Source organism: Thermosporothrix sp. COM3 (assembly GCF_059696735.1).
Genome location: NZ_AP019376.1, coordinates 5,305,414 through 5,363,084, shown reverse-complemented (window position 1 = coordinate 5,363,084; position 57,671 = coordinate 5,305,414). Strand labels below are relative to the sequence as shown.

The window sequence follows — 57,671 nt, the reverse complement described above, 5'->3', positions numbered from 1 at the left end:
TGATCCAACAGGCACGGGAGAAAGGTGTTGAATTCCTTCTGCCTGTCGATGTCGTGATCGCTGATCGCTTTGCCCCTGACGCGAATCATAAGGTGGTCTCCTTCGACGCGGTTCCTGCTGGTTGGCGCATTCTGGATATCGGACCTGAGACGGTGGATCGGTTCCGCAAGTCGCTGGCTGAGGCTCAAACGATTGTCTGGAATGGAACGCTCGGGGTGGCTGAAATGCCAGCGTTTGCCAAAGGCACAAACGCGATGTGCACTATTCTTGCTGAGCGAACTGCACAGGGCGCAACGACAATTATTGGCGGCGGAGACTCCGCGGCTGCTGTTGAGCAGGCCGGGGCGGCAGATAAGATGTCCCATGTCTCGACCGGTGGCGGCGCTTCTCTGGAATTTCTGGAAGGCCGTACCCTTCCCGGCGTGGCAGCCCTACAGGATAAATAAAAGCGAAGAGGAGAGTTCCGTATGCCTACATCTCGTACTGCCATTATTGCAGGAAACTGGAAAATGAATTATGGTCCGCAGAAGGCATCTGAATTTACGATGGAGATCATGCCTTCTCTGGGCCAGTTGATGCGCTCGTATCCGAGAATTCTGTGTCTTCTCTGTCCTCCAGCTATCTCGCTGAGCTCCGTGCGCGAGGTCGTAGATGCAATGCCTGCCCCGCGTATCGAACTGGGGGCACAGAATATGTACTACGAAGAGAAGGGCGCTTTTACCGGTGAGATCGCTCCTGCAATGGTAAAGGAACTCTGTACTAGCGTGATCCTGGGCCACTCTGAGCGCAGAACCTATTTCGGTGAAACAGATGAACTGGTAAATAAGAAAGCTCGTGCCGCTTTCGCCCACCGACTGCGACCGATTATCTGCATTGGGGAAAATCTGGAACAGTTCGAGTCGGGCTCAACACAGGAGGTAATCCGAACTCAGATACAGGGTAGCCTGGCCGGTTTTACCCCTGAGCAGGCTGCACGAGCTGTGATTGCCTATGAACCAATCTGGGCGATTGGGACCGGTAAAGCTGCAACGGCGGAGCAGGCGGGACTTGTTGTTCACTTTATTCGTGAACAATATTCCGAAATGTACGGCACAGAGGCCGGAGACGCGGTACGTATTCTCTACGGTGGCAGCGTCACTTCTGAGAATATTGCTGAGTTCATTGCCCATCCCGATATTGATGGAGCACTGGTCGGTGGCGCAAGTCTCAAACCCGACTTTGTCGAGATTGTGCGCAAGACGATAGATGTCATAAAGGGCTAGGCTCCCGGGAGGGCTGAGTTTCGCATGAGCAAGCTGCTTGTGCGAAACTTGCTTTTTTTTGGCCGGTCACAACACGAATATCCCACTGTCCGGTGAATGTGGTCGCGACCATTTCCTGTAGCGCCTGCTGATACAGGTTATCGAATCTCGTTTGACTGACTGTGCCGTTCTTCGTCAGAAATGGCTGGATAAGCTGTAAGAAGGCGGCTATGTTCTGTAACATCCCGTTATGTGCCGCTGTTCCTACCGAAAAGTTGAGGGGATAGACTGTCTGCGAAAGAATGGTGAAGCCGCTCTCCTGTAGGAGTGAGGCGATATCCAATGGCTTTCCTAGCTGGTGTGGCGTTCCGACCGGTGTACAGCGAAGCCCTTTTTTCTGCAATGTTTCGGCATAATAGGCGCTTAGCTGTTCCAGTGCAGGGCTGCTGGTGCGGCATGGGTCACATTCAATCATGCATATGAACGAGTCGTTTTGTAGTACACGATGACACTCGCTTAGCACAAATGGCCATTCTTCGTCCTGCACAAAAGATGCAAGGAAGCGCATATGAACCAGACAGAAATAGGCATCCGGAAAGTCGAGTCCCTCTCGAATATCCATCTGCACAAAGTCTATGTTATCCAGATCCTGGACCTGGGCATGTGCATAGTCTATCTGCCTTTTGTGGCTATCAATGCCAATCACATCAAAATCGGGATAGGCAAATGCCATATCCAGCGTGCAGGCTCCCCCTCCACAGGGGATATCGAGAATACGCCCGGTCGTTGGGAGCAGCATTGAGGTGTTTTCTGCCGCATGAAGTAGATAGGTGTTGATCAGCTTATTCTGGAGTGTCTGACGTGTCATTTCAACTGGATTATCTCTATCTATAATGGCTACTTTGCCATATTGTGTAATGTCGGAGGCTGTGAACATGGTCTCTCCCTCTGGATTTGCTCTTAAAAAGAGTTGTTGCTGTTCATATGACCTGTTATGTCTACATCTATTGCTATTTGTCCTTCGCTTTTCTGGTAAAATAAGCTATTCTTGTTTATATAATGTCTTATCAGAGAGAAATTGTCAAAAAATAAGAAAACAAAGTAGCAAAAATAGAAGCTTATAGAACATGTGTTAAGCTGGCAGGCAAGCATAGAAGGAGAACATGTTCATTGTTGAGTTAGCGGGCGATTCAGTTGGAGCGTCGGGTCTGTTGTCAGCTATCTGGAAATGTCGTATTATAGTCTGCAAAGGTTGTTTTTCTCATCTTTCACCAATAGATATTTCATCTACTTATTCTGTTCGTCTGAAAAGATGAAGGGATGGGCTACGCACAAGGAAGATCTGAGGAGGAGAAAGAAAGTAAGCAATGCAAACGAGTATGCCGCAGGAACTCCAACTATTGTTGCGCCATATCTATGAAGAGGGACAGCAACATGATGCTCGCACGCAGGAACGCCGTGAAAAAATGCTGTTGTTGGAACCTGAAACAGCGCAGGTACTCAGCCTGTTGATTCGGAGCAGCAAGCGTAAACGCATTCTAGAGGTCGGGACCTCGGCTGGCTATAGCACGATCTGGCTTGCCTGGGCTGCTGGAGAGCAGGGGCATATACTCAGCATTGATCGAGAGGCGCAAAAGCATATGCTGGCTGATGCCCATTTACGGCAGGCGGGGCTTCGTGAGCAGGTGACATTGCTTTGTGGCGATGCGACCGAGGTTATCAGGGATCTGGAAGGACCGTTTGATTTTGTCTTTTTTGACGCTGATCGTTTCAGCGCTCCTGCTCAACTCTCGCTACTCCTCCCACACCTTGAGCGGGATGTGATGCTCTGCGCTGATAATGTCCTTTCCCATCCCGAGGAAATCGCTGGCTATCTTCAGGCTATTGCGGCCCTGTCCGATTTTGAGCACCTTGTGCTTCCGGTTGGCAAGGGCTTGAGCATCGCCTATCGTACCTGAAATCTCTCTATTTTCATCTTTCTTATGGGCTTTGAACACTTTTTGATGGTGGAAGGGAATTCGGAATGATGAAGAGTCCTGGAACGCTTGCTCTACAGAGAGAACCGGCGTTCTTTCCTGAAATTCTGCTGGCTGATCTAGAGCGTTTACAGAATGACTTAATTGATTTTTTTGCAACAATTACCCCCAGATCCTGGGTACACCGGCCTTCAAAAGAGGGCTGGACGCTTTTTGATGCGCTGGTCCATGTCAGCACTGCTGCCGAACTCTATCTTGAAGCGCTTGAAAAGGCGTTAACCGGTGAGCCGTTGTCGGAGGGAAATGTTGAACTCCCGGTTCCTGTTCAATCTGATGTTGATGGCGCTCAGGTGACCATGCCTCAGTTATTACTCCATTCGTTTCTCAGCGCTTTGCAGCGTACGGCAGCAATTATACCGCACTTACGGGCCGAGGAATTTTTGCAGTCAGCTCCCCTGCATTTTGCTGGACGCTTTCCTGTTGTCGCTGAACTGTTGGCGTTACAGATTATTCATCCCGCGCTCCTTCATACGGCTTTATTGTCAAAGGCTATAGGGGCAAAACCGCTCTGGAACGAATATCCTTCGGACTACCTTCAACGGAATATCCTGCGCCTCTTCGCGATCATGCCGGTTGTCTATCGACGAGAACTCTTTCCCGATGTTCAAGGGGGCGTGAACTGGCATATTGGTGGCCCGGCTGGTGGGCACTGGTTCCTTCTATTTGATGAGCAGGCCCGTGTGGGGAAAGGAAGCCTTGCTCATCCGGCGCTCTCGCTCTGGTTTCCCGGTGCGCATGCATTCCTGTTGTATATCACTGCACAGATAAGCATGCGCCGCGCTCTGGCCACCGGGAAAATGATGGTCTGGGGCAATCTGCGTACGGCTGCCGGTATACGAGGGCTGCTACCGAAGCTCTGCCTGATTTGACTCTTGTCCCGGCTCAAGTTAGCAGATGAAAGGCGTACTTTGGGTAAATGCTTCCTTTCAGGCTCGGATCTTCTCGTTTGCGGTTTCTGTGGGCTCTGCTTTGATCGTTGTGATTCCCAGATAGCGAAAGGGCATTAAGACTTCTTCTGGCACGGAGGCTTCGGTTACAAGATGCGTCAACAATTTGAGCGGTCCGACAATGTAGGGCGTTGAGGAATTGAGCTTCTCTGCTGAAGCAAGTGCGACCACTTCGGCGGATCGTTCGATCATGACCTTTTTAATATAGAGCTCCTCACGCTCTGTCGTGGAGATACCTGCCTCTACGTGCAGCCCACAGATGCCAAGCAGGCAGATGTCGGCCTGATAGGAACGCAGCGCCTCTACTGTCTCTATGCCTGCTGTTGTCTGCGTTGATTTTAAGAGCGGCCCGCCCAGAAGAATCATGTCTACATTTGGATGCTCGGCAAGCTCCATCGCGATGGCCGGGCTGTTGGTAATCACTGTTGCGTGGAGCGTATAGGGGATGGAGCGAGCTACCTGTAAGGTTGTTGTTCCTCCATCCATAAGAATAACTTGTCCGTCTCGTAAAAGCTGTATGGCGGCTCGGGCTATGGCTGTTTTTCCCTGAATGGTTTGCTGTACACGCTCACTATAGCGTAAGCGGGGCGCACGCAACACGGCTCCGCCGTGAACACGTTGAATCAGCCCTGCTTCAAAAAGATCTCTTAAATCTCTTCGGATGGTATCTTCGGAAACGGAGAGAACGTCACTGAGCTCGCTGGCAAGCACGCTTCCGTCCTGATGCAGCATTTCCAGAATACGTTGCTGTCTCTCTTCTTTTAACACAGTGTTCTTACCCCGCACATACGTCTCTGATCTGCCCCTCTATGGACAGTGGTAGATCCTTTGATCCTTCCAAATGGCGCAGATGATTTCGTTGACAAATGTCGATATTTGCGTGTATTATCTTGGTTATGCATTATATTGCGTTTTAGTGCCGGGGTCAAGGAAACAGTGCTGTGCGTATGATATTGTCATCTCGTATTGCAGGCGTTCCTTGATAGGTTATTCCTGGTAGATTATGCTCAGGTATTATAGGCCGCTTTTGCTTTCTCATCCTGGAAAGAAGGTTCCATGCCCACTGGTGAAAAAACTGTCCGATCACAAGAAGTGCATACCCCGCATTTTTATCGCATTTTTGTCGCCGTCGCATTCTATACTATCTTTATGGTTGGGGTGAATGATGGTGCGCTGGGGGTGTTGCTTCCCAACATCAGCGCGCATTATCAGGCCAACAATGCAACTATCAGCCTGCTGTTTCTGTTCAGCACATTCGGGTATTTGCTTGCTTCTTTCAACAATGGATTACTGGTTGCTCGCTTTGGCAAAGAACGTGCGTTATTATTCGGTTGCCTCATTTTTTGTGCCAGCTTTCTGGCGCTCTGCCTGGCTCCACCCTGGTTTTATGTCCTGTTGCCGCTCTACCTGATGCTTGGATTTGGGATTGCGCTGCTGGACGCGGGGTTGAATACCCTTATGGCGATGCTCCCGCGAAGCACAGTCTTACTGAATTATTTTCACTTCTTTTACGGCGTTGGTGCCTGGCTCGGGCCAAACATCGCCACCGGCGTGCTTGCCCTTCGCTTTGGCTGGAACTCCGCGTACGCTCTCTGGCTGATTCTCGGGCTGATCGCTCTGTTCGGTATGGGCTGGACCTTCCGTAAACAGAGAATCGCGGGCGGGAATCAGGAACAGAGCGAGCGTGGGAGTGGACGCGGGCTGCTCAAGGCCACACTGAGTATGAAGAGTGTCTGGCTGGCGGCTGGTTTCCTGTTATTCTATGTCGGTACCGAGGTTACGCTTGGTTCCTGGGGGTATAGCTTTTTAACGAAAGAGCGACATGGGGATCCCGTTCTGATGGGTCCGGTTGTTAGTGGCTACTGGCTCGGTCTTGCGATTGGACGGCTGATACTGGGGAAGCTGACCGAATATACTGGACCAAAGAATATGGTGATATATTGCCTTGCTGGAACGATCCTCGGGTTGCTGATCCTCTGGCTGGTTCCGGTGCAGACGATCGCCATCTTTGGCTTCTTTCTGACTGGATTCAGTCTGGCTCCGATGTTCCCGATCGTGATTGCCATCATGCCGAAGTTTGCTCCACACCAGCTTTTACCGAGCGCAGTGGGCTTCTTGACCAGCCTGGGAAGTATGGGGGCGGCGCTCTTCCCCTGGTTGGTCGGTACGATTTCACAGTACTTTGGTCTCTGGATATTGATGCCCTTTACGGTCGTTACCTCTCTGCTGATGTTCCTGTTCTGGCTGTTGCTTCACGCGGCTCCTGTGGCTCAGGAAGAGCAGGCATAACCGCGTGAAACTCTCCGGTGTTTCACGTGAAACATACTTTTCGATCACGCATGCAATGGAGACGTCTGGCGCGTAATGGTGAAATGTTTCACGTGAAACACTCTTCCCTTCTGGCTCAATGCTGAAAAAGGTGGGCAAGCAGGCGAACCCGTGTTTCTTTTCCCCAGAGAGCAAGCATATGTTCGTAAAGCGTGTAGCATTCGCTGAAAGCAAGCTCGCTATTAATGTGTTGCGCTGCTCTGGCGGCCGCTTCCAGATAAATACAGCTTTGAATCATGTTGCCAAGCATGATAGAGGTATAGGCCCGGTGGCGTAGAAATTCCGCTCGCACTCGCGGTGCAGGCGCGGGCTGGATGCCGTCAATTTGTTCAAAGGCTTTCCAGGCAAGGCGGGGCTTGCCAAGACGCAACAGAACCAATCCCTGATAGAGAAACAGGATCGTGCGGTCACAGCGGGTAAAAGGGTAGCCGGGGTCCATCTCTGGGGTCTCTGGAAAGACGGTGACTGCCAGTTGCAGGAATTGCATAGCTTCCTTTTCACGGCCCATCGCTGCCTGAATTTCGGCCAGACCGGCAAAAATACGACTATGAAGCAGGGGTGAAATAGCGTCTCTGGTGATATTGATCAGCCGGAGCGCATCATTATAGGCGACAAGGGCAGAACCGATCCGTTTGCGCGTGGTAAAGATGGTGGCGAGATGTATTTGCGAGGCAATATAGAGATTCCAGTCTCTGGCAATCTGGCTGTACACCAGCGCCTGGGTGCCGTGAGCCTGAGCCGAAACAAAGTCGCCGTGTTGCAGTTGAAGCAAGGCAAGGAGTTGATAGAGCTGTGCTGTCAGTGTGGCTGCTCGCTGCTGTTCCGGTCCGGGGTACAGGGTGATTTCGCCCAGTTGCAGAAGATAGCCCGGAAGTACGCGCTCAAGATCCGCTTGCCCGCCTTCCTGATAGGTTTGCCAGCTTGTCGCGATCGTGGCGGAGCAGTGTTCCAGCTTTTGGCGAATCGCTTCCAGTTTGTAGCCCTGCTGTTTTTCGATTCGGGCCTGACTCTTTCGGGCCTGTAATGTGCCTGAAAACCCGAGCTCTTCAGGGGTCATCTCAAAGACGCTGCATAGTGCGCGTAAAGAAGCGTGACGCGGTACCTGACGGCCTGCTTCCCATCGTGTATAGGTATTGGGACTGACCCCTACTTTGTGACTGACAAATTCAACTGTCCAGCTCTTTTTGATTCGCGCCATTCGTAACAGGCGGTTTGGTTGTTCCATAGCATCTCAACCTCGCGTTTTATGCACTAACCACCATTTATAAAGCCTTTTCTTTCTCGCGTCAAGTAAAAAGATATTAAAATATCAGAAACAAAGAAAGTCTTCTGCTCTCTATTGACCATAGCAGGTCCTTGCCTGTTTTTCGCGTTGCTGACCGCTGCTGGCCTTTCTGAGCCCTTGCTGTTGCGAGGTGGGGGAGGAAATCCAGAGGAAAATTTTCTGTTTGCCAGAAAAAGGCCAAAAAAACTATTGACTAAACAATGCAATTAGTATATACTACCAACTGTCAACGAGAGGCGACATTCCTCGATAGCTCAACGGTAGAGCAACCGGCTGTTAACCGGTGGGTTGTAGGTTCGAATCCTACTCGGGGAGCCGAGGGTCACGAAAGTGACCCTCCTTTTTTTTGTCTTTCTCGTGCTCTGTCATTGGGGGGAAATGCGCTCCCGTTTGCGCTTCACGATTTGAATAGCTATACTGTAAAGGGCACAAGAAAAAGGTGACTGCATGTTTTAATAAGGATGGTGATTCGTTTGGTCAACAGCACTCGTATCAACTATCGTCAGATGTTTCTTCATCTTCTGGAATCGCTGCCGCTGGCAGCCTTTGTTGTTGATCGATCACTGTCGATTCGATATGCCAATCAACCTGCCCTACACTTTTGCTCGCTGACTCGCTTGCCCGAGCGAGCCTGCCTTTCCTCGCTTTTGAAAGAACCTGCCGTGCTTGATCTTGTGCAGGAAGGAATCGAAAAATCGGCTCCTGTACGTGAGCTGCTTGAACCTCAGGGAGAGAATATTTCCTGGAAAGTAGCTGTTACTCCAATGGTGCATGCGGCAGGCGTCCCTTCAGAGAAGACCCCCTATCAGTTTTTCCTGTTAACCATTGAAGATATCAGTGAAGTTCGGCGTCTCGAGCGAGCGCAGCGTGATTTCCTGACCAACATCTCTCATGAACTGCGCACGCCTCTAACCTCCGTTCGCCTGCTGACGGAGACGCTTGAAGATGTCATCGATACAGATCCGGAGCGGGCACAGGAGTTTGTTGAAAAAATCGAGACCGAGATCCATTACCTTTCCAGTCTGGTCGCTGAGATTTTAGAGCTTTCCCGGCTGGAATCGGGACAGGTTCCGATGATGATAGAACCGCTGGAGGCCGAACAGCTTGTTCGTGAAGTAATGGCCCGTATGCTCCCCCTGGCACAGCGCCATCGGGTACGCTTGCTGACTGAGATTACAGACGGCCACACGCTGGTTGCCGCTGATAGCAAGTTGATTACGCGCGTCCTGTTCAACCTTGTACACAATGCGATCAAGTTTACGCCCTCTGGCGGCAAGATTGTACTTGGCACGCACCCGCTTGCGGAGCAGCATATGCAGCGTTTCTTTGTGCGCGATACCGGTGTTGGTATCCGTGAAGAGGAGCTGCCACGCGTGTTTGAGCGCTTCTATAAAGCGGACCGTGCGCGTTCTAAAGCGAATTATATGGGGCCTGGCGGTGGCGGAACCGGGCTGGGTCTGGCGATTGCCCGCCAGGTTGTTGAGGCTCACGGCGGACGGATTTTTGCCGAAAGTAAGGTTGAGAAAGGAAGCACCTTTAGCTTCACCCTTCCTGTGGTGCATGATGCGGGAAGCAATGCCCTGAAATAATGTAGTGAATACGTGCTTGTCTCTCTCCTTTGTAAGGAAAATAAAGCGATCTCTGCCTTTTTCTCGTATATTTAATTATGAGTATTGTTCTTCCCGTGCAATGTACTTGAGGCGCAGGAGGTCGCGCTATGGAGCCCGAACCAGGGAGCCGCTTACATTACGCAAGCAAACAACAGCTTCTTCATGTACTGGAAGTACTGCTTGCACGTCATCCTGAATTGCAAGCTGAAGTGGCTGCAACTCTGCATTCCCTGGATGCTCAACCGCAGGAAGAGGATGCCTGGGAAGCGGAAAGAACGCTTGATGCCTGGGATGATGATGAGGTTATTATTATCCCTTCCCAGAAACACCCTTCATTGCCACCAATGGATTTAGGCGCTTATCGACAACGTATTGACAATTATCCCGTTCGCCTGGAACAGAAAGAATCGTTGAAAGTGCTTCGTGCTGACCTGGTAGAATTGCTGCATGAGGCAGAGCTGCGTACGGTGCATTACGATTATTATAATGCATTGGGACTTTATGCTTTGATCCTGGATGCACGGTTGTCTTCTCGTAATACCCAGATTGACCGTCTGTTCGATGAGGTCATTGATGAATTTATTCCGTCTCTGGCGGCATTGCTCAGTGAAGCCAGCAATTCGGTTGGGTACGACACGTCTTTTCGCCCTTTGCTCTCAGATGAGGAGCGAACTGGCTGGCTGAAGCGCCTCTTTGCTTTCTGGCTGAAACGCCTGGAGCAGCGGCGGGGAGATGATGAGCTGGTTGAAATCATGTACGATATGGCCTGGAATTCGGATGCCGATTTGCTGCGTCAGCTTGCGGAGGAGGAGCTATCACGACTGAAGGATGAGGGACCATCGAATATTGTTGACTTCTCTCGGCAGTATCGCACTCGCCTGATTGAACGGTTTCTACACGGAATTCCCTTTTCCTGAACGATTGAGAAATGCTGTAATTTTAAGCATTTCTTTATGTCGAATAGGTTGAAACTTGCCTCTCGCTTATGGTAACATCCTTACTATAAAATGTGTCTTTTAGAGATTGGTTGATACTCAGTGATACAGCCGCTGGAGAGGAAGAAACCTTCTTTCTCTCCATCTGGCCGTTTTCTTCTCTTGTGTATTTGCCTGTAAATTGGGTACAATTGGTGGGTAGATGGGTTGTAGAGAAAGAGGATACTAGCATGAGCAATAAACTGGTAATGGTTATAGATGACTCCGCAACGGTGCGCAAGATCATTGAGACATGTCTGGGCCGCGCTGGCTTTCAGGTGTGCAGCTTCAATGATGGTGTCGATGCAATGCGCTGGCTAACAACCAATTCGGATGCACAGGTTCCTGATCTTGTTCTGCTGGATATAGGTCTCCCGAAAGTAGATGGATATGAGGTTGCTCGTCGCCTGAAAAATAAACCTCAGTTTGCCAATACTGTCATTGTGATGCTCTCACGCCGTGATGGTGTCATCGATCGCTTGAAAGGCCGCCTTGCCGGGGCTAAGGATTATATTACCAAGCCCTTTAAAACGCAAGAAGTGGTTGCTATTGTTGAGTCGCATCTAGGTTCCCCTATTTCTAAATAGTGACAGGTTTCTTGTATGGAGAGTGATTCCGGGATTGGTCCCGTTCGTTTTTATGCTCACTCCCTTGAGCACATCAGTGATGAGGAGTTCTGGCAACTGGCGTCTGAGGCCGCGCAGAGTTCTCCTACTGCTGTCCCCTCGGCTGCTCAGCAGTACCTGTTGTGCACGCTTCGGCGTGGCCCCTGTATCCTTCCACAACAGCCTGTGCGCGAGGTCATTTTTCCCCTACCTGCCTGCGCGCAACTCCCTTTTTCTCCTCCCTGGTTGCTCGGGTTGATAAGCTGGCATGGCGAAACGATCCCGGTTGTAGACCTGAATATGTATCTCTGGCGCGCACCTGCATCTGGCGATGCGCGTGATGGTTCCCTTCTGGTTGTGCAGAAGGATCAGCTTTCGGTTGGCTTCCTGGTCTCTACAGTTGTTGCGCTGACGCTGGATGCTCAGCAGATTCTTCCTGCTGGCGCCGATACGCCTTTCAACCATCTTCCGCCCACAGCCCTCAAGATGGTGCGGGGCGTTGAAACACTCCTGGAAGAGCAGACCCTGTTGCTGGATATAGGTGCTCTTCTCCCCGAGATTGTGCAGCAACTGAGCGGAGGAATGAGAGATGTTGAGGCCTTGTAAGAAGATGCTGCCCCGAACGATTGTATTTCTCGCTACACCTGGTTGAGCGATAGAGCGCAGGAGGAAGATGGCATTTTCCTGCATTGTGCAGGAATCTGCCAGGATCACCATGTATGAGGATTTTGAAAGATGGCAGGAGGACGAGCCAGACTCTGATTATCCCCATGAGGAGACCCTGACCGAGGATGATCTGGCCGTCCTGAGAGCGTTTGAGGAGATGGATGATTCACGGCTTCCCTCCTCTGCAACTGGAGCGAACGAGATCTCGTCACCTGCTGAGGGGGAAAATGACGACGACATCCTGACTATTTTTGTCTCGGAGGTTGTGGAAGACCTGGCGAAGGTACAGCATGCTCTCACACACCTTTTGGCCCACCCTGCCGATCTGTCGGGCTGGAACGCTATCAAGCGAGCTGCACATAAGATTCGTGGCACATCTGGCGCAGTTGGCTTTACCCACCTCTCCGCCATTGGAGATCAGACTGAGCTTCTGGCAGAACGGGTATTGAAGGGGGAAATCGTCGGGGCCGAGGCCCTCGGTGTGCTCGATACCGCTGCTGGAGCGCTTGCCCGGACTGTTGAGGAGATTATGGATGCCGGGCAGGAACCCGAAGCACCGTTGCACAAGTTGCTTGCTCGCCTGGAAGAACTGAACATCAGGGGAGAACCAGCACCTGAAGCAGCGCATTCTTCGGAAGCTCGGAGCGACATGACGCAGCTTCCACAGCCCGAGAAAAGATTCTGGGACGAACGACTTGGTCAATTGATTGCGCAGGCTGATCGCGTTGTTGACTTGCATTCAGCTCTGGAAAACGCGCAATTACAGGTACAGTCTGCTCTACAGGACTTACAGGCTGCTCGCACGCGTCTGCGCCGACTTGAGCCTTCGCTTTCGACCCTGCTGTTTAACGAGATCCCGCTTCATCCTGCACAGGAACTCTCGGCCTCCTCATCGTTGATTAACCGCATCTTACAAATGAAACAGATGCGGCAGAACAGAGCGCCCGAGACTACTGAGAGCAAACAACAGGTTCCACTGGAGAAGCTTGAAACCTGGGATACGCTGGACATTGAGCGCTATACCGATAAAGATCTGCTCTTTCGGTCGCTGTCTGAAGCAATCATGGATGTCTCGGTTGCGACCGCACGAGTACAGACGGCCTATGCTCGACTACAGCAAATTCTACAGGAGTATATGCAGCAATCGGAGCAGGCACAGCAGAGCGTCCACCAGCTTCGGTTGACCCCGCTACGCGTACTCTTTGATCGACTGGCTACGATTGTTGGACTCTACCCGGTGCTTCAGAATCGCGTGCACCTGGATCTACAGGGGGAGACGCTAGAAGTTGATTATGAGATTCTGATGGCCCTGTTTGAGCCGTTGGTTCACCTGATGCATACCTGCCTTGCTGGCGTGCTGGAAGATGATCTCACCGTTTCCGAAAAGGAGCATTCAATCCGCTTGCATGCTTCAACACATAACGGTGAGATCAGGCTGGAAATTGGGTTTTCTATGAGTGTTCATGGGGGGGCGCTGGAACACGTTCAACCCGCTATCCAGAGTCTGCACGGCTCAATCACCCTGTCGCGTAATGATATTGGTGGCATCAGCTTTCAGGTGCGCGTCCCTGTTTTGCGTGGGAAGCAGCGCTGTTTGCTGCTACGAGCCGGAGATCAACATATGGTGGTCTCGCTTGCGCAGATACAGCGTGTTTCTGATGGCAAGGGCGAAGCGCTGGACCGCACCTATTATTTGAATGATCTGCTAGCCCTTCCTGCCGCCACAGAAGCGGAAAAGCGTGTGCCTACAGTGCTGATATTAGAGCAGGTTGGCGGCTCACATATGCGCGTTGGCGTGGAGGTTGATGAGGTTGTTGGAATACTGCATGTGATGATGAAGCGTTTACCTCCCTATCTTCAGCGCCCGGGTATCAGCGCAACCGCAGAAGACGGCAAGGGGAGCGTCTTGCTACACCTGGATCTCTCAAAGCTGATTGCGTCCTCTGTTTCTATGCGGCGCAATGGAGGGGAACCACATGCATCGGTCAGGCAACCGTTACGCCAGCCGACTGTGCTGATTGCGGACGATTCGGTGTCGCAACGCCAGACCTTTCTACAGGCACTGAAACGGGAGGGTTTTGTTGTGCTGGAAGCCAGTGACGGGCTAGAAGCGCTCCAGCAGTTGCTTGAGCATATTCCCGATGTCTTTTTGCTGGATATCGAGATGCCCAATCTAAATGGGTATGATGTGCTGAACACGATGCAACTGTATCCCGAACTGGCCGAGGTCAAGATAGTGATGCTGACCTCGCGCTCTTCAGAGAAACATAAGAAGCGGGCGCGAGAGCTAGGGGCTCATGCCTACCTGACAAAACCGGTCGCTCTGGATGATCTGCTTACAACGGTTCGGCGCTATCTCTCATTGCCAGTCTAATAGAGCGCTAGAGGCCATGTTGTCGCAAAAGCGCTTTGAGCATATCTGCTGATAGTGGTCCCTCGTGCACCTGCTTGATAATGCCATTGCGATCGAGAAGGAACGTTGTCGGTATGCCTCGAATGTTGTAGCGTTGCCAGACACTGGCATCCTGGTCTTTTACGATTGGGAAGGTAAGATGCCGCTTTTCAAGAAATTGGCTGGCGTCATCTTCGCGAGCTTCGACACCAAGCAACACAATATCGTTTCTGTGTTCTTTGAGTTCATAATATGCCTGTTGAAGATCTGGCATTTCGATCAGACAACTGGCACAGCTCATGCTCCAGAAATTGAGTATGACGGTTTTTCCACGAAGATCGCTCAAGCTGATATTCTTGCCTGTATAAGCAGGCAGGGTAAAATTAGGCGCGGCATTTCCCGGCTCCGAGCCAACGATAGTATCTCCCTGCCTGCTCTCTGTTGTGGGAAGGAGTCCGGTTTTCTGTGCTGGTTGAAGTAGCCCAATGATAATCAGGATGATGGTTCCTACGGCAATCAGGGCAGCGCTCAGGCGCATAATGGTTTTTGCTTGCATGGGATTCCCCTTTTATACCCCTACATAGCGCGCTCGGGGCCGAATGATCTGCTTCGTTTGATATTGTTCAAGCGCGTGCCCGATCCAACCAACTGTGCGACCGAGTGCAAAGAGCGTCAGAGCGCTCCCTTCGGGCAGGCCCAGCACATGTGCTAACGCAACAAGTCCCAGATCCAGACTCGGGCGTTTCCCTGTCAGTGCATAGACGGCCTCAATAGTCGCGTGGATCAGCCGCATCGCCGAGTGATGCTGATAGTCCTGTTCAAGCTGATGCAGCAGAATCGCCCCTCGGGGATCACCGTTGGCATAGAGCCGATGGCCGAAACCGGGAATACATTCACCCCGTTTCAGACGCGAGGCGACAACCTGGCGGGCCAGTGGCTCTGTCCCGATCTCACGTAGCAAGCTTTCAACCAGCATAATACTCCCTCCATGCTTGAAGCCCTGCAAGGCTGCCAATCCAGCCGTAACCACAAGGTAGGGTTGAGCATCTGCTGAAGCCACAACACGCGCTGTAAATGACGAGGCGTTGAGCTCGTGATCCGCACTGGCAATAAGTGCAGCATTGAAGAGTTGCTGCGTGGCCGGAGCATCGGGACGCCAGTTTTCCTGAAGATGGGCGGCAAGGGAGCCGGTGATCTGGCTGTTATCGGTGGCAACGGCAACCAGCAGCTTCAAGATGCGCGCTCCTGTACGCATCAGATTGAGCGATTGGGTATCGAGATCATACGAGGCGAGATCATCCTTCATTGCCAGTGCCAGCGCGATTTGCAATCTTTGCAGTGGAGCCAGCTCTTCGCCCATTCGTTTGATGGTATCAAGGTAGTGTTGCAGGGGGAGCGCTGTCTGTGTGGTAAAGATCTCAGTCTCATTGGCACTTTCTCCGCTCCAGAGCAGTGCCGCGACCTGTTCAATACTGCATTCGGCGGCCAGCTTTGCGACATCCTGTCCTCGATAATACAGCCCGGTCTCTGTAATCTGGGTCAATGCCGACTCCAATACAGGCGTGCCCCAGTGAATGGCTCCGTTCGTCAGAGGAATCGGGTCTTTGCGATACGATTTGCGATCAAGCAAGCGCTGTACGTCCTCAGCGAGATAGAGCTTGCTCTTCTGTACCTGCTTTTTGAGCCAGTCTTCGCTATGCCCTTCACGTGCGGCCAGCACGCGAAAATAGCCAATACGTTCCGATTCTGGAACCGGGCGCAATTTTCCTCGGCTCACATATGCATAGACTGTTTCGAGGCTAACACCCAGCGTGCTGGCAACCTCTCGTGCCGTCAAATAATGCCGTCCTTCTACCATCGTTTCCTGTCCCTTCTTCCGCAATGTCAGAACTTCTACAAAGAAAATAGCATAGATCGAGGTTGGCGTCACTAGAGCGCTTCCTGATAAACCATCTTACGTTGACTGTATTATCAACCTTGACAGGGTTGATGTCAATTCACTACAGTAAAGGTAATGGATAGTGTTGATGTGGCTGGCAGGGGAGATGAAAAAAAGACAATGATGTTGTGATAAAGGAGATCAGCGTTGATGCGAACTATTCCTGATCCGGAGCAACCGGAGTACTTTCTTGAGAGTTTTCCGCGTGATGCCTTCCCTGCCTATGTCTGGACTGAACGCCCGGCAACTTTGCCTGCCGACGTCTGGATGACTGAGACGACGCACCGTGATGGGCAGCAGGGTGGTCTTCCTTTGACTACCGAACAGAGCCTGCGCATTTACGATATTATGTGCCGTTTTTCCGGGGCATCAAAAGCGATTCGCCAGGCTGAGTTTTTTGTCTATCGTCCTTCTGATCGTAAGGCATTGGAAGGTGCTCTAGAGCGGTATCGTGCGGGAGCACCCATCGAACCAACTACCTGGATTCGTGCGACTGCCAGAGATGTCGCGTTGATTCAGAGTCTCGGCATTCGTGAAACCGGAATGCTGGCCTCCTCTTCTGATTATCATACGTTCCATAAGTTCAAGCCCGGTGGACGCAATCAGGCAGCACAGACGTATCTGGAAGCAGTCCGGCTGACGCTTGAGGCCGGTATCCGCCCGCGCCTCCATCTGGAAGACGCAACCCGAGCTCCGATGGACTTCATCAAGCCCTTTATCGAGGCAGTACAGGAACTGGCGGCTCCTTATGGAAATGAGCTACGCCCGAAGATTCGCGTCTGCGATACGATGGGTCTGGGTCTTCCCTATGAAGATGTGGCGCTGCCTCGAAGTGTACCCCGGCTTATTAAGGAAATTCGCACGCTTGGCATACAATCTGAAGATCTGGAATTCCATCCGCATAATGATACCTGGCTGATTGTGGCGAACTGTCTGGCCGCTATTCGAGCCGGTTGTTCTGTGATTAATGGCACCCTGCTTGGTAAGGGCGAGCGTACTGGCAATGCGCCACTGGAAGGCGTGCTGTTACATGTGCTTGGCATGGGCTATTTTCAGGAGCAGCGGCCCGATTTTACGGTCTTGAATGAGCTGACTGAACTCTACGCCGAAATGGGCGAACCGATTCCGCCCAAGTATCCGCTGTATGGAAAAGATGCGCATCGGACCCGCGCTGGCGTCCATGCCGATGGCCTGAATAAGTTCTGGTGGATGTATGCCCCCTTTAATGTCCCTCAGTTACTTGGGCGCCCGCTGGAAGTATCTCTAACAAAAGAGAGCGGACTTGCTGGCTTGATCTTTGTGATTCGGCAACATATGGGCCTTGAACTCGCAAAAGATGATCCCCGCTTGCTTGCTATTCACAACTGGCTGATTGGCGAATTCGACAACGGACGACAGACAAGTGTGGAGTGGGAAGAGCTACACCCAATCGTGGAACAGCATCTCGGCAATGTGCCCGCTTGATTGTATATCCTTTATCTCAATGCGGAAGCCGGACATCCGAAGATGTCCGGCTTTTCTCTTTTCTCGAATCCGAATGTTTCACGTGAAACACTGAACTCAGCAGTGAAGCCAATGGTATTACCCATGATTCTACGCTTTAATATGTGTAGCACTCAGATAAATATATTCTTCATGGGTGTAATAATTCCTGTTAAATAGATAATTCCCCTGATTTCCCCCGCCTCTCAACCCACAACTAGCATTTCTCAAGCCTTTATTTGTGGGAGTGAGGGTTCTCTTTCTGTAAATACTACTTACGATAGAAGTAGCCATTTTTGGGATACAAGATAGTAGCTTATAACCGTTAGATAACCAATCTCCCTTAAAGCCTATAAAGTTTTTAGAGTCTTTCTTTCTTAAAGAAGGGAGTATTCTCTATGTCCAGAATATCGAAGCAGCAGTGTTCGAAGCGTACTACTGCGAAAAAATCAACAAAGAAAAAAACACGACTGATGACCCACTTAAAACATGACATCAGCACATATATACGAGTACTGTTTATAGTAACAATTTGCGTAGTTGTATACCTTATTACGCATGATTTGGGACTGGTTACGGCACTTTCACCGATTTTATTATCAGTTAATACAAATAAACAAAATAGACAGAAGTAACTATAAGATAAACAAGAGTGCAAACCACAATCCGGTAGATCCTCTTTTTGCCTGGTTCATGTGAAACATCAGGGATTCAGAAAAGGGAGAGCAAAGGAAGTGTTTCACGTGAAACAGTAGTGCCTCAAAGAACTGTCCAAAAGGGAGATGCATACTGCCCTGTTAGCCGGTGCTTCTGCACTGGCGCTATGCTAGAATAGGCGTTGTGAGGGGATCGGAGAGGAGAAGCGATACACTTCCTTGTGGGAAAGGATGAGATTATATGAAGAACTGGGTCTGTGCGACTTGCGGCGCACAATTTTCTGAGAGCGAGCAGCCTCCTGCTCATTGTCCGGTATGTGAAGATGATCGGCAGTATGTTGGCTATAACGGGCAGCAGTGGACCACGATTGAAGAGTTGCGGGCGAAAGGGCATCAAAATAAAATTGTTGAGCATGAGCCGGGCTTAATCGGCATCGGTATTACTCCCACCTTTGCTATCGGTCAACGCGCTCTGCTGGTGCAGACACCTCAGGGAAATGTGCTCTGGGATTGTATCCCGTTCATCGATGAGCAGACGGCTGAGTTTATTGAAACACATGGTGGTATCAAGGCTATTGCCATCTCGCATCCGCACTACTATACAGGCATGGTGGATATTGCAAAGCGCTTTCATGCAACGATCTATCTCCATGAGGCCGATAAGCACTGGATTATGCGTTCTGACCCATCGATTACGCTCTGGTCTGGGGACACCCTGAAGCTAATGGAGGGGATCACGCTACTTCGGCTTGGTGGTCATTTCGCCGGTGGAACGGTGCTGCACTGGGCACAGGGAGCCGAAGGGAAAGGGCTGTTGCTCAGTGGAGATATTATTCAGGTGGTTTCTGATCGGCGCTGGCTCACCTTTATGTATAGCTATCCCAATATGATTCCCCTGCCCGCCTCCGAGGTGGAGCGCATGAGCAAAGCGGTGGCCGCCTATCCATTTGAGCGGTTGTACGGTGCCTGGTTCGAGAAATATGTTGCAGCAGATGCCTATAATGCTGTACAGCGCTCGGCAGAACGCTATATCAAAGCCTTGCAGACTCCCTTGAGTCTCAGGCCGGAGGCGATCGAGGGAGCGCAACAATAACCGACAAAAAGAAGGCCGGTGTTTACTCACGCCGGCCTTCTTTTGTGAGGACGATACAGAGCATGATTTCAGGCGATTTCAAGTCTGGAGGCCAGCATACTATGCTGCTGCTTCCACAGTCTCCAGTACATTCCTTCCTGACGCAGTAGCTCTTGATGGGTTCCGCGTTCAACAATCTGGCCCTCCTGGAAGACCGCAATTGTGTCGGCCATATCCATGTCAATCAAGCGATGGGTAATCAACACGGTGGTGCGCCCTTTGCGGAGCTCGCGGATCGCCTGAAGTACCTTTCGTTCGGAGACCGGATCAAGGTTGACGGTGGGCTCATCCAGGAGCACAATGGGCGCATCCTTTAGGAAGGCCCGGGCAATGGCAAGGCGTTGCCGCTCGCCTCCACTGAAACGATAGCCCTGCTCACCGACACGGGTATCATAGCCCTCAGGAAGTCCACTGATAAAGTCATGAATCTGGGCCTGCTTCGCTGCGCGAATAAGCTCCTCTTCTGTGGCTTCAGGCCGTGCGAGAAGCAAATTCTCTCGAATGGTTGTGTTGAACAGGTAGGTCTCCTGAGAAACGACGCTGGTTATGCGAGTAATATCTTCCTGCCGAAAGCGGCGGAGATCGTAGCCGCCCAGGGTGATTGCTCCTTCCTGATACTCCCAGAAGCGCAGAAGCAAGCGCAACACGCTGGATTTTCCTGCCCCACTCACACCAACCAGAGCTACACAGGAACCATCAGGAATATCCAGATCAATGTGATGCAGGGCGGGCATATCTTCAGGAGTATATCGAAATGTAATGTCTTTCAGTTGAATATCATAACGCTGAGGCTCTGGCCCTGCTTGCTCTGGCTCTTTGATAGTTGCAGGAGTATCGGCAACCTCAAAGAGGCGTTTCGCGGCCTGAAGGTTGCTTCCCAGATCCTGCCATGCCGCAGGTAGCGGTTGAACTGCCTCAAAGCTGGCAATGGTCGCAAGCATGAGAGGCGCAAGCATAAAGCCGTTCAGTTGCCCGTTCAACACCATCGGGATCGCCAGCAGCAGGATCAGCACGCCTGTCACATTAATAAGCAGGTTTGTGATTGTCGCTTGGAGACCACGCATATGCGCCAGCCGCTTCTGTAGACTTATGAGCTGGTTATTCAGCTTCTGGATCTGGGCGAGCTGCCTTTCTTCCATGCCAAAGGCGACCAGATCGGCCATTCCTTGAATGCCATCCACCAGGTATGAGGATAATTGTGCTCGTATTTGGACAATCTGCTCGCCTGTATGACGGCTGAGTTTATGGGTCACAAAGGGGACCAGCAGACCAATAACCAGATAGAACGCGATGTAGGTCAGCGCGAAAATTCCGGCATAGGCTCCCAGGAAGAGAAAGACACCGATACCAATCAGAATCGCGATCAACGGAGGCGCGATCACCCGCGTATAGAAGTTTTGCAGCGTATCAATGTCCGAGACAACGCGCGAGAGTATATCGCCGCTGCTCTGCTTATTTTGCGAGAATGCTGCTGGTACAAGTGGCTCTATCGCCGCGTAGAACCAGACTCGCAGGTTGGTCAGCAGGCGCAGCGTTGCCTCATGCGTTGTCAGGCGTTCGGCGTAGCGAAACACTCCCCGAGCGATGCCGAAGAAGCGCACACCGACAATGGCAACGTTTAGCGCCGCTATCGATGGATGGAGCGCCGCCATTGAAATCAGAAAGTTCGATGTGCCCATCAGGCCAATGCCGCTGGCAACTGTCAGTGCGCCAAAGAAGATGGAGCCAAGCATCCACTTTCTGACGGGCATGATCAAAGCGAGCAGCCGTGCTGTTGTATGCTTCATAACGTTGCCTCCTCCTGGTTATAGGCGCTTACCAGTTGCCGATACAGCTCGGAGCGCTGTATCAATTCACTATGGGTTCCGCTGGCGGCTACCCGTCCTGCTTGCAGCACGACAATGCGATCTGCGGTATACACGGTATTGAGTCGGTGCGCTATCACCAGCACCATGCGCCCGCGTCGTAGCGTCTCGATTGCCTGTAAGATCTGAGCTTCAGTATCGGGATCAAGGGTTGACGTTGCCTCGTCAAGCAGCAGGAAAGGGGCATCTTTAAGAAAGGCTCGTGCCAGACTAAGACGTTGGGCCTGTCCGCCGCTCAGCCGTGCGCCGCGTTCGCCTGTGACCGTATCATATCCCTGGGGCAGTGATTGAATGAAGTCGTGTAAGTGCGCTTTTCGCGCGGCTTCAATGACCTCTTCCCGGGTTGCCTCTGGACGCCCGATACGAATATTATCTGCAATGCTCATATTGAACAGGTAGGGATGTTGTGGCACCCAGGCTACCAGTTGTCGCCAGTCTTTTGCCCGAAACAGGTGGATGGGTGCGCCATCAGCCAGAATTTCACCGCTATCTGGTTCCAGAAACCGTAGTAACAATTGAGCTAGCGTGCTCTTGCCTGCGCCACTGGGGCCGACCAGCGCCACGGTCTCGCCTGCGCGAATATCGAAAGAAACATGCTGCACGGCTGGTTGCCCTTCTTCCTCCTGTGCATAGCTATAGCTGAGGTTATGAAGCGAGAGCTGTGCTTGCAGCGTTGGTATCTGCGGCGCCGCTGGCGTGTGGTGCGCGGGAAGCGGTATTTCCAGAATATCGAAGAGGCGTTGTGCTGCTGCGGCGCTGTTCATACTGGCATGGAACTGGCTGTTCAATGAGCGCATGGGCAGGTAGAATTCCGGGGTGAGCAACAGAATGAAGAAAGCCTGTTCAAATGGCATCATCCCGTAGAGCAGTCGCAGACCAATCTCGACCGCGATGATGGCTGTACTGATGGTCGCGCCCAGTTCCATAACCAGCGATGAGACAAAGGCAATCCGTAAGACCTTCATGGTTGCTGTTTGGTAGCGCTCGCTGACAATCTTCACGCTTTCTCGCTGTTCCTTACTGCGTCCAAACAGTTTGAGCGTCGTCAGCCCTTGCAGCACATCGAGAAAGTGAGCGCTCATCAGGCTCATTTCGGACCAGCGCTTTTTGGTCAGCGCGTCCGCTGTTTTCCCGATCAGGATCATAAAGAAGGGGAGCAGCGGCAGGGTGACCAGCAGCACGATCCCGGAAAGCGTGTCGAAGAAGAAGACAACAACCAGCATCAGGCCAGTAATGATAACAGTTGTAATAACCTGAGGAATATACTGACTGAAGTAAGCGTCAATTGCTTCAATCCCTTCAGTCAGCGTGGTCGTCAATTCGCCACTGCGTTCACCACGGGTATAGGCTGGTCCTAGAGCCAGCACATGTTGAAAGACGTGTTCGCGGAGTCTGGCTTTGACTGTTCCAGCAACCGAATGCGCAACCGCTTCACTGACCCAGTGAAGCAGCGCCCGCCCGACGATAGCAACAAGCAAGAATGCCAGAGGCACCGCTACCTGAGCGAGTGCCTGTCTGGCAAGGAAGACATGGTTTATGATGCGGGTGGTGGTGAACGCCTGAAGAACGGTGAAAAGCCCTGCCAGCGTGCTGATTCCCAGAAGGATTGCAATGTATGCCCACAGATGAGGCACCTGACGTAACAGGCGAAAGTCTTTTTTCATGGTGCGTTACCACCTTTATAGTTTGCTAATAGTGGAGCGAGTGCCCTCCGACACGTTTGCGGAAGACCCAGTAGTTCCACGCCTGATAGAGGAGCACAAACGGAAGGGCGCTCAGACTGACCCAGCTAATAATTTGCAGTGTATATGAGCTCGATGACGCGTTGTAGATGGTCAGGTTCCAGGCCGGATTCAGGGTCGAAATCATCACGTTCGGGAACATGCCGCTCGCGATGACAACCGCTGTGAGGAGAATGGTCACACAGCTCATCGTAAACGCCCATCCCTCGCGCTTTGTCAGCAGCAGGAGCCCGGTCGAAAGAATTGCCAGGGCACTGATAACCAGGACGCCGACGCGGATAGCATCGAGGCGCTGGAACGCGTTACTGCTCAGGTAGCTACCGACGACAAACACTGCGGCCAGAACAACGGCGGGTAGCCAGAGCCGTCGAGCCGCGCGACGCGCTCGCTCCATGATCGGGGCCTCTGTCTTCAAGCTCAGGAAGATGGCTCCGTGGAGCGCGAACATAATTACAAAGGCGCAGCCGGTCAGCAGGGCAAAGGGCGAGAGTTGATCCCAGATGGTGCCCGTGTATTGCATCTTCTCATTAATCGGAGCGCCTGCAATAAAGTGCGCGATGGCAACACCCCAGAGGAAACTGGGAACGATACTTCCCACAAAGATCATGGCATCCCAGAAGCGACGCCATCGATTGGTCTCATGTTTGCTCCGAAACTCGAAGGCAACACCGCGCAGAATAAGCGCTACCAGAATCAGGAACAGCGCGATATAGAAGCCGCTGAAGAGCGTTGCGTACCAGTGCGGGAAGGCGGCAAACATCGCGCCGCCCGCTACGATCAGCCAGACCTCGTTCGCATCCCAGAAAGGACCAATCGAATTAATGACGACTCTGCGTTCTTCGTCCGTTTTGCCCAGGAATGGCAGAAGAATACCGACGCCATAGTCAAAGCCTTCCAGCATGAAGAAACCGGCAAACAGGACGGCGATCAGGATAAACCAGAGGATATGCAGATCCATAATAGTGCGTTCTCCTTCCTGTCTACCGCACACCAAGCAGATGGATCTCGTCGGGCTTCACAATGATCTCTTCCGTCTCGACTTGTTTGCGTGCAAACTTGATCATTATGAATCCATCGACAACTGCGAGTGCCGCGTACAGTAGAACATAGATGCTTAGCGTGAAAAGGATCATTCCTGCACTGACGGTTGTTGAGACGCCATGCGCGGTCTGCTCCACACCGTAAACCAGCCAGGGCTGACGACCCATTTCGGTCAGTATCCAGCCGCCAGCGTTTGCTACATAGGGGAGCACAATCGAACAGATAAGCAGGATCAGGAAGAACCGCTTCTGTGCAAGCTGCTTTTTCCAGAGCAAGAAGGCCGCGGCAAGTGAGAACAGGATCATGAGCACGCCCGCGCCGACCATGAAGCGGAAGCTCCAATAGGACACGTTGACCGGTGGAATGTAGTTACCAGGACCATAGGTATTCTCATATTGCGCTTGCAGGTCTTTAATGCCTTTGACTTCGCCTGTGAAGGTGTTGTTCAGCATGAACGAGAGGCCAAAGGGAATTTGAATATCAACAATGTTACGCTGATTCTTTTCATCGATAATAGAGAAGAGGGACAGGCCTGCCGGGTTCTCGGTTTCCCATAAACCTTCGGAGGCTGCGGTTTTCATCGGTTGAATATGGACCAGATACTGTCCCTGGAAATGACCGGCAAGGGTAACCACAATACTGCCGATCAGAGCCGCAATAATCCCGATTTTGGCCGAACGATGGAAGAAATCGGTTGCACCTCGCTTCTTAAGCAGGTGATATGCACTCACCGCTATGACAAAGAAGGCTCCGGTAACCAGCCCGCCGGCGATGATATGGGGAAGCCGTACCCAGAGTTGAGGGTTGGTAATCAGAGCCTGGAAGTCTGTCAGTTCGGCCCGCCCGTTCCGAATCGTATAACCGACCGGGTTCTGCATAAAGGAGTTTGCTACCAGAATCCAGAAGGTCGAGAGGTGCGTGCCTAAGACAACCATCCAGATCGTCGCAAGGTGTATCTTTTTCGGCAGATGCCCCCACCCGAACATCCAGAGACCGAGGAAGGTTGATTCAATAAAGAATGCAAGGATACCTTCAATCGCAAGCGGGGCACCAATAATATCACCGACAAAGCGGGAGTGCTCAGACCAGTTCATGCCGAACTGGAATTCCTGCACAATGCCGGTTACAACGCCCATCGCAAAGTTTATCAGAAAAAGCTTGCCCCAGAATTGGGCCATTCGCTTATAGGTGTCGTTGCCACTGCGCACATAGATTGTTTCCATTATGGCGATCATAAGGCCGAGCCCAAGCGTCAGCGGCACAAAGAGGTAATGGTAAACAATCGTTGTGCCGAATTGTAGTCGTGCCAGTGTGACTGGATCCATGTGTTCAATAACTCCTTGCCTACCTGTTCGTCCCATCCCAAGACGAACCTTTATCTGCGTTACAGTTTCTCTCTCGTCGCTTCTATAGTGCCATAGGAAGCTCTCTCTCGGCATCGGAGGAATTCCATATTTTAAGGCCACCTTTTCCTGATTTTTCTCATCCGGAAAGTACCTGACAATGTAGGGATACTCATACGGAAAACTCCTTAGTGTAATCAGTACACTTTAGAGAGACCGGAAAGCTCTACTGTGCTGGGGGGCGGAAAACACCTTAGGGGAATTCGCAAAAACTCTACTGTATCCCCTAAGGTGGTGCTGTAAGGATGGACTTTTCTGCATGGCAAAATAGGATTACTATAAACTGAATGGAAGAATAAATGAATGAAGAATAAGAAATGTATTGTTCAATGAAAGAGGTATCCTGTTTCAGAGAATTCTCGGATCAATGCTGGTGCAGACCTGAGAAGAGATGCGCAAGCACAAGGCTTCTCCCTGCGTATATTGCTATCGCGAGTGCAATAGAGCCGCCAGTTCTCGCTGAACGCTCTCTCGTTGAAAAAGAAAGGATATCTGCCGATAGCATGGAGTAGTTGCGTTTTTACCGGTGAAGCCCCTCATTTGATGAGCTTCCTCCCGGTAAGACAGATGGGTGGATGGGAAGAGCTTCTTCGTTCCTTTTGTTATAGTAAAGCGGTGCATCCGTTTCGTTCTCTTTATGAGAAACCAGACGCTTTTCAGATTCGTTCCTTGTATTGGTACTGAGGTCCTATAGTATTATGTCTTGCTTGAGCGAGGAAAACGTAAGTAGTACACTATCACATATGTCTAACAAGCAAACAACCTACGAATGGCATCCCTTGACGGCGTGGCGGGTGATGCTGGAACATGTTGAGGCTGAATCGCCATATAACGTGATCCATCGCGCTGCCTGGGCCAATGGACGAACGGCCATCTATGATGTCTTCACTCTCTGTCAGGGTGAAATGCCTTTAGTCCAGTTTGAGATTATGCGCATGATGTCTGTCTCTGATGATCGTAAGCCTGCGCCTCTACGGGTGCTCTTAAATAAAATTGGAGCGGAGATTAAAGTCAATCTGATCGAGCGTACGATCCGCCTGGCTGTTCCGGCGGCTGCTTCTCCTGGAGAAGAAACGCTCACAACACAGCGGGATGCCGTGCTCTCTGGTTCTGAGAGATAACAAAAAACAGAGTAGTAGAAGCGTTTTTTTAGTCGTTCTTATTCTGATTATCAAAGTGATTGAGAAATGATCCTTGCGAGGGAAGCAGATACGCTTCCCTCTTTTTTATCCCCTGCTGGCTTTGACGAATTCGAGAAAGAGCAGATAAAAAAATCTCCCCCAAAAACGCTTGACAAATTTCCAGGAATATGCGATATTATGTAAGCCTTCGATGGAGAGCTTGAGACAATAAATCAGTCAAAGGCCTCCGATTTCTGTAACTGTACCACGGTAATGTGGTTCTTCAAGGGACAGTAACATTTCCCCTGATTATTAAGAGTCGCGGGATATGTATGCCCATGACACAGTTATGGAAAAGGCAGAAGAACAAAGAAAACATCAGGTGGAGCTTCTGGCTTCGCCATCGCACATAGAAAATTGAATAGTGTATGCTTCAATTTTGCTGAGTATAAAATCAGACAGCAAAAGCGAAGTCGAGATTCTTTAGCAAACAGGTAGAGAACAAGCGCACAAGAGTACGAGGTGGATGCCCAGGTGCCAAACGCCGATGAAGGACGCGGAGACCGGCGAAACGTTCAGGGGGAGCTGCATCCAAGCGATGAGCCCTGAGAGTCCGAATGGGGCAACCCATCCAGAGTGATGTCTGGATACCCCTTGCTGAACCCATAGGCAAGGTGGAGGGCAGTGGGTGAACTGAAACATCTCAGTAACCCGACGAAAAGAAATCAACCGAGATTCCCGTAGTAGTGGCGAGCGAACCGGGAAGAGCCCAAACCATTCGTTCTTCGGAACGGGTGGGGTTGTAGGACCTGCACTCCCTTGCACAACTGCTACTCGAACAGGCTGGAACGCCTGACCGGAGCGGGTGAGAGTCCCGTAGAGAACGGCGGCGGTGCAAGCGCAGGGATCCTGAGTACCACGAGGCACGTGAAACCTTGTGGGAAGCTGGGGGGACCACCCTCCAAGGCTAAACACGTTTGGCAACCGATAGTGAACCAGTACCGTGAGGGAAAGGTGAAAAGCACCCCGAGAGGGGGATGAAAGAGACCCTGAAACCACGTACTCACAAGCTGTCAGAGGTCACTGTCCTCAAGGAGGACTAAGGACTGATGGCGTGCCTTTTGTAGAATGATCCGGCGAGTGGTTCGTTGTCGCAGGTTAACCTTCGGTAAAGAAGGGGAGCCAGAGGGAAACCGAGTCTGAAGAGGGCGCACAGGGTGGCAAGGAACCGACCCGAAACCGTGTGAGCTACCCATGAGCAGAGTGAAGCGAATGTGAAAGTTCGTCGAGGCTCGCACCCACCAGTGTTGCAAAACTGGGGGAGGACTTGTGGGTAGGGGTGAAATGCCAATCGAACACGGAGATAGCTGGTTCTCCCCGAAATGCATTGAGGTGCAGCCACAGGAAAAGACGCTCGTGGAGGTAGAGCCCTGAATGGGCTAGGGGCCAAGTGCTGGTTACCAAACCCAATCAAACTACGAATGCCACGAGTGGGTCCCTGTGAGTGAGACGGCGGGGGCTAAGCTTCGTCGTCAAAAGGGAAACAGCCCGGACCACCAGCTAAGGTCTCTAAAAGATGCTCAGTGTGAAAGGGAGTCAGTGCGCAATAACAGCCAGGATGTTGGCTTAGAAGCAGCCATCATTGAAAGAGTGCGTAATAGCTCACTGGTCGAGTGAACTGGCACCGACAACGTACCGAGGCTCAAGCATCGTACCGAAGCTGTGGATTGATCTCATGTGAGATCAATGGTAGGGGAGCGTTCTTGACCAGAGAAGCCAGACCGTGAGGACTGGTGGAGGGAAAAGAAGTGAGAATGCCGGAATGAGTAGCGTTATATCTGTGAGAACCAGATACACCGAATGCCTGAGGGTTCCTGGGCAACGTCAATCGTCCCAGGGTTAGTCGGGACCTAAGCCGAGGGCGTTAAGCCGTAGGCGATGGAGAGCAGGTAGGACAGTCCTGCACCAGAGCAGATCGTTTGAGTGAAGGGGGGACGCGGTCAGGAAGGTGAGCCCGTCGAATGGACAGGACGGGTGCCCTGTCTGAAGCGCGTGGACGAGGAAAATCCCGGCCACAGGGAGCGTGACAGCAGGGCCGAGCGCCCGAAGAGGGTGCGGAAGTCATCGGCCCCCATGCCGCCAAGAAAAGCCTCTAGCGAGATCGAGCTCTGCCCGTACCGCAAACCGACACAGGTAGGCAGGGAGACGTCTCTCCAGGTGATCGAGGGAGCCTCTGCTAAGGAACTCGGCAAAATGACCCCGTACCTTTGGAAGAAGGGGGGCCTGAGTAGCTTTCGTGCTGAGAGGCACGGGGGTGAGCAGGCTGCAAGAAATGGGCCCAACCGACTGTTTACCAAAAACACAGGTCTCTGCGAACGCGAAAGCGGAAGTATAGGGGCTGACTCCTGCCCAGTGCCGGAAGGTTACGAGGAGTGGTGAGCGTAGCCATGAATCTAAGCCCCGGTGAACGGCGGCCGTAACTATAACGGTCCTAAGGTAGCGAAATTCCTTGTCGGGTAAGTTCCGACCCGCACGAAAGGAGCAACGAGTTGGGCACTGTCTCGGCAGAGGACTCGGCGAAATTGAAGTACCCGTGAAGATGCGGGTTTCCCACGACAGGACAAAAAGACCCCGTGGAGCTTTACTACACCTTGGCCTGGAAACGAGGCAGGACGTGCGTAGGATAGGTGGGAGCCGGAGAACCCTTCCTTGTGGGGGAGGGGGAGGCAGCAGTGAAATACCACTCTCGTTGTGTTTTGTTTCTCACGCGTGAGCCAGAAGCTGGCATGCGGACAGGGTCAGGCGGGTAGTTTGACTGGGGCGGTCGCCTCCCAAAGGGTAACGGAGGCGTCCAAAGGTTCCCTCAGGGTGGATGGACATCACCCGAGCAGAGTGCAAAGGCAGAAGGGAGCTTGACTGCGAGGCAGACAGGCCGAGCAGGGACGAAAGTCGGGCTTAGTGATCCCACATTCCCGAGTGGAAGGAGTGTGGCTTAACGGATAAAAGCTACCCCGGGGATAACAGGCTGATCCTGCCCAAGAGTTCACATCGACGGCAGGGTTTGGCACCTCGATGTCGGCTCGTCGCATCCTGGGGCTGGAGTAGGTCCCAAGGGTTGGGCTGTTCGCCCATGAAAGCGGCACGCGAGCTGGGTTCAGAACGTCGCGAGACAGTTCGGTCTCTATCCGTCGTGGGCGCAGGAAGATTGAGGGGAGTCATCTTCAGTACGAGAGGACCGAGATGGCTTGACCGCTGGTGCGTCAGTTGGCCTGCCTGGGCCAGAGCTGAGTAGCTACGTCAAGAAAGGAGAAGCGCTGAAAGCATCTAAGCGCGAAGCCGACCCCAAGAAGAGTCTTCCCGCTCTCTCCGAGAGGAGGGAGCCAAGACCCCAGAAAGAAGATCTGGTAGATAGACCGTGCGTGGACGTCTGGTAACAGGCGAAGCGGAACGGGACTAATGGTCGAACGGCTTGTTTCACCTGCATGCTTTATGGATTTCGACTTCGCTGGCGCTGTTTGATGTGCTCGGCAAAATTGAGGCATACGCTTTTTCAATCGCTACTTCATACGTGAGAAGGTTTGCCGAATCGGCAAGCCTTTTTTTATTGTGTTTTTGCTGTACAAAGCCTATTCACTTGCTCGATTACACGCCGAAGCTTGTGGTTTATCGACAAGATACCGCTTTCGAGATATAATGAGCGGATAGAGCGCACCCTATAGTCTGTAAAGAAGTGTGGAGAATCTTGCTTTGAGCAATTATCATAGTCATTCAGGAATGGGTAGTAGCTCAACTGGAGGGAATGGCTACAATCCGCGGCGGGAGCGCGCAACGCATCCGACCGGACAACTGACAGGAGGTTCTGAGCGTTTCAGCTATTCTTCGTCACCCTTTGATTTTGAAGAGATGCTGGAATCACTTCGTGAGCTGTTTGAGCATGATCGCCAGGTTGCCAGCCAGCCGGATTCAAGCCGTTGTGGCATCTGTTACCTGTACTTTCCTCTCAGTGAGCTGCACTACCGTGATGAGGGTTTCTATGTCTGTCCGGAGTGTGAGCAGGCATTAGGGAAACAGAGCGTGCAAATTTTGCGGAAACAACAGAAATTGTAGGCCGGGCCTTTGAGCAGGCATGAAATAAAAAGAAGAGCCTGTTACCTGTGCGGAACAAGCTCTTTTTCGTTTTCTTCTATTCAAGCACGGGCGCTTCCTCGGCGGCTTCTTCCAGATCCTCGGGCTTGACCTCGTATAGGTCGTCCGGACTGTCCAGTCGATCAATAAAGAGGATGCCATCCAGGTGGTCGATCTCGTGCTGCAAGATACGAGCAAACCAGCCCTCGGCCTGAACCTTGACCGGCTTGCCGTGAACGTCCTGGGCCTTCACTGTGATTTTTGTGGCCCGGCGAATGTTCTCACCAAGATATCCCGGGATGCTCAGACAGCCTTCGCTTCCACGTGCTTCGCCTTCGGCTTTGATGATTTCAGGATTGAAGAGCGCGGTCTTGTAATGCTTTCCAGCCTCTTCATCTTCATACTCGGCGACCAGCACGCGGATCGATTGGGCAATCTGGGGACCGGCCAGACCAACGCCATTATTTGCGTGCATAGTCTCGAACATGTCGTTGACGAGCTTTTGAAGGGAAGGATCAAAGCGACGTACCTTTTTCGCTTTTTGCCGCAGAATCGGATTTTCTATGGTAATGATTTTACGAATAGCCATTGTAAATGCAACCCTCGTCGTTTTGCGATACTATCTCTCTTGTGAGTCCTCTACTCTGCCTCTATAATTAATCTATATCGTATCATACAGGAATGCCAGGCGCAATTTACTATGAAGTTTGAACAAGACACCGCCCCGATTGTTGAGGCGGTGAAAACATATATTCTTGAACACCAGCTCCTGCCAGAGCAAGGGACAGTGGTTGTTGCTGTCTCCGGGGGAACAGATTCGGTGTGTTTGCTCCATATCCTGTCGCGCCTTTGTGGACCGGGAAGAGCTTTCGCCGCAGTGCGCCTGCATGTGGCTCACCTGAATCACCAGTTGCGTGGCTCGGCCAGCGAGCGAGATGCGGCGGTTGTGGCTCAGTTGGCGGCCTCTCTGGAACTGCCTTTCACTCTGGGTAGCGAGGATGTACAGGCACTGGCGCGACGTGAGCGGCGCTCTCTTGAAGATGCCGCCAGAGCTGCCCGCTATCGCTTCCTCCGCTCCGTGGTTCCCGGGAGCCGCATCGCGGTCGCGCATCACCTGGACGATCAGGTTGAAACGCTGCTGCTTCACTGGTTACGAGGTGGTGGAATTACTGCCATGCTTGGCTTGCAGCCTGTGCAGCACGATATTATTCGTCCCTTGCTCACGCTTGATCGTGCGACGACGCTTGCCTATTGTGCACAGCATCAATTGGACACGGTCGAAGATGAAAGCAACAGCGATATTCGTTTCCTCAGGAATCGTATTCGGCACGAGTTGCTTCCTCTGTTAGAGTCTATCAATCCCGGCTTTCGAGCGACGCTGCTGCGTACCTCAGAGGTGATGCAGGTCGATGCTGCCTGGATTGATGCACAGATCAATGCATGCTGGGATTCGGTGGTTCTTTCCAGTTCTGCGGACGAGATCCAGCTTCGGCGTGCTGCCCTGCTGGCCTTGCCTCTGTCCCTTCAGCGACATCTGTTGCGCCGCGTGACCGCACGTTTGTGTGGCGGACAGTCGCCGCTGGAATTACGCCATTACAAGCTGATCGAACAGTTGCTTGCGCAGGAAACCGGTGAAGAGCACTCATTCCATTTACCGGAGCGGATACGCCTGATGCGCAATGGTGAATTGGTGCGCTTTTTCCTGGTACCAGTTCTACAAACAGGCGTCGAGGTGGAACCCCTCCCGGTGGCTCTCTCTGTGCCCGGTACGCGGTTGCTGTCCGGTATGCACTGGAAAGCGAGTGCCGAACTGGTGCCAGTGGAGCTTACTGAGCTGGTCCGGGATGCGGTGCGCCGGAAGGATTGGTCAACAGTCTGGCGGCTGCTACCCTCCGATCGGTATACTGTCTATATTGATGGAGCCTGCGCCCGGGATGGTTTATGGATACGCAGGCGGCAACCGGGTGATCGGATGCAGCCTTTGGGAATGAACCATGAGAAGAAGGTACAGGATATTCTGGTTGATCGACATATTCCACGATTTGAGCGCGATTCTATTCCGCTCTTTTTCAATCAGTCACATTGTGTCTGGCTGGCGGGAATTGGCATTGACCATCGTGCCCGTTTGACGGCGGAGACGCGACAGATTGTTCGTTTGTCTCTGGTTTATTTTGATTCAACTCAACAAATGCCTGTGCTGTCCGAGAATAGAAAATAAAGAATGCCGGAAGAGAGGTTTTCATGCACGAAGATATCGCAGAAGTTTTATTCACTGAAAAGCAAATCCAGGAGCGGATTCAGGAGTTGGGGCGGCAAATTACCGAGGATTACCGCGGCAAAAACGTCCTGTTACTTGGTACCCTGAAAGGGGCAGTCCCCTTCATTGCCGATCTGGCCCGCGCGATTGAGCTGCCTCTGGAGATCGATTATATGGCTATTTCGAGTTATGGCAATAGCACCCAGTCCAGCGGCATTGTGCGTATTGTCAAAGATCTCGAAGGGCCCATTGATAATAAACATGTCCTGATTATCGAAGATATCATCGATAGCGGTTTAACGCTGGCATACCTTGTGGACATGCTGAAACGCCGCAATCCGCTGAGCCTGCGTATCTGTGCACTGCTCGATAAGGAGCGGCCCCGGGCCAAGACAGTTCCTGTTGACTATCTCGGCTTCTCGATACCAGATAAGTTTGTTGTTGGCTATGGGCTGGATTACGCACAGTACTATCGCAACCTTCCCTATATCGGGATCCTGAAACCCTCCGTCTATGGCGGAACCGAAGAGCCAGAGAAAGAGCATAGCAGTCCAGCCGAGAAGCGATAACGTGTAAAAGAGCTTTCCTCTATCATTGTCGTGTTTCATCTCCCCGAAAAGGTGCGATGCTTTCCTTTCTGGCACCTTTTTCACGACAATGATGGGGGAAAAATAGGTAAGCTGTACCCTTTCGATACGAGAAAGCTTGCTGTTTCGTAGTAAGGATGTGTATAGTTATATCTACAGGTCGGAAGGAATACACTGGAACACACAAAGTGATTGTATGAACATATCCCGATGTGGGAGCTGCGAGAGGCAGCTACACGGGGAAGCGAGAAACATTTTCGCAAAAGGGTGCCTCGTCTTTTCTGCTACAATTGGTTCTCCACCATTCTCAGTAGCTGTGCTCTGACTTTAATATCGCAAGGAGGCAGGTTTCATGCATGTTTCTAAAGGGCAAATGGAGGCCCGGGCACGTTGGGGGACGCAGGATTCAGGAGCCGATTTCGATCGAAAGAAAACGCCTTATCTCAGCGATGAGGCCCGAGCATTTATTTCACGGCAATCATTCTGCGTTGTCTCTGGCCCCGGCATGCAATGGGAGCCGCGTAGTATGATTATTGCGGGGAATAGAGGTTTCATTCTCACCCCTGATGCTCATACCTGTGTCCTGAAAATCCCTTTTATGCACGAGCGCTACCGCTCGGCACACCTATTGTATGGTATTCTTCATCAACTGTTAGCAGGTCAACCCGTCAAGCTCAGCTATTGCTTTGTGCAGCACGCCACTCGCGAGCGGTTGTGCGTTCAGGGAGAGGCCGAGGTGATGCTTGGTGAGGAAAGCGATTCCTTCTGGCTTTTGCTGCATGTAACTCAAGCCTTTTTTCATTGTTCTCGCTATGTACGCAGTTCGGTTGCCGGTCTGACTGCTTCCGCCGAGATCTCAACCGGTGAAGCCGCACTGGCAGAAGCAGTGAAACGAGCGGGTGATACGTACCTCTCTCCTCTGGTACGTGCCTATCTGGCGCAGCGTCATATTTGTTTTCTCTGTTCCGTCGATGAGCAGAGACAATACGCGCTCAATCACCGTGGGGGCTCAAAAGGTTTTCTTGTGACGTTGCCGCCGAATCAGGCAAGTCCACGCGGGACCATTTTACTTCCTGACTATCGAGGGAATGGAGCTTTTGAGGCTATAGGGAATATTCTCGAAACGGGAAAAGCGGCACTACTTGTACCGGATTATGTCTCTCAGATGGCTGTTTGTATTGTCGGGCAGGCGCAGGTGTTTGATCGTGCGGATGTTCCGCCTGATCGTTTGCACCACTTCCCTGCTGCTGAACGGATTGTTGCCCTGACCGTGACTGATGTCGAGATTCAGAAAGAGCTCCGGTTTAATCAGGATCGGAAAAAGCAGCATCTGGTGTTTACCAGCGCGAATACAAACACAACCGCCCCTTCGTACTTCGTTTCGTCTCATACATACGACAGTTGAGCTTTGGTGAGGTGACAGGGCTCTTTTGCCGTCGAGAGCGAACGTACGGTTGAAAGGTTGTAGTAACGGCTTCTCTGGCGGTTTTATCGAGAGATTGATAAAAAGAAGGAATGGAAGCAAGGAAAATAGTATATGCATGGATTAGTTGTCTACACGTGGGAAAAATACTTACGCGAGCGCTATGGCGAGCAGTTTCTGTCATGGTATCGCGATAGTATGGGTCAACCACAGGATAACCAGCCCTTGATTGAACACATTTACCTCGATGAAGAGGTCGTACGGGGCGTCATGCTGGCTTCTCAGGCGCAAGGGGTGTCAGTCGATCAGCTATTACGGGAATATGGGCGTTATTTTATCACCAATATTACCACCAACCATCGTTGTGCTTATCTGCTGGATTCTGTGACCAGCGGGCGTGATCTGCTGTTGAAAATGGGCGAGGCTCATGCGCAGATGCATCGCGCATCGGAAATGGTAACGCCGCCGCTTTTCCGCTACGAAAAGGCTCCTGATGATCCCTTAGCCTTTTTCTTGATCTATCAAAATGGCCGTACCTTGTGTTCGCTGCTCTATGGAGCAATCGAGGGAGCGGCTGAACGCTATGGGGAGACGGTTCAGATTGAAGAATTGGCATGTATGAAGCAGGGAGCCGAGGCATGTGTGTTGAAGGTTCGCTTCTTTCCCGGCAAAAGATCGGGTCTCCAGGATCCTGAAGCAAACCGTAAACGGAAGCGACAGCGAGAACTGGCGGAAATGGTGTTGCAGGTGCTCCCAGAGGATCCACAGCAGGCCTTGATGTTGTATGACCTGCTTGCAATCATGCGACGGGGACAACATGAGCTGCTTCAGGCGTCTACCCTGCGCCCGAGCGCGTTATTGATCGCACTACAGCAGCTACAGGCGGCGGGTCTGGTTGCCAGCACCGGGCTCAATTCCAATGAGCCGCTTGACCGTCGGCGCTACTGGCGCGTGCCTGCGGCTCCGCATCTCCGCTAGCATATCAGGAACCGGGAGGTAGCCTCCCGGTTGCCTTCCTTTCTCCTATTACCTGTCTTCCTCTTTGACGGCTATTCCTCGCTCTTCTGCTATGCTACAATGAACCAGAAAAACATTGTCCTTCTTGCAAAAGCATTATTCTGAATTGTCAGGAGAACATTTCATGGTAGCTATCGGTGTGATCGGTTGCGGTGCCTGGGGAACAACGCTGGCGCGTCTTCTGGCGAAGAAAGGGCTTGCTACGACCCTCTGGGAGCATCGGCCCGAGCGGGCAAGCGTGATGCAGCAGAGACGAGAGAATACACTTTTCCTGCCCGGTTTTCCTTTCCCCGACACACTTCAAGTAACGTCCAATATCGCTGAGGCAGTCTCTCAGAAAGATCTCGTGCTCCTGGTCACTCCCTCACAGCGCATGCGTGAAAATCTGCGCCTGCTCAAGCCCTATCTTGAGGCGCAGACGCTCCTCCTGAGCGCCAGTAAAGGAATTGAAATAGGCACATTGAAGCGTATGACAGAGGTGGTAGCGGAGGAGATTCCGGACGCGGCCCAACGGCTTGCGGCCCTCAGCGGCCCCAATCTCTCCCAGGAGGTGGCGCAGGAGAAACCGACAGCCGCTGTTGTCGCTGCGGTCGAGCCCGCTGTTGCGATTACCTGCCGTGATCTGCTGTCGACAGCTTATTTTCGGGTTTATTCCTCGGATGATGTGGTCGGTGTTGAGCTTGGGGGCGCATTGAAAAATATCATTGCGATTGGTGCAGGGATGAACGATGGTCTGGGGTATGGCGAGAACGCGAAGGCAACCTTTATCACACGTGGGCTGGCCGAAATCGCGCGTCTGGGGATCGCTGCTGGAGCCAATCCCCTGACGTTTTCTGGTCTGGCCGGGATCGGTGATCTGATCGCAACCTGCGCCAGCCCTTTGAGCCGCAATCAGCAGCTTGGGCGGCGGCTCGCTGCGGGAGAGCGCCTTGCTGATATTCTGCAATCTACTCATTCTGTCGCGGAAGGCGTCACTACGACGAAGGCGGCGCTTCAGCTTGCAAAGCGCTATCACGTGGAGTTACCTATTACCGAACAACTCAGTCATGTCCTGTTTGACAATCAGGACCCTCATCAGGCGGTTGCTGAACTGATGCTGCGCGATCCAAAGGGAGAACTGGAGGGCATCATCTAATCTTTTCCTCTGATATATGGAGGCATATGCTGAAATGCTGTGCCTCCCGAAAATTTCCATTTCACGGATTTTTTGTGACAAAATCCCTTCACAAGCTGACAATTTTTAGGTATACTTTTTAGTGCAATTGACTCACATCCCTCTACTCGTCGAATAGTTGAGTCAATAGGATCGAAGGAGTGTATGTATGGATGAGGATGGTGTGGTCTGGATACCTTCCCCCAATTACTTCCCGAATCGGGACGGTCACTCTCCAAAATGGATCGTACTTCATGGTACTGCGGGCTTTCATACAGCACAGGAAGTCGGCTATTACTTCCAGCGTGAGGATAGTCAGGTAAGCTCCCATTATGTGGTGGGTCAGGATGGAACCATTGTACAGTGTGTCAGCGAAAAGGACGGGGCGTGGGCCAACGGCGGTCTGACCGCGGGCCATGATCCCTGGTGGCCGACAGACGTCAATCCTAATAATGTCACGATCTCCATTGAGCATGTCAAGCCGAGCACCGATAATTCGGACGAGCTGACGGATGCGCAGCGTGATGCAAGCTTTCGTCTCATTCTGCACATCTGCCAGCGTCATGGCATCCCAATGCGGAAGGCTGATGGTGACGGCGGCATTACCGGCCACTTTTCGCTTGATCCGGTGAATCGAAGCCGTTGTCCCGGGCCCTATCCCTGGGACGATCTCTTTCGTTTTTTAGAGGAGGGAGATATGATCAGTCTCTCACATCCGGAGGTCGCAAACTACTTTGAAGACGCGGGCCCTGATCGTTGGCGCTGTAAGAAAAACGGCCTGACTATCTATGGGGCCATTCTCAAGTTTTATCGTTCCTTTGGTGGAAATGGCTTCAATGGCCTGACCTATCTGGGGCTCCCTCGTACCGGGGAACTCTACCCCAGGCAGGGAACGGCTGTTCAGCGGTTTGAACGGGGCATCGTCGCCTATGATCCGCGCCACCAGCTTGACTGGCCTCCGGGCAGTGGCAGCGTGTACCTGCTCCATCTCTCCTCACCGTATGGGAAAGCGCAATCGGCCAACGTGTTCTCGGCGCTGCTTCAACGCCTTTCGCACCAGGAATAAATACGTTGCACGCGCACTCTGAGAACAGGATGCATTGCCAGATGAGCAATAAGTGTCAGGCACACACTTATTGCTCATGGTAATTTGCGCACCGTGTAAACTTAGTGCTACAATGAACATGTCCCATCGGATGAGGTGTTGTAAACTGGTCTGGTGGGACAACATTCTGACAGGACCTTTTTTCCAGAGCCAGCCAGGATTAAGAAAAGTGACATTATATCAAATAGAGGTACGGGCAACTTCCGATTCATACGATGGGTATGCTCGGCAGCTTGTCCAGGATATATTGCAATTACCGATTCATTCTCTTCCTTCACTCGCTACGATTGTTGACACCCCTCTTTTTATCCGTACCGCTCAGCTTTATCACCTTTCCGGTTCCCTGAGTGACACGGATCTTGAGCAATTGAAGCAACAGTTGCTTGTTGATCCCGTTGTACAGGAGGCTCGACCGGTAGGATATGCTGCTGACGTGCATACGGTGGATGTTTTCTACCATCCAGGGGTCACTGATACTCTGGCCGAAAGCGTGATCGAAGGCGCGAAGATGCTGGGAATTCAGGGGCTTGAGCACGTTGAGACCGGTCTGCGGTTCTTGCTTGATCAGCGCTTAAGCGAGGAGGATGTTCGTTTTATCGCGCAATCCCTGCTCTTTAATCCGGTTATTCAAACCTATGAGATCCATTGTGCAGGGGACCGTGCAAGCGGAGGCAACGAAGGTCAACCAGTCGTCCAGCCAACCACTGTCGCGCAAGCGGATGCAAGCGAGCGGAAGGTGCATGTGACGACTGTTTTCATTTCCGGGATGAATGACAATGAGCTGATCGAGCTCAGTCGTTCCGGTTTGCTTGCCCTGAACCTTGAGGAGATGCGCACGATTCAGGCCCATTACCGTGAGCTTGGACGCGAGCCGACCGATGTTGAGCTTGAAACAATCGCACAAACGTGGTCGGAGCATTGTTCGCATAAGACCTTCAAGGCGACGATTGAGTATCGCGAACAGGACGAGCAGGGGCAAACGCAGGCACAAGAAACCATTCATGGCCTGCTGAAGAGCTATATCATGCGTGCAACCAAAGAGGTGCAGCATCCTTATCTTGTTTCGGCCTTCAGCGACAACGCCGGGATTATTCGCTTTACCGGAAGCCATGATCTGGCGTTTAAGGTCGAAACACATAATCATCCCTCGGCAATTGAACCGTTTGGCGGCGCGAATACCGGTGTTGGTGGCGTCATTCGTGACGTATTGGGCGTCTCGGCTCAGCCGATTGCCTGCACCGATATTCTCTGCTTTGGTCCGCCTGATACACCTGTCGAAGAGTTGCCGCAGGGCGTCCTTTCTCCGCGTCGTATCGCCAGTGGCGTTGTCAACGGCGTTCGCGACTATGGAAACAAGATGGGCATTCCGACCGTGAACGGAGCCATCCTGTATCACAAGGGCTATATCTATAATCCGTTGGTCTTCTGCGGCTGTCTGGGTGTGTTACCTCACGGAAGTCATCCCAACGCGCCTCAACCCGGCGATCTGATTGTTGTACTGGGGGGGCGAACGGGACGCGATGGTATTCATGGTGCGACCTTCTCTTCTGGCGAGATGAGTCATGAGCTGAATACGCAGGCAGGTAGCGCTGTTCAGATTGGTGCGCCGATGACCGAGAAGAAGGTCACGGAAGCGGTGATCCAGGCGCGTGACCGTCGCCTGTACAACGCGATTACCGACTGTGGTGCGGGTGGCTTCTCGTCTGCGGTGGGTGAAATGGCGGCAAAGACCGGCGCCCGTGTTGAGCTGGCCCATGCGCCGTTGAAGTATCAGGGACTTGCGCCCTGGGAAATCTGGCTTTCTGAAGCGCAGGAGCGCATGGTACTGGCGGTTCCTCCCGCGAAACTGCAAGCGCTACTAGATATCTGTGAGATCGAAGAGGTTGAGGTCAGCGTGATTGGTGAGTTTACTCGCGACAAGCGACTGACTGTGACCTATCAGGGGCAGGTTGTCGCAGATATCTCGATGGAATTTCTGCATGATGGTTGCCCGCTGCGCACCTTAGAGGCGACCTGGACGCGCAAGCGGCCCGACACGGCGTCGACGACTTCTGTTGCATCTGCGAATGCGCTTGGTAGCTCCTATGGCCCCGCTTTGCTGGCGCTATTGCGTCATCCCTCGATCGCTTCAAAAGAAGATGTTGTGCGCCGATACGATCACGAGGTTCAGGGGGCGACCATTCGCAAGCCGCTGGTTGGACGCGCTGGCAATGGCCCGGGTGATGCCGCCGTGCTTCAGCCTCTTCAGCCGGTTCTGGGTGAAGAAACGCGGGCCGGGGTTGTACTCTCAAATGGTGTGAATCCGCTGCATGGCACGGTAGATCCCTACCATATGGCTGTCAATGCGGTGGATGAGGCACTGCGCAATATTACGGCTGTTGGCGGCGATATCACGCGAACTGCCATTCTTGATAATTTCTGTTGGGGCAATCCGACTGACCCCGAGCAGCTTGGCACGCTGGTCCGTGCGGTGAAGGGCTGTTATGATGCCGCTGTCGGGTTCAAAGTGCCCTTTATCTCTGGAAAAGATAGCCTGAATAACGAGTACCGTGCCGATGGCAAACGCCTGCCAGTGATCCCCACGCTGGTGATCTCGGCGGTCAGTGTCATTGAGGATGCGGCAAAGACGGTAGATATGGCGCTCAAGACGCCTGGAAACCTGCTCTATCTGGTTGGACGCACGCGCAATGAACTGGCTGGCTCACATCTGAGTGAGGTTGTTGATCCGGGTTCGCTGCATAATGTCTTGCCACAAACCGAGGTGCCACAGGTCGAGATTCCCACTGCCTTTGTGGCTATGAAAGCACTTGGAGAGGCCATTCGTAGGGGACTGGTTCGTGCCTGTCATGATCTCTCCGAAGGTGGTCTGGCTGTTGCGGCGGCTGAGATGTCACTTGCGAGTATGCTTGGCGTGCGCCTCGATGTCGCTCAGGTTGGTATGCTGAATGTCAGAGCGAAGGACGAGGAGCGCCTTGAGCCAACCCTACGAGAAGTGACGCCCGCTGCGCTCGATCTGGTGCGTCTCTTCAGTGAATCTCAGACTCGTTTCCTGGTTGAGGTGACTCCCGAGCAGGTTGGTGCCTTTGAACTGCAGATGCGAGGCGCTGCGAATCTGACCTATCTGGGCAGAGTGACGCAGGATGATCGCTTTGTGATTGTCAATGGCGAGAAAGAATTGATCAACCTGAGTGTTGAAGAGCTCCAGGAAGCCTGGAAAGGAGGGCAGGCATGACCCGCGCTATTGTTCTACGTGCTCCCGGAGTAAATTGTGATCGTGAGGCGGTGTATGCCTGCCGTCTGGCCGGGTTTGATACCGATCTGGTGCATATTAATGAGCTGAGTAAGCAGCCAGATCGCTTGCTTGATTACCATTTTCTCCTGCTCCCTGGCGGCTTCTCCTATGCTGATGATCTGGGTGCAGGAAACCTGATGACCAGAAAGCTGATGCTGCATCTCGGGAAACAGCTCCGACAGTTTGTTGATGAGGGACGCCCGGTGCTTGGCATCTGTAACGGCTTTCAGGTGCTGGTGCGCTTTGGCCTGTTGCCCGGCGTCTTCGATGATACCGGACTGCCCCAACGCGCGACGCTGACTGAAAATGAACTGGCTCGCTTTGAATGCCGCTGGACAACGCTGGCGACGCAGCCAAGCGCCTGTATCTTTACCCGGGATATTGATCGTCCGCTGGAAATTCCGGTCGCGCATGGGGAGGGACGCTTTGTCTTCTCTGGCGATATTGCGGATCTGGAGGCAAACGGCATGGTCCCGCTGGTATATGCGACCGCGACCGGGCGTACCGGCTCGGCAGTGAGCTATCCCGAGAACCCGAACGGCTCCGCGGGAAACATTGCGGGCGTGTGTAACAAGCAGGGGAACGTGCTCGGCCTGATGCCGCATCCCGAGCGCTATGTCTCCGCACTGCAACATCCGCAGCATCGGGGACTGGCGAACGGTGAGGGCGATGGCCTGATTATCTTCCAGAATGCCTATAGCTACGCTCAGCAGTTTTCCAGAACGATGGTCGCGGTCAGCGCCCCTACGCCGACCAAAAAAGCCGATACAGGCGCTACTTCTTATGCTGATAGTGGTGTGCATATCGACGCTGCTGAGCAGGCCAAGCAGTTGATGAAAAAGTCGGTGCAGGCCTCTCATGGGCCCGAAGTGCTGGCCGGGATAGGTGCGTTTGCTGGAGCCTTCAGCGCCGAGGCGTTGAAAAAGATGCAGTACCCCGCGCTGGTTGCCTCTACGGATGGTGTAGGGACGAAAACGTTGATTGCCGCACAGGCGCGTCGCTATGATACGATTGGCTATGATATCGTCAATCATTCGGTCAACGATCTGGTGACACAGGGAGCCAGACCGCTCTTCTTCCTCGATTATATCGCAACCAGCCAGCTTGACCCGGTCCAGGTTTCGCAGATCGTTGAGAGCGTGGCGAAGGCCTGTCAGGAGGCCGGTTGTGCGCTGATTGGGGGCGAGACCGCAGAGATGCCGGATGTGTATGTTCCGGGGGCCTTTGATCTGGCCGGGACGATTGTTGGCGTCGTTGAGCGCAATGAGATGACCAACCCGCAAACGATCGAGCAGGGCGACGTTCTGCTTGGTTTCCCTTCTAATGGCCTGCACACAAATGGCTATTCTCTGGCTCGTAAACTGCTGGCTCCGTACTCGCTGGATACCGTCTTGCCGGAACTTGGTGAGTCATTGGTTGATGCGTTGTTGCGACCGCATCGAAGCTATCTCCATGAGATTATGGATCTCCGTTCCTACCTGGCGATTCGTGGACGGATTATCAAAGGAATGGCGCATATTACTGGTGGTGGTTTCCAGGGCAATATCTCACGCATTCTGCCAACTGGCTTGCAGGCTGTGATTCAGACCGCTTCGTGGAAGACTCCACCCCTGTTCCAGTTACTGGCTCGCTTAAGCAACCTGCCGAAAGAGGAGCTCTATCAGACGTTTAATATGGGCATTGGCATGGTTCTGGTCCTATCCCCTAAGGCAGCAGTAGAGGCCCGAAGCCGCATTCCTGAACTGATACAGATCGGTCGTATCGAGGCCGGTCAGGGTGTCGTCATTCAATAGACCGATACGACCTTGAAGAAGGGCGGTCCGTGAGGTTCGCCCTCTTTGTGGTTCTCTACTTGTGGAAGGAGAATGAGATGAACGAGAAGCCTGAATTTGGGCCGTTGCTTGCCGAAGGAAAAACAAAGAAGATCTACGCGCATCCTGAAGAGAGCTCGCTGGTCTACATCGTGAACAAGGATGCTATTACCGCCGGTGATGGCGCCCGCCGCAATGAGCTGGCTGGAAAATCTCGCTGGAGCACGCAGACGACGGCTAATGTCTTTCACCTGTTGAACGAGGCAGGCATTGCCACACACTTTGTCCGCCAGGTCGATGAGGTGACGCTGCTGGTACGTCACTGCTCGATGCTCCCGATAGAGCATGTACAGCGTCGGCTGGCGACTGGCTCGTTTCTCAAGCGGCATCCCGAGGTGAGCGAGGGAACGCGCTTTGACCCGGTGCTCATTGAAACCTTTTTAAAGGACGATGTACGCCACGATCCTCAAATCTGGCCGCAGGATATCGTTCAGTCAGGTATAGCTACCGAGGCCGAGATTGAGCAGATGGCGAATATGGGCCGTCAGGTTTTTGAGGTGCTTGAGCAGGCCTGGGCTGGCGTTGATGTTGTGCTGGTCGATCTGAAAATTGAGTTCGGTCGCACCGCTGAAGGAACACTGCTGGTGGCTGATGTCATTGACAATGATAGCTGGCGTCTATGGCCCGGTGGCGATAAAAACCGCATGCTGGACAAGCAAGTGTACCGCAATCTACGCGAAGTCACCGCGGATAGTTTACAGGATATTGCCGACCGCTACGCACTGGTTGCGGATCTGACCGGCAGACTGAAGTTGTAATGTCTTGCGTTTTCATGGTTTTATGGCTGAACCATCTGAATACGTCTGGTAGTATGCCAGAGAGGAGCTATCATGGAGCGACTACATGAGGCTTGTGGTGTGGTGGGGATCTATACGCCACAGGACAATGCTAGTCTGGATGTGCGGCGTTATCTTACCCTGGCCCTGAGCGCTCTGCAACATCGTGGGCAGGAGAGCGCGGGCATGGCTGTATACAACGAGGATGGCACCATCTCGCATCGCGTTGGTATGGGGAAGGTCCGCGAGGTGTTCCCCGACTCCGGAACAAATCTTCCCTGGTCGAGATGCGGCATCGGGCATGTGCGCTACTCTACAACCGGTTCCAGTTGTGTCGAGAATGCCGGACCTTTTGTTGTCGGTGGCCGGGCGGAATCGATCGCGATTGCTCATAACGGCGACCTGGTCAATGCCGCAACGCTACGGAATGCATTCCCACCAGAAGCGCTGTCTTCAACAACAGATAGCGAGGTGATTGCCTGGCTATTACTCTCCGTCGAGGGAAAAACGTTCCGTGATCGCATGTATGAGGTCATGCAGATGTTGCGTGGCTCATTCAGTCTGGTGATCCTGGCGAACGGCAAGCTCTACGCGACTCGCGATCCCTGGGGACTACGTCCGCTCTGTATTGGACGTCTGGGCAATGGCTGGATCGTTGCCTCGGAGTCTTGTGCACTGGATCGCACGGGAGCTACTTTTGTGCGCAAGGTTGAGCCGGGCGAACTGATTACGATTGATGAGAATGGTATACAGAGCGAAATGCTGATCGATCTGCCAACACACTCGCTCTGTGTATTTGAATATATCTACTTTTCCGACGCTACCTCGCGCCTGAATGACCGCTACACCTATTTTGTGCGTGAGGCATTGGGCCGTGAACTGGCACGCGAGCACCCGGTTGAAGCTGATCTGGTGGTGCCCGTTCCGGATTCCTCTATCCCCTCTGCTCTGGGATACGCTGAGGTCTCGGGTATTCCTTACAGTCAGGCCATTATCAAGAACCGCTACAGTGATCGCTCGTTTATCAAACCGGATCAGCGCTTACGTCAGCTAGAGGTTGATCTGAAGTTTAACTTTGTGCGGCCGAAGATCGAGGGGGCACGCCTGATCATCGTTGATGACTCTATCGTGCGTGGCAACACGGTCAAGCGGCTGGCCTCGGCATTGCGCAACTATGGCGCGAAGGAGATCCATCTGCGGATCAGCTCGCCTCCGTTGCGACATCCCTGCTATTTTGGGATCGATATTCCACGCGATACCGAATTAATCGCGGCGGGGCGCAGCATTCAGGAAGTGGCAGACTATATCGGGGTCGAGAGCCTGGGCTATTTGAGTCTGCCCGGCCTGGGACGCGCTATTCATAGTGCCGGAGCGCATGCGTATGAGTTGAACGATCAGGAAGGCATCGAGTTGCTCAACCGGGAGTTCTGCTATGGCTGTATGGAAAAGCAGGGCTGGCCGTTTGATCCGCAGATTGAGCGCAAGCATGGTCCGGCTCCGCTGAGCTTCGTTCCTCGCGATGCTATTATCAAGGGGAAGAAATAGAGCAAAGGAGAATGAAAAACGTGCGCGTTTTAGTTATTGGTTCAGGGGCGCGAGAGCATGCGTTGGTCTGGAAGCTGGCCCAGAGCCCACGCGTTGCCAGAGTATACGCCGCTCCTGGCAATCCTGGCATGATGCCCCATGCAGAGTGCATCCCGATCAGCGCTGAGGATGTGGTGGCTTTAGCCAACTTTGTGGAGCGAAACCGCATTGACTATACGGTGGTTGGCCCTGAGGCGCCGCTGATTGATGGAATCGTTGATATCTTCGAGCAGCGTGGGCTCCGTGTCTTTGGTCCCGATAAAGCAGGAGCCGCGATCGAGGGGAGCAAGGCGTTCGCCAAAGAACTGATGAGCGAGGCTGGCATTCCCACCGCTCAGCACCGCTCATTTACCGATTATGAGCAGGCAAAGGCATATCTTGAGGCACATGGTGCACCGGTTGTGGTGAAAGCTGACGGCAATGCGGCAGGCAAAGGCGCAATTGTCGCGCTGGATATGCAGACCGCACAGGAAGCGTTAGCGGATATGATGGTTCGGCGCGTCTTCGGCGCGGCTGGCGATATCGTGGTGATTGAGGATTATTTACAGGGCGATGAGGTCAGCATTACCGCGATCTGTAATGGTGAGGACTATGTGCTGCTGAAGTTCTCCCAGGATCACAAGCGCGCCTTCGATAATGATGAGGGCCTCAACACCGGCGGTATGGGCGTCTATCTTCCGCTGCCTTTCGTGAGTGAGGAGCAAGCGCAGCAGGTGGAAGAGCGCATTGTCAAAGCGACCTTGCGGGCGTTAAAGCAGCGCAATATCACCTACAAGGGCGTCCTCTACAGCAATATGATGCTGACAGAAAATGGCCCGATGGTGCTGGAACATAACGCACGTTTCGGGGATCCTGAGACGCAGGCCTTTATGATTCTGATGAAGGCCGATCTGCTGGATGTGCTTGAAGGGAAGCAGGTCACGCCTGAAGAGCTCTGGCATCCGGGTTTTGCGGTTAGCCTGACGCTGGCTTCCGGTGGCTATCCCGGCAAGTATCAGAACGGACTGCCGATCAGTGGCATTGAGGAGGCCAATCAGCTCGATGGCGTGCAGGTCTTTCATGCGGGCACAAAGCTTGACGGCGGGCAACTGGTTACGGCTGGCGGGCGCGTTCTGAGCGTTGCGGCTCGCGGTGAAACTCTGGAAGAGGCCGTTACGAAAGCCTATGAGGCTGCGAAACTGATCTCTTTTGAAGGCATGCACTATCGACGCGATATTGCTCATCGAGCATTACGCGGGCGGTAATGTGCAATAGAACAGAGGACATTGAAACGTGAGGAGTGAGAGTGAGGCACCGCGCACCTTGCGTCTTGCCGTCTTGATTTCTGGTTCTGGAAGTAACCTTCAGGCGCTCATTGATGCGATTGAAGGGGGCCATTTGCCGGGTGTTGAAATCGCTCTGGTGGTGAGCAATAAGGCGAACGCCTATGGTATCCAGCGGGCGCTTCAGCATAAGCTTCCAGTCCTGTATCTGCCCTGGCGGCAGCGGAGCGCGTGGGAGAACAAACTTCATGAACTGGTACAGCTATTTGCTATCGATCTGATCGTGCTTGCGGGCTTTATGCGTATTCTGTCCGCCGAGTTTATCGAGAAGTACCCTCGGCAGATCATCAACCTGCATCCGGCCCTGATTCCTGATGGCGGCGAGGGCGAGACCTACACGACCTCTGACGGGACGGTGATTCCCGTTTTCCGTGGAATGCATGCCCCCCGGCAGGCGCTCGAGGCAAAGGTCAGTGTGACGGGCAGCACCGTTCACTATGTGATCCCGGCTGTGGATGCCGGCCCCCCAATCTGTCGGCGCGAGGTGCTGGTTGCGGCTGATGATACCGAGGAGTCGCTACAGGAGCGTATCAAGCTGGTTGAGCATGAATTAATCGTTGAGGCGATCAAAGAGCATATGCGCCAGACACGATAAAATGATGTAAGGGAGAAAAGCCTTCAGGCTTTTCTCCCTTTCGCTGTTTTAGCTGGCCGTGTGTTCTGCCAGCCAGCGCTGCGCGGTGCGCATCTCGGCATGGTTGATGTTGTGTCCGCCACTCTGCCAGAATGTGGTAACATCCGCGCCTGCCTTCTTGAAGAGGTATTCCATGATCTGTATCTCTTTGGGCGGGATCAGCTCATCCGCGGAACCGCCGGTCAGCAGAAGGGGCTTCCCGCTGAGGTCTGGAAGCTCATCCGGGATCAAGGGAACCCGTGAGTGCAGAATGATCGCGCCATCAAACAACTCCGGGTGTAGCAGTAGAAGCGCGGCTACCATATTGCCGCCGTTTGAGTAGCCCACCGCAAGACGCTTCTTTGAGCTGATGTTATAGGCGCTTTCCGCCGCTTTTAGAAAGGCGGCCAGCTCATTGGCTCGTTGACGAGCGCTCAGTGGATCAGGTGAGCCATCGGGCTGGCGTAGATAGTAACGCGTTTTTCCCTCTTCCTGCTCTTTGCCACGTACACTGAGCAGGGCGGCTCGTGGATCAAGCAGGCGGCCGACGCCGAGCATATCTTCCTCATTACTGCCCATCGAGTGGAACAGGATCAGCACCGGGCGCTCGCTGGCCTGCGTTGGTTCATAGATATGGGTAAACCCGTGCAGTGTATGTCTGGTAGACAACGATTGTTCTCCTGAAATAGAAAGGGATGGAAGAGAGAGGGGCTATCCTCTCCCTTGAAATGCAACATCCGATCAGGATGCGCTGGTTTTCTCCCGCTGTTCCTTGCTCTGCGTCTCTTCCTTGCGGGCTGGTTCAGGAAGAGTCCTTTGCAGCCGCCGAATCTCTTGCTCAAAGATGCGGCGCACAATCGCGACCGTACAGGCATAGGTTGAGTCCATGCCAAAGTAGGAGAGACTGCCTGCGCCCAGATTCTTGCCACGCGTATAGGGCGTGTCTGAGGCGTAGTGCAGGATACCCAGTTCATAAGGCAAACTGGCAAAGTTGATATTCTCGCCAATCGGGTAGCGGGTCAGGTATTGATCCTCGTAGATGGCGTTCAGGTAGGGGCCGCTTTCCATCTCGACGACCGTGTAATTGGCCTGATAGTAGAAGTCGAGATACTGGCGATTTTGCAGGAATGTTCCTTTTGCCGAAACGGCCTTCTGATTGTCCAGCACCGAGCCATAGATCAGATAGGGCTGCACATCGCTGGCATTGAAGCGGTTGTCCAGCCAGTAGACGTTCTGACTATGCTCATCCAGCACGACATTGGAGATCATCACATCGCCGATGCTGCCATTGAGCGTGGCGGCTTTCCCCAGAATATAGATGCCTCGAATCTGGGTCGTATTCTCCATGATCTCGCGCATCATGCGGTAGGCGGCCATCCCGAGCGGATAATCAATATTGAGAATGATCGCTCGACTCTCGGCCAACAGGTTCATATGAGGCATGCGGCAGCGCGGGTCAATCTCGAATGGCTGGAGCTTTGCCAGCTCGAAGATCTGGGCATCGATTTCCAGCCCATGCCGTGCGTTGACACGCCAGATGCCGCGTTCCTGCTCCTGCTGCTCGCGCTGCTTCAGGAACTCCTGGCCCTGCGGCGTGCGCCCCCACTCGCGAGCCACGAAGTAGAGGAAGTTATGCCAGTTGCCCGGCACGATGCCTTCTTGTAGCTTGCGGCATTCTTCGGTGAGGTAGCGATCCGGCCCCTTAAGCGCGAACCGGGTAAGCTCTTCTTCTCGTTCAATGATGCTGCCAGAGACCAGATTGACCAGACTATGTGTGTTACTGGAAACAAAGTAGATCGGGCGATCGTTGAGCTGGAGCTTGTCGAGCACTGCTTCCACCGGTGCCCACCACTGACGCGTTGCCCGCACATAGCCAACGTGCGAGCCACCAAGCATACGCATACGGAAGCTTTTGCGCTGGCGGCCAATCATCAGCAGGTTGTGCCAGAGCTGATCACCCCAGATCACCTCAAGCCGTTGCCAGTCATCCCGGGCAATGTGCAGCCGCTCGCTGACCACCTTGCTGATCTCGGTAAAGACGGGAGAACTTCGATCCATTCGTGTCTCAAGCAGCTTCATCGTGGTTGGATCTTCGTTGAGCAGATAATAGATCTTGTTCCACTCAATCTGGAAAGCAACCAGAATCGGCACAATGTCATCTGTATCGCTGACGCTAGCAACATAGACGGCCAGCGTTTCTTTTCCATCATAGAACCACTTGCGGCGGCGGGCTGGCGCGGTCACGGCTTCCCATTGGTCCACATGGTAGCCCTGGTTCAGAAAGACCGTCTCGGATTGCCCGAGCAACACCAGATTACAGTGCAGGATGGCGGAGGGGAGCCGCAGCACACTATAGATGAAGGCTGACATATCGGGCTTGGCCGAGCGCGCGTCGGGATGCAGGCTCGAATCGATGTTATAGTGTGCCTGAACCAGCGCCTTTAAATTGATCTCTCCGGAACTGCGCAACAGGGTATTGTAGGTACGAATATACATCTCGACATCTCTGGTTCCGGCCTCGTGATAGCCTTCTCCATGCTCAATCGAGGGAATAATACTCGTTCCTCGGCGCTGGCTATCTGTTTCCAGCAAAACTTCATCAACGCGTTCGTTTTCTTCAAATGGCGGCTGATATGGCGTTGCAGCTTCCACTGGCCGCCTGTATGTATGTTTGTTTCGGCTATTATTGTTCTTTTGTTGACGTACCATAGACGTTCTCTTTTCTTTCGGGGAAATGCTTCGCTTTTTTTCGTATTCCTGCTATTATACTTAACATGAAAACTGCTCTTCTGTTTGCTTCTGGCGAAGAGTCGACTTTCTTATAGAACGAAGGAGGGCCAGAAAACGGATCATGTAGCTACGACATGAACATAAACTCAGCACTCATCTGTGAGGGTTAGACGACGACCGTAAAAGATATTGGTTTATTGTAGCATGCGGTCTTACCCTTTTTCAAATAGTGTTTGCTTGTTAGTGGAGAGTGAAGGAGGCGTTATGGACATTGTGAAAAAACTCCTGGCATTACCGTTCATGCATCTGTTGATCGAGCTCGGTCTGTTCTTCGTGCTGTCATTGCTGCTGTCTTTGGGGTTGCTCTTTGTAGAGGTTCCGCGTGGCTGGCAGGATGTCATTCTCTATGCGATCTCGGCACTGGCCGGGGTCATTACCTTGCTGCTTGCGCAACGCTGGCCCGAGCGTCTTCCCTCGGTGGAGGGTGTGGGGTTGTCCCCGCGACATGCGTTACGCGATAGTGCGCTTGGCCTTTTCTGGGGCTCGATCCTGGTGGCGGGAGTTCTGGGGTTGCTGGCCTTGCCGGGCTGGTATCGGGTAACGGGCATGATCGCGCCGGGGCAGATCCCCGCTTTCCTGCTCCACGGTCTGCTGCTCTTTCTGGCCGGAGCAATCTATGAAGAGGCCTTCTTTCGTGGTATCATCTTTCGACTTCTTGAACGGATCGTCGGGTCCTGGGGGGCAGTGGTGCTCAGCGCGGCACTGTTTGGGCTTGCGCATCTGTTAAACCCGCATGCTACCATTCTCAGCGCGCTGACGATCATGGTCGAAGCAGGTGTTACGTTCGCGGCCATTTACATGGTGACGCGCAGCCTCTGGGCCGTGACCGCTGCTCACTTTGGTTGGAACCTGATGCAGGGAACCATTCTGGGCGCGCCTGTCTCCGGAATCGCGTTTCCCGGTATCCTGCATGCAAGCCTGAGCGGTCCCGAGATCTGGACTGGTGGCAGCTTCGGCGTTGAGGGCAGCCTGATAACGCTCTGCCTCGGCGTGTTTCTCGCCGTCTACTTCTTGCGCCTTGCGCAGCGGAAAGGGCAGATCTATACCCCTGAGTGGATGCGCAAGCTCTTGCTCAAGCAGCAGATAGCCTAATGTTGCTCCTTTGGCTTGTAGAGCACGACGATATACTGATGCGCGATATTCGGGATGTAGGCAACAGGGTAGCCATACGGGCGTAACCGCGTTCCTACCTGATACCAGATGATCTCGCCTTTGGGGATAAAGCCATACCGTCTGGCTCTCCGGGCGAGATCTACATGTGTGAAGATATATTCTCCCCGCTGATAGGCGTTGCGCACAATCACGACCATGTACTTCTGTGGCTTGAGCAAGCGATAACACTCCGCGAAGACCTGCCCCATTGCATCCAGATAGGCTTCATAATCGGGAAGATTGGCGAGATCGGCGGGATGGTCGGAGCGCATATCATAATCGGTCCGCCGGTTGGCATGATTCGCGGCGTAGCGGGTGTTTGACATGGTTTGCTCAAGATGGATATTGTAGGGAGGATCAGTCGCGATAAAGTCAAAGGAAGCGGATTCCATGTCCTGCATTAGCTTCAGACAATCGCCACAAAGCATCTGTTGCGGTAGCAGGGTCCCCTCGCTCTCGGTAAGCACGTGTTGATAGATCTCTATCCATTTTGGGTTGATCTCAATTCCAATGGCTTGCCGTGGCTTTTTACAGATGGAGGCACCAATAAGCGTGCCGCCAACGCCCGCGAATGGGTCGAGCACTCGAGCGCCCGGCTTGGTGAAAAACTCGATTAACTGGCACATAAGCTGTGGAGGCTTATTTGCTCCGTGCTGCTTGCGTAGCTTATGTCCGTATGCTGACGGATAGGACGTGGTGTGGATGCTCTTCGTAAAATACAGCCATTCTGCTCCTGTTAGTTCATTGAGCGTATTACGCGCTGAAATATTGCTATTATCCACAATTTTGCTCCGCTATCCCTATTACTCACGGTATGTCATCCTTTTCCAGACCAGGCGGTGCATACATGTGAGTAATAGCTTTTCTTAAAAAGAACACTTTTGCTTCTGTAATTATGCTACCAAATGCCGCGAAAATACGTACATTATATATAGGAGGTGTTGCTAAAACGTTGGGTCTCCCCATGCCCAACGTTTCCCCCTGGTAACACCTTCTATGCCTTACTTCCTTTTATGCGTTCCAGAGTAATATATCCTCGTTCCCGGGGAGTGCTGTGTGCTGCTGCTCTGCTCCTGATCTCCTCCATTCGCAGTATACAGCTTTGTTCAATAATAACTTTTGGATGATCTCATTGTAATCAGCTTGCGAAAAGTGCCCGAAGTGCGAGAGGCAAAGCTGTTGCCGCAGATCAGGCCAGCGGCGCACACGTTGCCCTCGACCCAGATGGAGCGTCTCTTCATAGAGCTGTTGCAGGGCGGTTGCCCGCCGTTCCTGCTCCTGAGCAAGAAACCATTCTTCCCCGAGAACTCCCCGACAGCTCTCCCTGTACAGGTGCTGCCGATAGAAGCTAATCGCGTCATTCATACAGAGCAGGCTATCCTGGCGGCGCGTGGCAAACAGGAGCGTATAGGGTTGTGCCGCAACATGCGCCGGACCGACCTGCATCAGGACCGGAATGCGCTGAATTGGGAAGGAAAAGTGACGTTTCATCACTGCCATAAAGAGCGTGAGAAAGCCTGAAACGGCCTTTGCGGGCGGCAGTGTTTTCCAGCGATCGCTGCGCAGAAGATCTTTCAACTGTGTCGCAACCTCGCTTGAATGCTGGGCTGTTTGCATCAGGGCCGTGACCTGTTGATGAGAAATCAGCAAGCAGAGCTCGGTGGGAGCTGTCCGCCTGAAGAGTGGTACAAGCTGTTCATAGCGAAAGAGGTTTGGACTCAGAGGGTTAAGGAGAAAGAGCGCTGGCGATTGCTCAAGCTGTTGCAGTATGGTTGTCGCTGCATTGGGCCAGGGGAGCTGAAAAAGAGTGCTTTTGCCAGAAAGAGTCAGGGGTTGAGCGGTATGCTTCCGCTTGCCGGGAGCAAAAAGCAGGGCGGAGAACTGAAAAGATGCGTGTTCTTGCTTCAGGCTGTTTGTGAGCGAGAGAAAAGGCTGAAGCGCCGCGGGCTTGCCTGTCCCGTTGCACTGAGAGGACAGGGCACGCGTCTCAAGCCCCAGGGCATCAATCCAGTAGCAGCGGCGAAAGATACGTGTGGCGATCAGGGAGCGACAATAGGCCGGAAGATAGTGTTCTACCAGCCACTCTCGTACTGAGGACAGTACGTCCCATTCGGTGAGACGGCGCGTTCGGCGTGTCACCGTTCCGGTTCTGCTCTGTTCTTGTTCATTGTGATCGATATCGGCCCACAGGTTCATATTGCGCTCATTTTATCACAACCGGGTGAGGAGATTCCGGGAAAATGCGGGCAATTCTAAAATGCTCGTATAATTGCTTCTACCTATGATGAGAAAAAAAAGATCCCCCATCCATAACGAATGGGGGCATGAGGAACGGCCGTTAATGGGCGGCGGTTGCCAGTAGATCATCTTTATGGACGCGCATGTAGGTCACACTGATGAGCGAGACGATCAGCATCAGGGCCGAGAAGGTCATCAGGCCATAGAAGCCCTGCCAGTCGACAAAGATGCTGCCAATACCCTGGCCGAGTGCCTGGCCGATACCCAGCACGACAGAGTACAGGCCCATGACCGCGCCACGTTTGCCAGGCATGCTTTCAGCAATGGCGTTCATCTGAGAGAGCGCTACCGGCGTAAAGCCAGCCAGCAGCAGCAGACCAACCACCGCAAGCACCAGCATCGAGATGGCAAACGGCAGTATCCCGGCAGGCAGGCTCTCCATCGTGCCACTCAGGCTATTGACGATCGAGAGGGAGGCAATCAGCAGGGCCAGCCCGGAGAGACCGATATACATCACGGTTGAGCGACGCATGCGCGGGACAATAAACATCCACAGGCCCATTCCTATCAGGAAGAAGAGCGCGAACAGTCCCACCCACATCGTCGATGCCATGCGATCGAAGCCGCCGTAGAAGAGCTGTCCCGGATGACGTGCACTGGCGGCGGGCTCTGGATAGGTCATAATCAGCAGAATCTGGTTCGGGAGTGCGCCAATCAAGGCGTTCACGGCGAACCATGCCGGGATAAAGGTGAAGATGCGGCGATGGCGGATCATCGCGAACCCTTCCCAGATCGAAGGGTGAGACGCTGTCTGCTGCTCACCGATGTGATGGCTCTCTTTTATGCCGAAGAAGGACACAGCGACGATGGTCAAGTAGAGCGCAAGCACGATCAGGAAGCCCGTCGTCCCGGCCATTTTGCTGATTGCCCCACCAAGCGGGATTGCTAGCGCCAGTCCGGCCACCGTGACGACCTCAAAAGCGGTATTTACTTTCGCGCGCAGCTTCTCAGAACCAATCGTCACATCTGTGAAATAGCCGAGCGTGCCGGGCACATTCATGCCAGTGGTGGCACCTTCGAGCAGACGCCCAACCAGAATGACGCCGAGCAGGATCAACAGATGCAGATTGAACTGATCCGCGTTCGGGCTCGGGTAGATGCGCGAGATGGTGAAGAAGCCGAAGACAGCAATAGCTGCCGGAAGCGGACCAAAGACCAGGAAGGGACGGCGGCCAAAGCGGTCTGAAAGGCTGCCGATGATGGGAGAGAGAAACAGTTCAGTCAGGTAGTAGGATTCAAGAACAAGGGTGACCAGGAAGGCCGATTCAAAATGCTCTCCCAGGTAGAAGGTCAGAATAATAAAGCTCACACGCCCGGCGACACGAAGCAGCAGGGTCGACAAAATGATGACCGCCAGGGATGAGATACTGAGTTTTGGTGTGGTTTCAGGCTTTTTTACGAGCTCCCTTGGAGGACTCTGTTCATGTGAATTGGTATTTGTAATCATGCAGGCGTAGCTTTCCAATCATGAGTAAAGAATAGGAACAGAAAAACTTCTACCATGTTTATTTAAGGAAAAAAGGAACGCCGCGCCGTAATCCATGCCAGAGATGCGATAACAGGAAACAGGGCAATGGTCGGCCACGTGTGCCCCGAAAAAGCACTTACTCTTCAGAAGAGTATACGTGTCATGTGTCGAAAAAGTTTGTCAAAAGTGTCGCGATCCTGTCTCAATTGTGTATGCTTCCCCAGTATACAGAATTGTGCGTGAACTGTGATGGGTCTGGAGACGGATCATCGGGTAGTCTCCAGATGGGTTATTGCTTTTCAGCAAGTGAAAAGAGCGTCACCTGAAGATGCCAGAAGGCGTAAAGGTATTTCTCCCTGTATCATGGTAACGTGGAAAGGCAAGAAAAATCAAAGGTGGTGGCCCTTTCTGGGGGATGAAAAGGCAATTTGACACTCCCCCTTGACTATACTACAATAGACACTGAGGAAGTGTATTTTTGACACTAGCTCGTACATGTCGATGTGTGTATAGGGCGTATTATTACGGAATAAAAAAGGAATCCCGTCTTATGGGAACACCACTCCCCATTTTTATAATGGTTACGCTGGCTGTACTCTTCGGCATCCTGGTAATGGTTGTCTCAAGCATTCTGGGACCGAAAAAACCGACACCGGCAAAGCTAGCGCCATACGAATGCGGTATCCAGGAGGTTACGCCGCCAAAGCGACGCTTCCCTGTCAAATATTTGTTGACAGGTATGCTCTTTATCGCGTTTGACATTGAGATAGTCTCGTTTTATCCGCTCGCCGTCCTGATGAATAAGCTGGAAGTGTTCGGGCTTATCGAATTACTGGTCTTTCTGGCAGTTCTGGCGGTGGGCTACATTTTTGTTTGGCGGAAAGGGGCTTTTACATGGGAGTAAAGAATCCCTGGGAGCCAGTACAGACGTATTCCAATACGCAGACGCCGCGCTTGCGCAAAGAGTTGAACGTCCATAACAAGGATGGCAGCTTCGGCATTCTGACCACTCAGGTAAGCAAACTGATTGATTGGGGCCGTAGCTCTTCTCTGTGGCCCGCGCTATTTGGTCTGGCTTGTTGTGCTATTGAAATGATGTCCACGACTGGAAGTCGTTTCGACCTTGCTCGCTTTGGAGCCGAGGTGTACCGTGCTTCACCGCGTCAGGCTGATCTGATGATTGTTGCCGGGCGCTGCTCGGTGAAGATGGCTCCTGTGCTGCGGCAGATTTATGACCAGATGCCCCATCCGAAATGGGTTATTTCGATGGGGGCATGCGCCTCCTGTGGTGGCGTCTTTAATAATTATGCAATCGTACAGGGTGTAGATAAAATTGTTCCTGTTGATGTCTATGTCCCTGGCTGTCCCCCGACGCCTGATATGTTGCTGTTTGGCTTTACCGAATTGCAACGCAAGATCCGTGAAGGTATCCCCAATCCACCTGATCCACTCGAAGCCAGCGGCCTCAAGCTGGTGGGTCCCGTGGGTGAGGACCAGTAGAAGCCGGGTGAACAGGACACCCACAAGAACAACCACGAAGAGTTTCGGGCCAAGCGTTGGAGGAGAGAGAAAAGCCCGCACCTGAGCGAAACATGCCTGCTGGTTGGCGCAAACCACAGAGGGGGAAACAGGTTTTACCCCCTCTTTCTGGCGTTTAGGCGGGTTTTTCAGGGACCAAACGACGTCACTGGCCTGCTCGGGCTTTTTATGTTTTAGTGTAGGGATGTAGATATATGGTCATAACAGCAGCTTCGACAGTGGATGTGGTACGGGAAACGTTCCCGCAAGCTGTGGTTGAGATCGTCGAATCCAATGGCGAACAGACGATTGTGCTCAAACCAGAATATCTTCTGACCGTTTGCGCGCATCTGCGCGACAAGCTGGGCTATGATTTTCTGGAGACCGTTACCGCTCTCGACTGGCTTGAGCGTGTACCACGTTACGATGTTGTATACCACGTGTTGTCGTATTCAAACCGCTGCTTCATCCGCTTGAAAGTACGCGTTGGTGAGCGCGGTGAAGAGTACCCTGTTGTTCCAAGCGTCGTGCGCATCTGGCCCGCCGCCAACTGGTATGAGCGCGAGGTCTATGATATGTTCGGGATCAAGTTCAGCAACCATCCCGACCTGCGACGTATCCTTATGCCGCCCGATTGGACAACACACCCGTTGCGGAAAGATTATCCCCTTTCCGGCTTTGATCTCCCTGAGCCCCACTGGGGTGGGCAGGTTCCTTATGACGTTGATCCCGGTGTGGGCTCCTATTATGAACAGTCGCTTCGTAGTGCAGAGGGCCGCCAGGTAGATGATCCTCGTCGTGTGCTGAATCCCAATCAGGAACCGGGAACGCTTCCACAATCGAACGAAGAGACGC

The 57,671-nt window shown here is 52.8% G+C and carries 45 protein-coding genes, 1 tRNA gene and 1 rRNA gene (2 of these 47 only partly in view); 32 read left to right on the top strand and 15 right to left on the bottom strand.

Annotated features, from left to right (window positions below; all coding sequences use genetic code 11):
* Both KTH_RS22780 and tpiA read left to right on the top strand, forming a co-directional pair.
* A protein-coding gene (locus KTH_RS22780; RefSeq protein ID WP_111325528.1) for a phosphoglycerate kinase crosses the window boundary here: on the top strand, window positions 1–446 show its end. 748 nt of this gene lie to the left of the window's left edge; 446 of the gene's 1,194 nt are visible here — the last part of the coding sequence; the start codon falls outside the window, past its left edge; its stop codon occupies window positions 444–446.
* Window positions 447–467: 21 nt separating this feature from the next.
* Window positions 468–1,262 carry a triose-phosphate isomerase gene (gene tpiA, locus KTH_RS22775; protein ID WP_111325529.1) on the top strand — a complete coding sequence of 265 codons (795 nt, stop codon included), beginning with the start codon at window positions 468–470 and terminating at the stop codon, window positions 1,260–1,262.
* Here tpiA and KTH_RS22770 read toward each other — a convergent pair.
* Entirely contained in the window at window positions 1,249–2,178 is a 930-nt protein-coding gene (locus KTH_RS22770; RefSeq protein ID WP_111325530.1) for a class I SAM-dependent methyltransferase, read from the bottom strand. The genes tpiA and KTH_RS22770 overlap by 14 nt on opposite strands.
* A 430-nt stretch (window positions 2,179–2,608) precedes the next feature.
* On the opposite strand from KTH_RS22770, the gene KTH_RS22765 reads away from it, so the two are divergent.
* Complete coding sequence (locus KTH_RS22765; RefSeq protein ID WP_246046337.1) at window positions 2,609–3,199, top strand: O-methyltransferase; 591 nt, start codon at window positions 2,609–2,611, stop codon at window positions 3,197–3,199.
* A 65-nt stretch (window positions 3,200–3,264) separates the two neighbouring features.
* Window positions 3,265–4,146, top strand: a complete 882-nt coding sequence (locus KTH_RS22760; RefSeq protein WP_111325531.1) for a DinB family protein — start codon at window positions 3,265–3,267, stop codon at window positions 4,144–4,146.
* Window positions 4,147–4,203: 57 nt separating this feature from the next.
* Here KTH_RS22760 and KTH_RS22755 read toward each other — a convergent pair whose 3' ends face one another.
* Window positions 4,204–4,992, bottom strand: coding sequence for a DeoR/GlpR family DNA-binding transcription regulator (locus KTH_RS22755; RefSeq protein WP_111325532.1), 789 nt, complete (start codon window positions 4,990–4,992; stop codon window positions 4,204–4,206).
* Between the two features lie 324 nt (window positions 4,993–5,316).
* On the opposite strand from KTH_RS22755, the gene KTH_RS22750 reads away from it, so the two are divergent.
* Entirely contained in the window at window positions 5,317–6,513 is a 1,197-nt protein-coding gene (locus KTH_RS22750) for an MFS transporter (protein ID WP_211326347.1), read from the top strand.
* A gap of 115 nt (window positions 6,514–6,628) precedes the next feature.
* Here KTH_RS22750 and KTH_RS22745 read toward each other — a convergent pair whose 3' ends face one another.
* On the bottom strand, window positions 6,629–7,777 hold the full coding sequence (locus KTH_RS22745; protein WP_111325534.1) for a helix-turn-helix domain-containing protein: 1,149 nt from the start codon (window positions 7,775–7,777) through the stop codon (window positions 6,629–6,631).
* Between the two features lie 303 nt (window positions 7,778–8,080).
* Between KTH_RS22745 and KTH_RS22740 the strand changes: the two genes are divergently transcribed.
* From KTH_RS22740 to KTH_RS22715, 6 genes are all read left to right on the top strand, one after another.
* Window positions 8,081–8,152 (top strand) — tRNA-Asn (locus KTH_RS22740).
* 146 nt (window positions 8,153–8,298) lie between these two features.
* The gene (locus KTH_RS22735) at window positions 8,299–9,426 is read left to right on the top strand and encodes an ATP-binding protein (RefSeq protein ID WP_111325535.1); all 1,128 of its coding nucleotides are present in this window, start codon (window positions 8,299–8,301) and stop codon (window positions 9,424–9,426) included.
* Window positions 9,427–9,554: 128 nt separating this feature from the next.
* On the top strand, window positions 9,555–10,364 hold the full coding sequence (locus KTH_RS22730) for a hypothetical protein (RefSeq protein ID WP_111325536.1): 810 nt from the start codon (window positions 9,555–9,557) through the stop codon (window positions 10,362–10,364).
* A gap of 248 nt (window positions 10,365–10,612) precedes the next feature.
* A complete protein-coding gene (locus KTH_RS22725) occupies window positions 10,613–11,008 on the top strand; it encodes a response regulator (RefSeq protein WP_111325537.1) in 396 nt (131 codons plus the stop codon).
* Between the two features lie 15 nt (window positions 11,009–11,023).
* Window positions 11,024–11,632: a chemotaxis protein CheW gene (locus tag KTH_RS22720; protein WP_111325538.1), complete on the top strand. Its 609-nt coding sequence runs from the start codon at window positions 11,024–11,026 to the stop codon at window positions 11,630–11,632.
* Between the two features lie 67 nt (window positions 11,633–11,699).
* The gene (locus tag KTH_RS22715) at window positions 11,700–14,066 is read left to right on the top strand and encodes an ATP-binding response regulator (protein WP_497621199.1); all 2,367 of its coding nucleotides are present in this window, start codon (window positions 11,700–11,702) and stop codon (window positions 14,064–14,066) included.
* 7 nt (window positions 14,067–14,073) lie between these two features.
* Here the strand turns inward: KTH_RS22715 and KTH_RS22710 are convergent, their stop codons facing one another.
* Entirely contained in the window at window positions 14,074–14,640 is a 567-nt protein-coding gene (locus KTH_RS22710) for a peroxiredoxin family protein (protein ID WP_497621197.1), read from the bottom strand.
* A 12-nt stretch (window positions 14,641–14,652) separates the two neighbouring features.
* On the bottom strand, window positions 14,653–16,014 hold the full coding sequence (locus KTH_RS22705; RefSeq protein ID WP_497621195.1) for a citrate/2-methylcitrate synthase: 1,362 nt from the start codon (window positions 16,012–16,014) through the stop codon (window positions 14,653–14,655).
* 159 nt (window positions 16,015–16,173) lie between these two features.
* Here KTH_RS22705 and KTH_RS22700 point away from each other — a divergent pair, with 159 nt between their 5' ends.
* Both KTH_RS22700 and KTH_RS22695 read left to right on the top strand, forming a co-directional pair.
* The gene (locus KTH_RS22700; RefSeq protein WP_497621193.1) at window positions 16,174–17,487 is read left to right on the top strand and encodes a hydroxymethylglutaryl-CoA lyase-like TIM-barrel protein; all 1,314 of its coding nucleotides are present in this window, start codon (window positions 16,174–16,176) and stop codon (window positions 17,485–17,487) included.
* A 915-nt stretch (window positions 17,488–18,402) separates the two neighbouring features.
* Entirely contained in the window at window positions 18,403–19,254 is an 852-nt protein-coding gene (locus KTH_RS22695; protein WP_497621191.1) for an MBL fold metallo-hydrolase, read from the top strand.
* Window positions 19,255–19,322: 68 nt separating this feature from the next.
* Here the strand turns inward: KTH_RS22695 and cydC are convergent, their stop codons facing one another.
* From cydC to KTH_RS22675, 4 genes are read right to left on the bottom strand one after another with little or no spacing between them, the layout of a single operon-like run.
* Window positions 19,323–21,080 (bottom strand): thiol reductant ABC exporter subunit CydC, encoded by a 1,758-nt coding sequence (cydC, locus tag KTH_RS22690; protein WP_497621189.1) that lies wholly within the window; start codon window positions 21,078–21,080, stop codon window positions 19,323–19,325.
* Window positions 21,077–22,822 (bottom strand): thiol reductant ABC exporter subunit CydD, encoded by a 1,746-nt coding sequence (cydD, locus tag KTH_RS22685; RefSeq protein ID WP_111325545.1) that lies wholly within the window; start codon window positions 22,820–22,822, stop codon window positions 21,077–21,079. Before cydD ends, cydC begins: the two co-directional genes overlap by 4 nt.
* A 25-nt stretch (window positions 22,823–22,847) precedes the next feature.
* Window positions 22,848–23,858: a cytochrome d ubiquinol oxidase subunit II gene (gene cydB, locus KTH_RS22680; protein WP_111325546.1), complete on the bottom strand. Its 1,011-nt coding sequence runs from the start codon at window positions 23,856–23,858 to the stop codon at window positions 22,848–22,850.
* A 22-nt stretch (window positions 23,859–23,880) separates the two neighbouring features.
* The gene (locus KTH_RS22675; protein WP_111325547.1) at window positions 23,881–25,266 is read right to left on the bottom strand and encodes a cytochrome ubiquinol oxidase subunit I; all 1,386 of its coding nucleotides are present in this window, start codon (window positions 25,264–25,266) and stop codon (window positions 23,881–23,883) included.
* Window positions 25,267–26,087: 821 nt separating this feature from the next.
* Between KTH_RS22675 and KTH_RS22670 the strand changes: the two genes are divergently transcribed.
* The 3 genes from KTH_RS22670 to KTH_RS22660 all read left to right on the top strand — a co-directional run bounded on the left by KTH_RS22670 (window position 26,088) and on the right by KTH_RS22660 (window position 30,572).
* Entirely contained in the window at window positions 26,088–26,465 is a 378-nt protein-coding gene (locus tag KTH_RS22670; protein WP_111325548.1) for a hypothetical protein, read from the top strand.
* A 499-nt stretch (window positions 26,466–26,964) separates the two neighbouring features.
* Window positions 26,965–29,942 (top strand): 23S ribosomal RNA (locus KTH_RS22665).
* 270 nt (window positions 29,943–30,212) lie between these two features.
* Complete coding sequence (locus KTH_RS22660) at window positions 30,213–30,572, top strand: hypothetical protein (RefSeq protein WP_137686143.1); 360 nt, start codon at window positions 30,213–30,215, stop codon at window positions 30,570–30,572.
* A gap of 76 nt (window positions 30,573–30,648) precedes the next feature.
* Here the strand turns inward: KTH_RS22660 and def are convergent, their stop codons facing one another.
* Entirely contained in the window at window positions 30,649–31,179 is a 531-nt protein-coding gene (gene def, locus KTH_RS22655; protein WP_111325348.1) for a peptide deformylase, read from the bottom strand.
* Between the two features lie 111 nt (window positions 31,180–31,290).
* Here def and tilS point away from each other — a divergent pair, with 111 nt between their 5' ends.
* The 12 genes from tilS (at window position 31,291) to purN (ending at window position 47,572) form a co-directional block, all read left to right on the top strand.
* Window positions 31,291–32,808, top strand: a complete 1,518-nt coding sequence (gene tilS / locus KTH_RS22650) for a tRNA lysidine(34) synthetase TilS (RefSeq protein WP_111325347.1) — start codon at window positions 31,291–31,293, stop codon at window positions 32,806–32,808.
* A 23-nt stretch (window positions 32,809–32,831) separates the two neighbouring features.
* A complete protein-coding gene (gene hpt / locus KTH_RS22645; protein WP_111325346.1) occupies window positions 32,832–33,416 on the top strand; it encodes a hypoxanthine phosphoribosyltransferase in 585 nt (194 codons plus the stop codon).
* 370 nt (window positions 33,417–33,786) lie between these two features.
* Window positions 33,787–34,839 (top strand): pyridoxamine 5'-phosphate oxidase family protein, encoded by a 1,053-nt coding sequence (locus KTH_RS22640; protein WP_111325345.1) that lies wholly within the window; start codon window positions 33,787–33,789, stop codon window positions 34,837–34,839.
* A gap of 132 nt (window positions 34,840–34,971) precedes the next feature.
* Window positions 34,972–35,835, top strand: coding sequence for a heme NO-binding domain-containing protein (locus KTH_RS22635; RefSeq protein WP_111325344.1), 864 nt, complete (start codon window positions 34,972–34,974; stop codon window positions 35,833–35,835).
* A 163-nt stretch (window positions 35,836–35,998) separates the two neighbouring features.
* The gene (locus KTH_RS22630; protein ID WP_111325343.1) at window positions 35,999–37,009 is read left to right on the top strand and encodes an NAD(P)H-dependent glycerol-3-phosphate dehydrogenase; all 1,011 of its coding nucleotides are present in this window, start codon (window positions 35,999–36,001) and stop codon (window positions 37,007–37,009) included.
* A 187-nt stretch (window positions 37,010–37,196) separates the two neighbouring features.
* Window positions 37,197–38,093 (top strand): N-acetylmuramoyl-L-alanine amidase, encoded by an 897-nt coding sequence (locus tag KTH_RS22625; protein WP_111325342.1) that lies wholly within the window; start codon window positions 37,197–37,199, stop codon window positions 38,091–38,093.
* Between the two features lie 208 nt (window positions 38,094–38,301).
* Window positions 38,302–41,364: a phosphoribosylformylglycinamidine synthase subunit PurL gene (gene purL, locus KTH_RS22620; RefSeq protein ID WP_211326337.1), complete on the top strand. Its 3,063-nt coding sequence runs from the start codon at window positions 38,302–38,304 to the stop codon at window positions 41,362–41,364.
* Window positions 41,361–43,217, top strand: coding sequence for a phosphoribosylformylglycinamidine cyclo-ligase (gene purM / locus KTH_RS22615; RefSeq protein ID WP_111325340.1), 1,857 nt, complete (start codon window positions 41,361–41,363; stop codon window positions 43,215–43,217). Before purL ends, purM begins: the two co-directional genes overlap by 4 nt.
* A gap of 77 nt (window positions 43,218–43,294) precedes the next feature.
* Window positions 43,295–44,053: a phosphoribosylaminoimidazolesuccinocarboxamide synthase gene (locus tag KTH_RS22610; RefSeq protein ID WP_111325339.1), complete on the top strand. Its 759-nt coding sequence runs from the start codon at window positions 43,295–43,297 to the stop codon at window positions 44,051–44,053.
* Window positions 44,054–44,125: 72 nt separating this feature from the next.
* On the top strand, window positions 44,126–45,616 hold the full coding sequence (gene purF / locus KTH_RS22605; protein WP_111325338.1) for an amidophosphoribosyltransferase: 1,491 nt from the start codon (window positions 44,126–44,128) through the stop codon (window positions 45,614–45,616).
* Between the two features lie 20 nt (window positions 45,617–45,636).
* A complete protein-coding gene (purD, locus tag KTH_RS22600; protein ID WP_111325351.1) occupies window positions 45,637–46,899 on the top strand; it encodes a phosphoribosylamine--glycine ligase in 1,263 nt (420 codons plus the stop codon).
* A gap of 28 nt (window positions 46,900–46,927) precedes the next feature.
* Window positions 46,928–47,572: a phosphoribosylglycinamide formyltransferase gene (purN, locus tag KTH_RS22595; protein ID WP_111325337.1), complete on the top strand. Its 645-nt coding sequence runs from the start codon at window positions 46,928–46,930 to the stop codon at window positions 47,570–47,572.
* A gap of 48 nt (window positions 47,573–47,620) precedes the next feature.
* Here purN and KTH_RS22590 read toward each other — a convergent pair whose 3' ends face one another.
* Together KTH_RS22590 and KTH_RS22585 are read right to left on the bottom strand one after the other, a co-directional pair.
* The gene (locus KTH_RS22590; RefSeq protein ID WP_497621181.1) at window positions 47,621–48,259 is read right to left on the bottom strand and encodes an alpha/beta hydrolase; all 639 of its coding nucleotides are present in this window, start codon (window positions 48,257–48,259) and stop codon (window positions 47,621–47,623) included.
* A gap of 72 nt (window positions 48,260–48,331) precedes the next feature.
* Window positions 48,332–50,299 (bottom strand): DUF6909 family protein, encoded by a 1,968-nt coding sequence (locus KTH_RS22585; protein ID WP_497621179.1) that lies wholly within the window; start codon window positions 50,297–50,299, stop codon window positions 48,332–48,334.
* 285 nt (window positions 50,300–50,584) lie between these two features.
* Here KTH_RS22585 and KTH_RS22580 point away from each other — a divergent pair, with 285 nt between their 5' ends.
* Entirely contained in the window at window positions 50,585–51,472 is an 888-nt protein-coding gene (locus tag KTH_RS22580; RefSeq protein ID WP_170142892.1) for a CPBP family intramembrane glutamic endopeptidase, read from the top strand.
* On the opposite strand, the gene KTH_RS22575 is transcribed toward KTH_RS22580, so the two are convergent.
* From KTH_RS22575 to KTH_RS22565, 3 genes are all read right to left on the bottom strand, one after another.
* Window positions 51,469–52,314: a DNA methyltransferase gene (locus KTH_RS22575; RefSeq protein ID WP_170142891.1), complete on the bottom strand. Its 846-nt coding sequence runs from the start codon at window positions 52,312–52,314 to the stop codon at window positions 51,469–51,471. The two genes, KTH_RS22580 and KTH_RS22575, sit on opposite strands and share 4 nt — an antisense overlap.
* Window positions 52,315–52,543: 229 nt before the next feature.
* Entirely contained in the window at window positions 52,544–53,728 is a 1,185-nt protein-coding gene (locus KTH_RS22570; protein ID WP_111325333.1) for a hypothetical protein, read from the bottom strand.
* A gap of 142 nt (window positions 53,729–53,870) precedes the next feature.
* Window positions 53,871–55,277: an MFS transporter gene (locus KTH_RS22565; RefSeq protein WP_111325332.1), complete on the bottom strand. Its 1,407-nt coding sequence runs from the start codon at window positions 55,275–55,277 to the stop codon at window positions 53,871–53,873.
* Between the two features lie 571 nt (window positions 55,278–55,848).
* Between KTH_RS22565 and KTH_RS22560 the strand changes: the two genes are divergently transcribed.
* The 3 genes from KTH_RS22560 to KTH_RS22550 all read left to right on the top strand — a co-directional run.
* Complete coding sequence (locus KTH_RS22560; protein WP_111325331.1) at window positions 55,849–56,202, top strand: NADH-quinone oxidoreductase subunit A; 354 nt, start codon at window positions 55,849–55,851, stop codon at window positions 56,200–56,202.
* A complete protein-coding gene (locus KTH_RS22555) occupies window positions 56,193–56,798 on the top strand; it encodes an NADH-quinone oxidoreductase subunit B (RefSeq protein ID WP_246046336.1) in 606 nt (201 codons plus the stop codon). Before KTH_RS22560 ends, KTH_RS22555 begins: the two co-directional genes overlap by 10 nt.
* 233 nt (window positions 56,799–57,031) lie before the next feature.
* Window positions 57,032–57,671, top strand: the 5' portion of a protein-coding gene (locus tag KTH_RS22550) for an NADH-quinone oxidoreductase subunit C (RefSeq protein WP_111325330.1). The gene runs 5 nt beyond the window's last position; only the first 640 of its 645 coding nucleotides appear in the window; it begins with the start codon at window positions 57,032–57,034; its stop codon lies off the right edge, out of view.

Coding starts and splice junctions, on each gene's coding strand:
- KTH_RS22635 (WP_111325344.1), top strand. CDS start 34,972: ATGCATGGATTAGTTGTCTACACGTGGGAAAAATACTTACGCGAGCGC.
- KTH_RS22695 (WP_497621191.1), top strand. CDS start 18,403: ATGAAGAACTGGGTCTGTGCGACTTGCGGCGCACAATTTTCTGAGAGC.
- KTH_RS22700 (WP_497621193.1), top strand. CDS start 16,174: ATGCGAACTATTCCTGATCCGGAGCAACCGGAGTACTTTCTTGAGAGT.
- purF (WP_111325338.1), top strand. CDS start 44,126: ATGGAGCGACTACATGAGGCTTGTGGTGTGGTGGGGATCTATACGCCA.
- cydB (WP_111325546.1), bottom strand. CDS start 23,858: ATGGATCTGCATATCCTCTGGTTTATCCTGATCGCCGTCCTGTTTGCC.
- KTH_RS22720 (WP_111325538.1), top strand. CDS start 11,024: ATGGAGAGTGATTCCGGGATTGGTCCCGTTCGTTTTTATGCTCACTCC.
- KTH_RS22670 (WP_111325548.1), top strand. CDS start 26,088: ATGTCTAACAAGCAAACAACCTACGAATGGCATCCCTTGACGGCGTGG.
- tilS (WP_111325347.1), top strand. CDS start 31,291: ATGAAGTTTGAACAAGACACCGCCCCGATTGTTGAGGCGGTGAAAACA.
- KTH_RS22760 (WP_111325531.1), top strand. CDS start 3,265: ATGATGAAGAGTCCTGGAACGCTTGCTCTACAGAGAGAACCGGCGTTC.
- KTH_RS22715 (WP_497621199.1), top strand. CDS start 11,700: ATGGCATTTTCCTGCATTGTGCAGGAATCTGCCAGGATCACCATGTAT.
- KTH_RS22565 (WP_111325332.1), bottom strand. CDS start 55,277: ATGATTACAAATACCAATTCACATGAACAGAGTCCTCCAAGGGAGCTC.
- tpiA (WP_111325529.1), top strand. CDS start 468: ATGCCTACATCTCGTACTGCCATTATTGCAGGAAACTGGAAAATGAAT.
- KTH_RS22675 (WP_111325547.1), bottom strand. CDS start 25,266: ATGGATCCAGTCACACTGGCACGACTACAATTCGGCACAACGATTGTT.
- KTH_RS22640 (WP_111325345.1), top strand. CDS start 33,787: ATGCATGTTTCTAAAGGGCAAATGGAGGCCCGGGCACGTTGGGGGACG.
- KTH_RS22725 (WP_111325537.1), top strand. CDS start 10,613: ATGAGCAATAAACTGGTAATGGTTATAGATGACTCCGCAACGGTGCGC.
- KTH_RS22610 (WP_111325339.1), top strand. CDS start 43,295: ATGAACGAGAAGCCTGAATTTGGGCCGTTGCTTGCCGAAGGAAAAACA.
- def (WP_111325348.1), bottom strand. CDS start 31,179: ATGGCTATTCGTAAAATCATTACCATAGAAAATCCGATTCTGCGGCAA.
- KTH_RS22765 (WP_246046337.1), top strand. CDS start 2,609: ATGCAAACGAGTATGCCGCAGGAACTCCAACTATTGTTGCGCCATATC.
- KTH_RS22630 (WP_111325343.1), top strand. CDS start 35,999: ATGGTAGCTATCGGTGTGATCGGTTGCGGTGCCTGGGGAACAACGCTG.
- purM (WP_111325340.1), top strand. CDS start 41,361: ATGACCCGCGCTATTGTTCTACGTGCTCCCGGAGTAAATTGTGATCGT.
- KTH_RS22570 (WP_111325333.1), bottom strand. CDS start 53,728: ATGAACCTGTGGGCCGATATCGATCACAATGAACAAGAACAGAGCAGA.
- KTH_RS22580 (WP_170142892.1), top strand. CDS start 50,585: ATGGACATTGTGAAAAAACTCCTGGCATTACCGTTCATGCATCTGTTG.
- KTH_RS22625 (WP_111325342.1), top strand. CDS start 37,197: ATGGATGAGGATGGTGTGGTCTGGATACCTTCCCCCAATTACTTCCCG.
- KTH_RS22555 (WP_246046336.1), top strand. CDS start 56,193: ATGGGAGTAAAGAATCCCTGGGAGCCAGTACAGACGTATTCCAATACG.
- KTH_RS22745 (WP_111325534.1), bottom strand. CDS start 7,777: ATGGAACAACCAAACCGCCTGTTACGAATGGCGCGAATCAAAAAGAGC.
- KTH_RS22560 (WP_111325331.1), top strand. CDS start 55,849: ATGGGAACACCACTCCCCATTTTTATAATGGTTACGCTGGCTGTACTC.
- KTH_RS22770 (WP_111325530.1), bottom strand. CDS start 2,178: ATGTTCACAGCCTCCGACATTACACAATATGGCAAAGTAGCCATTATA.
- hpt (WP_111325346.1), top strand. CDS start 32,832: ATGCACGAAGATATCGCAGAAGTTTTATTCACTGAAAAGCAAATCCAG.
- KTH_RS22730 (WP_111325536.1), top strand. CDS start 9,555: ATGGAGCCCGAACCAGGGAGCCGCTTACATTACGCAAGCAAACAACAG.
- KTH_RS22585 (WP_497621179.1), bottom strand. CDS start 50,299: ATGGTACGTCAACAAAAGAACAATAATAGCCGAAACAAACATACATAC.
- KTH_RS22735 (WP_111325535.1), top strand. CDS start 8,299: ATGGTGATTCGTTTGGTCAACAGCACTCGTATCAACTATCGTCAGATG.
- KTH_RS22710 (WP_497621197.1), bottom strand. CDS start 14,640: ATGCAAGCAAAAACCATTATGCGCCTGAGCGCTGCCCTGATTGCCGTA.
- cydD (WP_111325545.1), bottom strand. CDS start 22,822: ATGAAAAAAGACTTTCGCCTGTTACGTCAGGTGCCTCATCTGTGGGCA.
- cydC (WP_497621189.1), bottom strand. CDS start 21,080: ATGAAGCATACAACAGCACGGCTGCTCGCTTTGATCATGCCCGTCAGA.